Genomic DNA, 57671 nt, shown 5'->3' with positions numbered 1-57671 from the left:
GATTTGCGCTGATCATGCATATGATCGGAAAACCAAAATACATCGTGTTTATGATTCTTGGTTTTTTTGCCCTGCAGATGACGGGATGGAGTAACCTTGTGCTGGGAATTTTCGGCGGATGCCTGGCGTTTATCATTGTCCTTCTGAAAAGAGAGGCAGGAATGGAGGCGGATGACCATGAGTGAACAAAAGAAAACGAAGATTCAGGAAAAAGAAAGTGTACTGACGAAGAAGGATTTAAATAAGTGTTACCGGAGGCTGAGTCTCTGGGGTGAGACAAGCTTAAATTTTGAAAGAATGCAGGCCATCGGATGGTGCAATGCAATGGTGCCTGCGCTGAAAAAAATCTATACGAAAAAGCAGGACCTTGCCGCGGCACTTCAACGGCATCTGCAGTTTTTTAACACAGAATTGATGTTTGGAAATCTTATTTTTGGTCCCTCCATCGCTCTGGAAGAAGAGAAAGCAGAAAATTCGAATAAGATTCCGGACGAATTGATTACCAGTTTTAAGACCGGTACCATGGGACCAGTTGCCGCTATTGGAGACACCATTCACTGGGGGACGGCATGGACCCTGGGAACCGCATTTGCAGGGGCCTTGGCGGCCAGGGGAGCGTTGAGCGCAGCAGCAGTGCTGCTGGGGCTTGTGGTAGGCTGTGAGATCGTGGCTTACATGCTGTTTTGTTTAGGATACAGCACAGGAAGAAGGTCCTTTGCACAGATTATGAAGTCGGGTCTCTTAAATGAAATATTGGATGGTGCAAATATCCTGGGTATGTTTATGATGGGGGTTCTGTCATCAAGTCTTGTCACGGCAGAACCAGCTTTAAAAATTGGAAAGTTTGTTTTAAAGGATACGCTGGATGGGATCGTGCCCGGCTTTCTGCCGCTCTTGATCGTCTTTGGAGTATATTATCTAATCCGAAAAAAACAGGTCAGTACTGCTAAAATTGTACTTTTGATTATTGCAATCGGAATTGCCGGTTCTGTGATCGGATTGTTTTAAGAACAGGGGGATTCATTATGGGATTGTTTCAATGCCATATCTTTTCAAAAGAGCTTGACAGAAATACATCTTTTTATGTGGCCCTGCCAGAACCCGGCGAGGGAGAGGCCAAAGACAGAGTGGAAAGGAATTATCAAGTACTGTATCTTTTGCCGGGGGTACAGTGCGATCACACAAAATGGATGCGGAGAATTCCTATAGAATGGATTGCACAGGGCTGCCAGATGGCAGTGGTTCTTCCGGATGCCGGATCAGAAGTAGAGGAGCAAGAAGAGTTTTCCCGCTATGTTAAGAAGGAACTTCCGCAGATAGTAAGGATGTATTTTGGTTTGGATTGAGAACGATTATATTAGGAGGTGATACAGATGGCTCTGATTCATTGTGAATTTTACTCTGATATCTTGAAAGAGGAGGTTGGTGCTTATGTGGTGATCCCGGAACACAGGGATATAAAAGGAAAAAGAAAACTGAAAACATTGTATCTGCTTCATGGTCTTGGAGATGATCATACAAAGTGGGTCAGGAGAACCCCTATTGAACGGTACGCAAAGGAGGGGGACTGGATTGTTATCATGCCGGAAGGGGAGAAGGGCTATTATACAAACAATGTTCAGGGAAAAAGATACTGGGATTATATCGGAGAAGAGCTTCCGGGACTCATGAAATCCTATTTTCCTTTGATATCAGACAAACGGGAAGACAACTATGTGGCTGGACTGTCCATGGGCGGCTTCGGCAGCATGAAGCTGGCGTTAAACTTTCCCGAGCGCTTTTGTGCGGGAGCCAGCTTCTCCGGCGCTCTGGATATTCGCATGGAATACAATGATTATCCGCAATATACAGAGTTATATAAGAAAGTATTCGGTCCAGTAGAAAAGATATTGGACTCAGAAAATGATCTTTCCACCGTTTTACGGAAGTTAAAAGAGAAAAAACGTCAGATCCCCAGGCTGTACATTTCCTGTGGGCTTCAGGATGATATATATCCCCAGAGCCAGGAGTTTATAAAACAGTTAAGAAGTCTTGAGATCCCCTATACTTATGAAGAGTGGAACGGCGGACACGACTGGATTTTCTGGGATGAGAGCATCAGAAGGGCACTCAGCTGGTTTTTGACATGCGGGACTAAGGAAAATGAATAAGAATATGAAAGGAACTTTTCTTGTTGTGTTTTCCGGTCTGTGCTGGGGGCTGTCCGGAGTTTCGGGGAAATCAATATTCCAATCCGGGAATTGCTACGGTACTGCATTACCTGGCCCCGGTATTTATTTTACTGTTCTGTCTGGCAGCAGAAAAAAGAAAGCCTCAGCTTACAGAATTGATTGTATTGTTTCTGGTAATCTTAGGAGTCTTCCTCTTAGCATCACATGGTTCCATTTATACTCTTTTGATCCCCAAGGAAGCAATGTTTTTTGGAATTGCGTCTGCTGTTTTTTTATCGGTATATAATCTGCAGCCCAAAAAGCTGCTTGGCAGATTCGGACTTCTTGAGGTCATCGGATGGGGCATGCTGACGGGAGGATTGATTCTGGCGGCTTTCGCACATCTGTGGGATATACCGGGAATATGAGATGGACAAACAGTGTTTATGGTCCTGGGTATTGTGGTTTATGGAACGGTCATACCCTTTAGCTGTTATCTGCGGGGTGTTACATATATAGGGCCAGTCAAGGCCAGTATGTATTCCAGTGTTGAGTCTTTAACGGCGGCAGTGCTTTCTTTCTGTCTGCTTGGACAAAGTTTTGGAGTATACGATCTTTTGGGGATGGGATTCATTATGGGAGGGGTTACTACCTTGGTCGTACTTGGAAAAGAAATATGAGCGGAGTGAAAATGTCATAATCAAAAAAATAGTCTATATAATTAGAATAATGAATCATAGTTAAGGGCAATCGTTTATGATGAGAAAAAGGCTTCAGCTAACTCTGACGTCAGTACTGTCAATTTTGTTTCTTACTACTGCTTTGTATAGTTATCGTGGAAGATTAGATCATCTATATGAACTGACATTCCTAAGTAATTTTTTGTCGGGACTTTTTCTTTTAGGGACTGCCGCCGCCCTGTGCTGTAAAAGAAAAGTCCCGGAAATTTTATTTTTAGATGTCACGATGCTCTTAGTTCTGGTCCTTTTTGTGTGTACAGCTTTTACCGGTGAATTTGATTTTCAGGGCACATTTCTATTTCTACATCTGCTCAATCCGCTATTCATGGCAGTTTATTTTTTTGTGTTTTGTGATATGAATGAGATTCTAAAAGGTAAAAGTGTATTGAGCATTCTCATCATGCCTGCCGCGTATCTAGTGTTTGCGGGCTTCTTTGGACGGGTTACCGGAAATTATATTTATTTTTTTCTGGATGTAGAAAAACGCGGATATGTGTACTGTATAATGTTTGTTCTCATTCTTACTGTCATTTTTCTCCTGCTTGGGTATGGACTGTTTCATATAAATAAACTTTTTTTCAGGGTAAGAGAAAAATAGCCTGTCTGATGTATGAAATATACAGTTTGTGGGAAGAATTTCATCAATGGATGAAAGCAGGTGATGATAGTGGATCAAACAAAAATACATTTTAGCAGTCTGAATGAAATTATAAAATTTGTATGCCAGATGGAAAAGAGCAGGTACCCGGTAAGACTGGTAAATGAACATACATGCATTGACGCCAAGTCACTCATGGGAGTGATCGCAGTCTGCGATAAGAATAATCTTCACATAGAGATCAATAAGTAAATATTTGAATATGAAAGAAATCCCGGATAAACCATCTGGGATTTCTTTTTGGATTTGTAGTTTTTCATTTTAAAACTTTCTCTTTGAAAGGAGCATGATCTTTAAGAATGCCAGTATGCAGCTATATAGAATTAAAACAGCGCTGGCCAAAGCTGTTGTCTTCCACATAAAATACTTGGAGTTAGTGAAGGCTGTAGGGACCAGTGAAATCGGCGGCACGATCCAAAGAATCAGTTTTAAGATTGGAAAGCTTGTTAACAGTGCTGTCTTTATGACAGAGACAATGTCAATAAAAAAGATGATCAATAGGGCCGATTTCCGGTCTTGAATCATTCTTGGATGAGACAATTCTCCTAGAGTGCATCCTAAAAAGGAGGATAAAAATAGCAGCAGGAATCCGGAGATAATGTCTGAAAACAACAGAGATCTGTTAAACAGCCGGCCGCCGTTTGACAGATTGATCAAGATTGGAACTACAGTGGAGATTAATGCAGTGACTGCGCTTAAGCTCACCAAGAAAAGAGTATGGTTAAAATAATATTTTTTATGGCTTTTTATCTTTAAGATGATGACCTGTTCAGAGGCTGGATCCTCAAGGGCACAGGCAGAGATACCAATCCATGAAGCGATCAGGAATACAAACAGGCAGGAGCTGGTGAGACTGTCCACCACTCCCACTGGTTTTGAGGAATATATAGTATAAAGCATGATGATGAGGGCGGCAAAGGGCATGACAAATTTGTTTGTCTTTAGATACTGCTGCCAATGATATTTTATCAATTCACTGATGATCTGCATCTTCCATCCCCCTCAATAACCATCCTTCCTGTATCATACAGGCAATCAGCTGGTTGCTTTCATTCTCCTGAACTTCCATCTTATACCTGTCACCGCAGATGGTCATCCGGCCGGAACAACTTTCGGGCAGCCTGCTTTCTATGCCCCTCTCAAACCATAAGATATAATGTCTGCCGCCGGAACTTTTCTTATCGTCCAGACGGAACAACTGCGTGTTATCTATTTTATATACCGTGTCAGAAATACTGTCCATTAGATACTGCTCATGGCAGGACATGATAAGTACTGTACCCTGTCTTCGCAGTTCGTTGAGCTTTTCTATAAATACATTCTGAGAATCCGTATCTTGGCCTGACAGCGGCTCGTCCAGGAGCAGCACATCCGGTCTTTTCATAAGAGCCTGAATCACGGATACTTTCTGTAGAGTCCCCTTTGACAAGTGTTTCATGGGAAGATCCAGCATCTCGGAGAGAAAAAAATCTTCGCTTAATTTCTTGATCTGTCTGCAGACCTCTCCGGCATCGAGGCTGTCCAGCTTTCCCATGCGGCTTAAATACTGGCGTGCGGTGAGATTCATTTTTGGAAATCTCTCAGGTACATAATGAAACAGAGGATCTCGATAATATCGGATACTGCCCTGTGTAGAGCGGATCAACCCGGCAATGATCTTTAACAGCGTACTTTTTCCGCAGCCGTTATGTCCGGTAAAAGCGATGGACTGATGTTCAGAGACTGTCAGGTTTAAGTCTTGTAAAATGGTCTCATTTTGATACTGGTGCGTGATATTATTTAGCGTGATCAGTTCCTGCACAATACTCTCCTTTTCTGAGATGTTGGTATTGCCTCTTTCTTTGAATATTGTAGCAGACATTGGAGTGAAAGTCACAGCTTCAGAATATATCCATTATTTTTGTTCTTTTGCAGGGCCGGATCTCTGGTATTATACAGCAGAAATGGTATAATGAAACTACAATGAGGAGTAACAAATTTACATGCTCAGGAGGGAGAGAGAATTATGAAACATATTTTAAAGAAAATGCTTTGCGTCATTTTGACCGCAGCAATCATACTTTCAGGAAACGTTTATCAGATGCCTGAGGTAAGTGCAGCGGCAGATTTAAACTGGGGATTGGAATTGGATATCAGCGGACATACGGATTTAAAGATTTCTGTTTCAAAAGTGGATGAGAAACAGGCTGTTACAGCCCATATTACAGCTGGAGCAGATACATTTACTAAGAAACTAGATATTACAAGTCAATCTCAAGACTTTGAGATAACCTTTGATAAAGGTTACGCACCAGGTGTAAAAGTCACTGCATATCTTGAGACAGCTGATAAAAGAAAGACTACAACAGCTACAGATTACGTAGGCAAGCATGTCATATCTACATACGATGGACAGGCAAGTCCAAAGCAATTTACCGTAAAAGAAAGCTTCAAAGGCACAATAAATAATATTTCTGCAGATGTCGGAATTAAAGATATATATATAGGGAAAGTTAATGGAGATGGAACACTTCAAGTGGATTATCCTGCACAGAATATAGGAAACAAAATACAGGTTACCTGGGGAGACGGCTATTGTCAGGAGACAAGAGAGTATACAATAACAAACAGAAAGTTGTCTATTGGTGGTATGATGTTCAGCAGGGATTCTATTTCAGCTTACGAAATTGATAATGATGTTCGATTGCACGCAAGAGTTAACGGAGTAGATTATTATTCTGTATTTGGCAGAGAGTATAAAAGGGATAAGCCACTGATTAAATATCCAGTTCAACCAGTTGGACAGAAAGTCGAATTGTGGCTGGAAGCAGAAGATGGCAGTGTTCAAGAATTGAGGACAGCTACCATAGAAGCCTGTAAACTACCATGGGGTGATACTCGTTTTATGAGTTGTTATCCAAAAAAAATATCTGATTGGGCTCCGGATAATTCTACGTATGTTATCGCAAAAATTGGAAGTAATCAATATCGTGGTACTGTAAATAAAGGTAAATTTACAATAAATTATCCGAGGCAAAAAGACGGTACTCCGGTTTCGTTGACTGGATATGATGAACATGAGTGTCCAAGTGAAGTTCTTAATAAAAAAATTAGTAATGACAATCAGAATATAAAAACAGAAAAACATTTTTATGCAGCATTTCCCAGCAGGGCATCAGGGAAATCTCCATTTTATGATAGGCTGTGTGCTGAAATAAATGGAAAGATTTATTATGGAAATTACCCAAGTAGTAGTTCTGAAACAGTATATGTATCATATCCTCCTCAGTCTGTGGGAACGAAGATTAAGTTTTGGTATGAAGACTCCAATGGAAGTTTTACTAATACGATTACAAGAACTGTCGGTAAAAAAGATATTGAAGTGAATATCAAAGATTTGTCTGTCAGTCGTTTGTCAGGCTCTTATTATCAAGATTATGAACATCAAGCAGCACCAAGTTATATACGAGCGACTATTAATGGAAAAACCTACAACGGTACATTCAAAAAAAATGACTTTAATGAATATAAATATAATATTTCTTTTCCACAGCAAAAGGTAGGATCAAAGGTCACTGTAACAGTGGAAGATAAAGATGGATGTAAGACTTACGCCTCTTCTACCATTAAAAATAAAGCTATTAAATTTAAGCTAAATGCTGGTACGGGGTATGCTGATGGTGAAGTATGGGGTGAGACATTGCCCAAGACAAAGATAACCTTAAAAATAGGAAATCGTACTTATAATACTACCGCAGACAACGATGGAGATTTCTCGATTTATATACCTATTTTTAGAACAGGTACAAAGGTTTATATAAAAGCGGTTGCTCCAAACGGATACTACAAAGTAATCAATACTTCTATTAAGAAGTCTTATTGTAAGGTAAAGGTTAAAAATACCCAGTTTACAAAAACAAAGTATGCCAATATTCAATGTACAGGTGCGGAGAAAACGGATAAACTCAAGATTAAAGTCAGCGGTAAGACCATAACGAAAAAGATTAAGGGCAAGAAATTTAATGAAACAATTAAAGTAAAACTTCCAAAGAAAAAAGCTGGAAAAAGTATAAAAGTTATTATTTATGACAAATATGGAGATCAGAGAGCAAGTACGACAAAGCAAATTTATATTGGCCGGAACATAACGGTCGGCATGTCTACCAAGAAGGCTGTACTGACAACATGGGGAAAGCCTGTATATAAAACAAAAGCAAAAAAAGGGTATAAGGAATGGGGATTTATAAGAGGGAATTATGGATTGATTGCTCTTATTAAGAAAGGGAAGGTAAGAAAAATTTATAAAGGAAGATTAAATTAGTAAATTCTTAAAGTATTGCTGCATACTACCTGATTACATATTTATAGTATAAATAACCAGAGAAACTGCAAAAACCTTCCCGTTACGGGAAGGTTTTTTTCGTTATTTTATCCATAATATTTGCTGTCATCTTAATATTTTTATGCAATTTCTACGTCATTCAACGTTAGTTTGTTAAAAATCAAACTTAATTTTCTTTTTTTTATATTCATCAACAATTATTTACTGGTAGTTTTGGAAGGTTTGCCTTAACTAATCTCGTAAAAAAAGAAAGAATCTGCTCTTTACTTTCCACATCGTGTATCCGATACAATGAACTTAACAAATAACAGAAACGCAATAAGAAAGGAGCAACTATGAGTGTAATTATGGCTAACGCCATCGGTACTGGGATTTTCTGCTGTATCTGGCAGGGAGTCGGTTCTGCCCTGGGGCTTGCCACATGGATCGGATTCGTCGGATGCACTTCGTACTTTTCCGCCGGCTGCGGGAAAACAGGGTTTATCAAATCGATGTGCAGCAACTACACAGGGCTGCTGTGGGGAATGCTGATCATTCTGTCCGGAGGCATCAACAACACAATCATCTTTGGAGCAGTCGTAACAGGATTCTTCTCCTGGCTGATCGTATTTCAATCTCACATTGATGTTTTGTCTCTGGTACCCAATACGTTTATGGGAGGTTTTTCTGCATTCGCCAGCGGCGGAGATTGGAAAATGCTCTTAATATGCCTTCTGTTAGGCAATATTCTTGGAGTGTCCTGTGACTATTCAGGCAGATTCCTTTTCAAGAAATTCGGAAAAGAATAACTTAAGCCAAAAGACACAGTCTCTGATTGAAAACCATGAAATTGATAATAAAAAAGGAGTGTGAAACAACCATGAGTAAAATTACAAAAAAAGAGTATGGGGAAGAAATGGAAAAGGGCTTTAATTTAAGAACTGCAATGGAAGAAGCATCCAGATGCCTTCTCTGCCATGATTCACCTTGCAGCAAAGGATGCCCGGCAGGAACCGATCCTGGAAAGTTCATCCGTTCCCTTCGTTTCCGTAATATAAAAGGAGCTGCAGAGACAGTTCGTGAAAACAACCCGCTGGCAGGCTGCTGTGCTCAAGTCTGTCCATATGGTAAGATGTGTGAGCAGGCGTGCAGCCGTACAGGAATTGACAAACCGATCGAGATCGGAAAGATCCAGCGTTTCCTCGTAGAAGAAGAGAAAAAACAGGGAATGGAGTTCTTAGAAGCTGCAGAGCCGAAGAAAGAAAAGATTGCATGTGTCGGTGCAGGTCCAGCGTCTTTATCATGCGCAAGACAGTTAGCTTTAGAAGGATATTCTGTGACGGTCTATGAAGCGCAAGATAAAGCGGGCGGTGTTCTTACATATGGAATCATCCCGACCAGACTTCCTCAGGAAGTGGTAGATTTTGATATCCAGACCATCGAAAAGCTTGGCGTTGAATTTAAGTTCAACGAAGCTGTTGATGCAGCAAAGCTTGAAGAGCTTAAAAAAGATTATGATGCGGTATTTGTTGGAGCTGGTCTCTGGAAATCAAAGATGGTTGATATACCTGGCAAAGACTTGGAAGGTGTGGTAACTGCCATTGACTTCTTAAGAGAAGCTAAAACAAATACAGAGCAGCTGGTTCTTGGAGAAAATGTCATCGTCATCGGCGGCGGGGATGTTGCCATGGACTGTGTAACTACTGCAAAACAGCTGGGGGCAAAGGCTACCATCGTTTACAGGAGAACCGTTGAAGAAGCACCTGCGGACATCGATGAAGTCAACTTCGTACAGAGCATGGGAATCCCAATCATTCAGGAATTCGCACCGGCAGAGATCGTCGGAGAAGAAGGACATGTGACCGCAATGAAATTTGCAGGACGCGACGGGGAATCCGGACTGACCATGAAAACTGACCAGGTTGTGCTGGCGATCGGCCAGGCAATCGGAGATGATGTGGCAGCCATAACAGCCGGTGAAAATGTCTTCACAGGCGGGGACATGGTAAACGGCGGAAAAACCGTAGTAGAAGCTGTTGCTGAAGGTAAAGAAGCTGCAGAACAGATCGCAGACTATTTTAACAAATAGAAAGGAGGCATTGTATATGTCCATTAAGAAAGATTTATCTATTGATTTTTTAGGAGTCAAATGTGAAAACCCGTTCTTCCTCTCATCCTCTCCGGTAGGAAGCAACTATGAGATGTGTGCCAAAGCTCTGGAAGCAGGTTGGGCAGGAGTTTATTATAAAACCATTGGTATTTTCATTCCGAATGAATGCTCCCCTCGTTTTGATATCACTTCAAAGGAAGGGACCCCTTGGACCGGATTTAAGAACATGGAAATGATCTCAGATAAACCTCTGGAAGATAACCTTGAATATATGAGAAGGCTGAAACAGGATTATCCGACCAAAGTCATTGTTGCCAGTATCATGGGAAGCAACGAAGAGGAATGGGAGATTCTTGCGAAAAAAGTAACAGAGGCTGGAGTTGACATGATCGAGTGTAACTTCTCTTGTCCGCAGATGACATCCTCTGCCATGGGATCTGACGTAGGACAGAATCCGGACTTGGTGCGCAGATACTGTGAAGTTGTCTCAGGCGCTACACATCTTCCAGTGATCGCTAAAATGACTCCAAATATCGGAAACATGGAGATTCCTGCTATCGCTGCAATGGAAGGCGGGGCGAAGGGAATCGCTGCTATCAACACGGTCAAAGCCATCACAAATATTGATGTAGAAAATATGACAGCAATGCCGGTTGTAAATGGTAAATCCTCCATCTCAGGTTACTCAGGAGCCGCTGTAAAACCAATCGCTCTGCGTTTTATCACACAGATGAAACAGCATCCGGAATTAAAAGATGTGCCGATCACAGGAATTGGCGGTATCGAGACATGGAAGGACGCATTAGACTTTATCCTCGTAGGATCTTCCAACCTTCAGGTGACAACCTCTGTTATGCAGTATGGATACCGCATCGTGGAAGACATGATCAGCGGACTGTCTCATTTCATGGAAGACCATGGAATTGACAAACTGTCTGATCTGGTAGGAGTGGCACTTCCGAACATCGTGCCGGCAGATGATATCGACCGTACCTTTATCCTCTATCCTGAATTCAATAAGGATAAATGTGTGGGATGCGGCAGATGCTATGTATCCTGCTTTGACGGCGGACACCAGGCCATCACATGGGATGAAGAAGAGAGAAAACCAGTTCTCAATGAAGACAAATGCGTTGGGTGCCATCTGTGCCTGAATGTCTGTCCGGTGATGGACTGCATTACCCCTGGCAAGGTTGAAATGAAACCGGGAGTAGAAGAGCATGAAGTAAAAATGAAAACCAAGTATGAGTAAAGCATAAGTCAGATTGGGGGACAATCATATGAAAAAGTTCGACTTAGTGATCAAGAACGGTACTGTTGTAACAGCTTCTGAAATGTTTTCTGCGGATGTAGGCGTGCAAGACGGAAAAATTGTGGCCATTGCAAAAAATATTGAGGCAGATGCGGATGAAGTATATGACGCCGCAGGAAAGCTGGTGCTTCCGGGAGCACTGGATGTGCACACCCATTTGGCAATGCCGTTCGGCGGTACGATTTCTTCTGACAGCTATCTTTCCGGAACCAGGGCAGCTGCCTGCGGAGGAGTCACGACAGTCTTTGACTATCCGGTACAGCATACCGGGGAAACGATCCGGGGAGTTATCGCGGAGAAAAAAGCTGTTTTAGAGAAAGAAGCATGTGTGGATTTTGCATCCCACTGCTGTATCACAGACCTTTCTGACGGAGCGATCATTGAAGAGATGGAAGAAGCCGTCAAAGAGGGGATCACAAGTTTCAAATGCTTCCTTGTGTATAAAAAAGAAGGATGGATGGTAAGTGACGGAACACTTGCTAAACTGATGCTTCGTGCGAGGGAACTGGGAGCAATGATCAATGTCCACGCGGAGAATCCGGATTTGATCGATATGTACACAGAACAGTTTTTAAAAGAGGGAAAGACAAGTGCCTGGTATCATTACATGAGCCGTCCGGAATTTGTGGAGGCTGAGGCAGATAAAAGAGCTGTACATTGGTCAAAACACCTGGATGCACCGTTATATCTTGTACATATGGCGGATAAGGAAGGGCTCGAGGCCTGCCTCCAGGCCAAAGAAGAAGGGGCGCCTGTGTTTGTGGAAACCTGCCCGCAGTATCTGGAGTTCACCTGTGATGTCTATAAGAGAGAGGACGGACGTAACTTTGTATGCTCCCCTCCGATCAAAGGACAGGAGAGCCAGGACGCATTGTGGAAAGCGATCAAGAACGGTTCCATTGATACCGTAGCCACTGACCATTGTCCGTTCCAGAGTTATGAAAAAGACTGGGGTAAAGACGACTTTACAAAGATCCCGAACGGATGCTCAGGAATTGAGAACTTATATCCATATATGCTGGATGCAGCAAACTCCGGAAAGATATCTTTCCAGAGAGCAGTAGAGCTGTGCTCAACAAATCCTGCAAAGATCTTCGGATGTGACCAGAAAGGTTCTATTGCAGTAGGTAAGGACGCAGATATCGTCATTTACGACAAAGATAAGGATTTCACGGTCAGCGTTGATACAATGCATTCAGACTGTGACCATACCATCTGGGAAGGCAAAAAGCTTCACGGATATCCAGTGCGCACATTCCTCCGCGGAAATGTAGTGTATGCAGACGGAGAGTTCAAGGGAACTCCTGGTATGGGCCAATTTGTAAAACGAAGCCCTAGAAAATTAAGATAAAAAAGCGAGGGTACCATGGGTAAGGCGGTTACTAGAAAAGAAGCGGAACAAATGCTTGAAAATGCATTGGAGATCGGGGCGCGTATGCTGATCTCCGGTGCAGAGATCAGCCGCGTGGAAGATTCGATCCTTCGGATCTGCACAGCTTATGGATCTGAACGGACTGAGGTTTTTTCTATTACATATACAATTGTTGCCACTATTTCCTCCAAGAATTTCGGTATCATAACCCAGTCCAGAAGAATCCATGGCTTAGCTTTTAATCTTCAGGAGCTTAAATATCTGAACAATTTGTCCCGGAACGTGTGTGTGAGCCTTCCGGATATGGATGAAGTCAGAAGTGATCTGAAAAGGATTCACGAATTGCCCCAATATACGAACCGGCAGGGCATGCTGATCTATGCATTAATATCATCTGCCTTTACCCTGTTTTTTGGAGGCTCTGTGCTGGATGCGGCAATCTCCGCGGTCATAGGAGTTTTGATCAAGATCGTGGAGATCCCTCTGAAAAACATGAACATGAACCGTTTCCTGGTCTCCTGCCTTTGTTCCTTGGCAGCAGGGGTCCTGGCGGTCATGGCGGCACGTACAGGAATTGGATGTTCCTCTGATAAGATCAGTATCGGTAATGTGATGATCCTGATCCCCGGACTTATGTTTACAAACTGTATCCGGGAAATGATATCAGATAATTTTTTATCAGGCCTGACCCGTTTCGGGGAGGCAGTCCTTTTAAGCCTTTCTATTGCTTTGGGCTTTGCAGTGGCCAGCTGGCTGTAATCAAAATGTCTGCATTATGAATTGAGAGGAGTTTAAAATGAGCGGATTAAATCAAATCATAGCAGCATTTTTCGGCGCCCTGGGCTTTGCTTTTTTATTCAATCTGCACGGGAAAGAAATTTTCTATACCTCACTGGGAGGGTGTCTTGCATGGTGCGTGTATCTTTCGGCAGGGCTGATTTTTCCCCAGTATGGGAAACAGTATTTTGCGGCGGCATTATTTTTAGGAATCTACGCGGAATTTTTGGCAGTCAGGACAAAGGTTCCCGCAACATTATATCTTGCAGTCGGCATGATCCCCCTGATCCCCGGGGCGGCATTATTTATGATGATGCAGAACGCATTCAAAGCTGACTGGGAACAATTTGCACAGTACCGGCTGGAAGCATTTATTACAGGAGCTTCCATAGCTTTTGGAACGATCGTGGCAGCTGTGTGCTGGAATATTTTTAAAAACTATCGGTTAAACAAAAAATAAGGAGGTTTCATTATGTATACATGTGATTTAGATCGGATGGCAGACAAAATAAAAACGATGAGCAAGTTTGGGGATGCGGGACACGGGGGCATCACAAGATACTCACTTTCACCGGAAGCCTTACAGGCACGGGGAGAATTCGTAAAGAGAATGGAAGCCATCGGGGCAGAGATCAAAACAGATGATATGGCAAATGTCTATGCGACACTCAAAGGATCTGAGCCGGATCTTCCGAACATTGTTATGGCTTCCCACTGTGACTCTGTAAAGAACGGCGGAAATTATGACGGAATCCTTGGGGTTATGGGAGCTATGGAAGTTCTGGAGTCCATTGCAGACCAGAAGATTCCTCACAAACACAATGTAACCGCTATGATCTGGACCAACGAAGAAGGTTCTTTATATCCGCCGGCTATGATGTCCTCAGGGGTAATCTGTAACGACTATCTTCCGGACGATATCAAGAAAAACTTTATCCATGAAAATATGCTTGCGTCCAAATCTGTTCTGGATCCTGAAAAAACATTCGGGGAGGCATTGGAAGCTTCCGGATATAAAGGGGCCAGAGAAAACCGTTTAAATAACAAAGACTATATGGCTATGTTTGAGCTTCATATCGAACAGGGACCGATCCTGGAAGCTGCAAAGAAAGATATTGGTGTCGTAACCTGTGTTCTTGGAATGATCAATTACAAGATTAAGGTTTACGGACAGTCAGACCATGCGGGAACCACTCCGATGAAATACCGCCAGGATGCTTTATACGGAGCTTCAAAGGTTCTTCAGTATCTCCACGATGAGTTGGATAAACTGGATCCAGAATTGGTTTATACAACTGGAGAGATCTACTGTCATCCAAATGTACACACAGTTATTCCAGACTATGTAGAATTCTCTATTGATGCAAGACATGAAAAACCAGAAGTGATCGAACAGGTTGTCAATGTTATCAAGTCAATGCCAAAAGAAGTAGTAAAATGCAAAGTCGATTATGAAGTGGCATGGACCAGAGATACTGTTTACTATGACAAAGAACTGGTTAATTATGTACAGGAAGCAGTGGATGAACTCGGTTATTCCAACCAGAAGATCAATTCCGGTGCAGGACATGATGCTCAGTTTGCAGCATACATGATGCCGACAACAATGGTATTTGTTCCTTCTAAGGACGGACATTCTCACTGTGAACCAGAATATACATCACCGGAACAGTGTACTCAGGGGGCATCTGTACTTCTGAACGCAGTTTTAAAATGTGATGCCGACAAGTAGGTAACATCGTTTTCCTTTACGTTAATATAAGCAGAAAGAACGCTGTGGATTTCAGCGTTCTTTCTGCGTTGCCAAATATACAAAAGATCTATGTCACCCTATATTAAACCGATGGTTTTTGGTATAATAGCAATGGCGTAAAAAATGTACTGAGGGAGGTGTTTCTTATTTTTATAGACAAGCCTTATTATAGCATAGGGGAACTCTCGGCAATCTGCGATATTCCGCAGAAAACACTGAGGTATTATGATGAGATCGGTCTGTTTACTCCGGACCAGAGAAATCAGGAGACTCATTACCGCCTTTATTCTAAGGGGCAGATCATCACGGTAGTCATTATTAAGAATTTGAAACAAATGGGGTTTTCCTTAAAAGAAATCAAGGAGATCGTTTCTGAAAATGAAGCCAAAGCACTTGAAAAAAACATGCTGATTAAACTTCAATCTATGAAACAAGAGATTGAGGAGAGCATCAACCGATACACGGAATATTGCTATTTTCTGAAGAGAATTCAGAGTGGTATTGATATCCTTGAAGAGCTGTCGGACAGCCGTTCCGATGAGATGAAGGTCTCTGTAGAATTTATTCCGGAGGTTCATCTTTTATATGACCGCCGGGTCATGAAGGATTATGATTATTCAGAGATCTCTCTTGAACGGTGGCTGGGGATCATGGATAAGGCCAAGACCATGAATTGTAAGATAGTAGGTCCGGTATATGTCACTTTTTATGACAGCAATATACTCAATAAATTCCTGTCCCAGGATTCTGAGATTGAATTCGCTGTCCAGGTGGAGGAGTCAAGGCCTGCTGATCATATCCGTCCTTTCGGCGGAATGCTTGCGGCCACGGTGATTCATATAGGGAATTATGAGGATATTTCAAGTACATATATCCAGTTGATCAAGTGGATCAAAAAGCACGATTATAAGACCGTCGGACCGGCCACGGAAGAATTTATCCTTTCGCCCCTGGATGTAAATGATGAGACCCGGAGGGTCACGAAGATCATCGTACCGGTGGAGAAGGAGTAAGAAGTTTTTATTTTTTAATCCAGTAAAGAAAGAGAGCCATCCTGCAGATACTTTGATAGTTTCTGCAGGATGGCTCTCTTGATGTCAGAGGAAATTTCTATACCTTATCGTGCGCAGCACGTCCACCCGAAGGGTATATAATACGGTGTGCCCTGTGGGTATGACATTTTCCACATGATTTCCGTTCGGCTCTTAGAATGCCTCACTCCAATCATGTAGAAAATGGACGTAATGTCTGCTGGAGAAGGGCTTCTGTCAAAAGAAGGGTGACACTTTTCAAAAGTTATTTACCACTATTGGAGGAGCGTATTTCAAAAGCGCGACGGAAATAGTGGTAAATAACTCATTCCCACAGGGCACACCGTGTTTTATATCCTTCGGATGGACGCGCTTCACGCGATAAGGTATAATATTCTTATACCCAATAGGGCAGCTCGTATTTTATGCCCTTCGGGCTTGGCGCACTACGCACGATAAGGTTATACCCAAAAGGGCATCCCGTATTCCATACCCTGCGGGTGGACGTGCTTCGCACGATAAGGTATACCCAATAGGGCATCCCGTGTCTTATACCCTTCGGGTGGGCGTGCTGCGCACGATAAGGTATATGAAATTTGAGTGGAGGGACTTTATTTTGGACAGAAATCAATATTACTCTATCGGCGAAGTGGCAGCCACTTGTAATACGTCGATTAAAACACTTCGTTATTATGATGAGATCAAGCTCGTGGTACCGGAGATCCGTAAGGCGGAGAGCAAATACCGCTACTACAGCAAGGATCAGATGGTGACGATCTCTATTATCCGGAAGCTGCGTATGCTGGGTTTTTCTATTAAGGAGATCAAAGAGATCGTTTCTGCGGACCAGGTTAAAAATCTGGAGCAGAAGATTGAAGATAAGCTGGTGTGTATTAAAAAAGAAATAGAAAACCTGAATCAGAAATATTTTGAAGGAGAGCAGTTTCTTCAGAGATTAAAAGAAGGCGCCCAGATCCTTCACCTCTATGACGATGAATTAAAAAAGATCCAGGCCGGTGAGCTGGAGGCGATCTCCGTCAAAGAGGTGCCTGAAGTGAATCTGTACCACTCCCGTAAGATCATGCAGTCCTACCACAACGATGAAGTCTCCCTGGAGCGCTGGGTAGAGATTAATGATGAAGTCTCAAGACATGGCCTAAAAGTCTGCGGACCGATCACTGTCACCTATTACACAGAGCTGCTGGACCAGTTTCTATCCAAAGACTGTGACATAGAATTCGGCATCCAGGTGGAGGAAAGCTCTTCCCCGCACGTCAGAAAGTTCGGCGGTTTCCGGGCAGCAACTGCGTTCCATGTGGGTCCATACAGTGATGTTATCAAAACCCATATCAAGATCATTCAGTGGATCAACCAAAACCACTATAAAATAGCAGGCCCGGTATCAGAGGAATTTATCATCTCTCCTGTAGACCTGCGCAATGAAAATGAACATGTTACCAAGATTATCATTCCTGTCACAAGAGCTTGACAACGTTGAGCGTCTAATGCGATTTGATAAGGTCAAATCATTTCCCTACATATTTTGTGTACATCCTCGCGGAGCGTTTTGATGTCATGAGTTATTTACCACTATTTCCGTCGCGCTTTTGAAATGCGCTCCTCCAATAGTGGTAAATAACTTTTGAAAAGTGTCACCCTTCTTTTGACAGAAGACCTTCTCAAGCAGACATTACGTCCATCCGAAGGATATAAAATACGGGATGCCATCCTGCGATAGTTTTTATCCATTTTCGCCAGTTTGAAAGCTTTGTATCTGTTGTGATTTTTTCAATTATCTCCAGCTAACGATTGAATGACTCTCATACGATAAGAGAAAAGAATGTGATGAGATTTTAAAAATAATTTGGAATTCAGTAGAATTCTTTATTTCGTATGTTATTATTTTATTAAAAGAAGGATTATTCAGTATTATGTGATTGAAAGGAGAGAGACAAGTATGACAGAAAAACAGATAAATGAAGAGTTAGAAAAGGGATATACGGATATGCTGGAAGGGCGTTCAAAACCTGCAGAGCAGGTGTTTTCTGAAATTTATAAGGATTATAATGTATACTGTTGATCATACAATGCTGTAATTAATATTATTATACAAAATAAAGAGGTGCGGCAGGGGGCTGCCGTACCTCTTTGTTGTTACCGTACCTATATGTTACCTGAATAAGCTTCCGCTGATCACAAGTTTCTGGATCTCATTAGTTCCTTCATAGATCTGTGTGATCTTGGCATCTCTCATCATTCTCTCTACATGGTATTCTTTCATATAACCATTGCCTCCGAGCATCTGTACAGCTTCCTGGGAAACCTGCATAGCTGCATCAGTGCATACCATTTTTGCTTTAGCGGCAGAGATGGAGTAATTACGTCCTTCCTGTTTGTCCATGGCAGCTTTATAGAGCATGTACTGTGCCTGCTCGATCTGTACGGACAACTCTGCCATCTTGAATGCCAGATATTGATTCTTAAACAGAGGTTTCCCAAACTGCTGGCGGTCTTTCAGATACTGTACTGCGATCTCATAAGCACCTTTTGCGATACCCAGTCCCTGGGCAGCCACACCGATCCTTCCGCCGTCCAGATCCTTCATAGCTACAGCAAAGCCTTTGCCTTCTTCGCCAACCATATTTTCTTTCGGAACTCTCACATTTTCAAAGATGATCTCTGAAACCTGCGCACTTCTAATACCACATTTGTTTTCGATGGTTCCTACAGAAACTCCAGGCATTGCTTTCTCAACAACGAATGCAGACAGGCCCTTTGTTTTCTTTTCCGGATCTGTCAGTGCGAAAACAAGAAAATAATCGGCCAGAGGTCCGTTAGTGATAAAGCATTTTAGGCCATTTAAGACATAAGCCTCTCCGTCCCAAAGGGCAGTTGTTTTACAACCTGCGGCGTCGGAACCTGCTTCCGGTTCTGTAAGACAGAAAGCACCCATCTTTTTCCCTGACAAGACATCAGGAAGGTATTTCTTTTTGATCTCCTCACTGGCAGAGTTGATCAGGCCGCCGGAGAACAGGGAAGTACATACGGAATAAGCAATTCCCACAGAGGAGTTCACCTTGGAGATCTCTTCTACAGCCAGTACATAGGACAGATAATCAGCACCCTGGCCGCCGTATTCTTTTGGGAACGGAAGGCCGATCAGCCCCATCTGTCCCATCTTTGCATAAGCTTTCTCAGGAAATCTTCCCTCTTCGTCATCTTTTAATACGTTCGGCAGCAGTTCTGTCTGAGCCAGCTGCCTTGTAATACTCTGGATAGATAATTGCTGGTCGGTTAATTGAAAATTCATATTGAAACCTCCTTTTGTGTGAGCTTAGCGATCATCGCCGGGATCACATCGTTTAAATCTCCCACGATTCCATAGTCACAGATTCCGAAGATCGGTGCCTCTGGATCTTTATTGATAGCAATAATATATTTTGATTCGTTCATGCCCGCTAAATGCTGGATTGCACCTGAGATACCGCAGGCAATATATATGTCCGGCCGTACTGTGGTTCCGGTCTGTCCGACCTGGTGGGAGGCATCGATCCATCCCGCTTCCACGCACGCCCTGGAGGAACCTACTTCCGCTCCGAGAACATCTGCCAGCTGGCGGATAAGCTCGAAACCTTCTGCGGATTTAAGCCCTCTTCCGCCAGATACGATAATACGTGCATCGGTCAGATTGACTTGTTTCTTTTCTTTTTTAATGATTTCAATCAGTTTTGCCCTGATATCATTTTCTGAGAGGTCAGGAATAAAGGTCTTTAATGTACCGCAGACTGTTTCCTGATGAATTGCTTTCTCCATGACACCAGGCCTTACAGTAGACATCTGTGGACGGTTCTTTGGACAAACGATCGTGGCCATAAGGTTCCCTCCGAAAGCAGGCCGTGTCTGAAGAATCTTTCCGTCCTCCTTATCAATCTCTAGCTTTGTGCAGTCCGCCGTAAGCCCTGTTCCAAGCCGGGCGGCGATCCTCGGTCCGATATCACGGCCTATAGATGTTGCACCTACCAGAACAATCTCAGGTTTTTTCTCCTGGATCAGCTGTACAAAAGCGGATGTATAGCCATCAGTGGAGAAGCTTTTAAGCAGCGGATGCGACATATAGTAAACGACATCTGCGCCATAGTGAAGAAGCTTCTCGGCTTCCTGTTCAATCTGATATCCGGGAATGACAACTGCAAGTTTTTTCTTAAGCTGATCTGCAAGTTTCCGGCCTTCTCCCATCAGTTCGATGGTAACGGGCTGGATCTTACCTTCCCTTTGTTCTCCAAGGACCCAGACATCCTCATATGCACTCAGGTCAATACCTTGGTTTACTTTTGCTCGTTCCATTTTTATGTCCTCCTTAAATCAAATTTGCCTGCAGAAGCTTGTCAATGAGGGTTTCCGCTTTTTCTGAATCCGTTCTTCCCTCGATGATCTCACTTTGCTTGGATTTAACAGGGACAAAGGAACGGTATACGTTGGTGGGAGAACCTTTAAGTCCAATCTGGGTCTGGTCTACATCCAGGTCGGATAAGCCCAGTATTTTAATTTCCACATCCCCGTCATAAGCTCTGAAAATTCCCTGTACGGTTGGGAATCTGGGCTCATTCAGTTCCTTGATGGCAGTCAGGAGCACCGGAAGTTCTGCCCGGATCTTATAGTCTCCTGTTTCCGTAAATCTTGTCACATTCAGGGCTTCCCCGTCATACTCGATATGTTTGGCATAAGTAATCTGCGGGATGCCAAGAAATTCAGCAATCTCGGGTCCTACCTGTGCGGTATCACCGTCAATAGCCTGTCTTCCGCAGAGGATCAGGTCATAACTGCCGATCTTTTCAATAGCTGCCGCAAGGATCGTTGCGGTGGCCCATGTGTCGGATCCTCCGAAAGCCCGGTCGCTCACCAGATATGCATGGTCTGCACCCAGAGCGATGGCTTCCTTTAACGCATCTGCGGCCTGGGGAGGCCCCATGCTCACTACAGAGACTTCGGCTCCTGTCTGTTCCTTCAGGACAAGGGCAGCCTCCAATGCATTTTTGTCATCCGGATTGATAATGCTTGGGACTCCTTCCCGGATCAGTGTCCCGGTTTCCTGGTTGATCCGGACTTCGTTGGTATCCGGAACCTGCTTTACGCATACAATGATCTTCATGCTTTCCCTCCCATTACTTTCCTTTAGAATTTAATACAGCCCTTGAGATCACAACCTTATGGATCTCAGAAGTACCTTCATATATTTCTGTGATTTTGGCATCTCTGTACATACGCTCCAGAGGATAATCTTTCATATATCCGTATCCGCCGTGAATCTGCAGAGCGAGATTGGTGACAAATCTTGCAGTCTCAGCAGCGTTTAGCTTAGCGATGGCAGCCTCTTTTGTATGGGGTTTGCCGGTACTTTTTAAATAGGCAGCATAATAGATCATCCATTTTGCGCACTCAGTTTTTGTGGCCATATCTGCAATATACCACTGCAGTCCCTGAAGTGCCTTGATCGGTTTTCCGAACTGAACTCTTTCGTTCATATACTTGACACTCTCATCGAGTGCACCTTCCGCGATTCCTAATGCCTGTGCAGCTACACCGATTCTGGCTCCGTCCAGAGCTGTCATAGCGATCTTAAATCCTGTTCCTTCTTTTCCTACAAGGTTTTCTTTTGGAACCCGGCATTGGTCAAAGATCAATTCAGCGGTCTCAGAACCGTGGATTCCCATTTTATTTTCAATTTTACCTACAGAGAATCCAGGAGTGCCTTTTTCCACTAAAATGCAGGATAGGCCTTTGACTCCCTTGGTTGGATCAGTCAGGGCAAAAATGAGAAGATACTTGGCCTGGCCTCCTCCGGAAATAAAGCATTTGGTACCGTTTAATACATATTCCCCGGTTTCTTCATCCAGGACAGCCGTTGTCCTTACTGCCGCAGCGTCAGAGCCTGCATTCGGTTCTGTCAGCGCAAAGGCGGCAAGGTGCCCGCCGGATGTTACCTCGGGGAGATATTTTTTCTTCTGTTCTTCGTTGCCGAACTTTGAAAGTACAGAAGCAAAGATGGTGTGGATGGATAAAATACCAGCAGTGGCCGCGCATTTTTTTGCAAGCTCCGTCACTGTGATCACTTTATCAATGTCATTGCCCCCGCTTCCGCCATATTCTTCTGGGGTTCCGATCCCTGTAAATCCGAGCTTTGCCATCTGCTCAAATGTATCTCTCGGAAAGATCCCGGTCTGATCCACCTCTTCAGCTCTGGGACCTACAACTTTTTCAGCAAATTCACGGACTGTCTTTTTCAGCATTTCCTGTCCGTCTGTCAGTTTAAAATCCATTTTTACCTCCTGCTCTCCTAATTACATTACGCCTTCGGCCTTTAATGACTCCAGTTCCTCATCAGTCAGTCCAAATACTTCTTTATTGTGCTGTCCGAGCAGAGGGGCAGGAGTGTCTACGCTGCCAGGAGTCTCTGTCAACTTAATTGGGCATCCCTGGAAATACATTTCACCGATTGTCGGATGATCCATATGTACCATCATTTCTCTTGCCTGGAAATGCGGATGGTCGATGGCTTCCTGCATATCCAGCACTGGACCACAGGGGATGCCTGCTTTATCAAACAGGTCTTCGATCTCTTTCTTTCCTTTGGTGGCAACCCATTCACTGATAAGTTGCTGCAAGCCGTTTGTGTAGTTTTTACATCTCAGATCGTTTGTCTGATAACGTGGATCGTCAAGCAGGTCCTCTCTGCCAATGGTTTCACAGAAGGTTTTAAACAGCCGGTCATTACCCACTCCGATTGCAATATATCCGTCTTTTGCCTCATAGATATCAAATGGGGCAATAGAAGGATCAATATTTCCCTGACGCTGTGGGATCACGCCGTCCATTGTTGTGGTAACAATGGCATTTTCCAGCAGACTGAAGATGGTATCCGCCATAGCCACATCCACCTGCTGTCCGCGGCCGGTCCGTTCCCGGTTAAACAGCGCCATCAAAACTCCCACACACAGATAAATACCAGTTACATTGTCAGCGATAGAAGGCCCAACTTTCGTTGGAGGGGAGTCCGGGAATCCTGTCATGTTTACCATACCACCCATAGACTGGGCTACAATGTCATAGCACGGACGGTTAGACAGCGGTCCGTACTGACCGAAGCCAGAACCAGAAGCATAGATGATGCTTGGATTGATCTCCTTTAATGTTTCATAATCCACCTTTAATTTCTTAGATACACCGGCCCGGAAGTTTTCAACAACCACATCGGCGTCTTTTACTAAGTCATAAAAGATTTCTCTCGCTTTTTCATTCTTAAGGTTCAGAGTGACACCTTTTTTATTTCGGTTTAAGAATGCATAAAATCCACTCTCTCCGCTTTTTTCATCGATCGGTCCCCAGCTCCTGCACTGGTCTCCCTGGATCGGCTCAAATTTGATGACATCTGCTCCGTTGTCTGCCAGCAGGGTAGTGCAGAACGGTCCGTTATATGCGTGTGTCAGATCCAGGACCTTAACGCCTTCTAATGCTTTCATGTGATCCTCCTTTTATTTAAGCTTTTACTTTGTGTTCCGGCACTTCATAAACAAAAAATGCTTCAGTTGAGATTTCCGGATCGTCCAGCATATCAATGGAACTTTCAAATTCCGGATTCTCTGGAATCTGGGCTACTTTGAAAGAACGGCACTGGATATATACTTTGTTGCCCTCAGTCTTTGTCACTCTTGCGATAAATTCCATATAATCCCCAGCAAATACAGGGTTATATAATCTGATCTTTTCTACAAGGCAGCATCTTCCTGTATTGCCGCACACCTTTGCCATCAGGCGGTCTGCGGTGTCTCCCATATAAGTAATGGAGCGCGCACCGTTTACTACACCTCCGCCGTAAAATTCATCTCTGCTTGACATTCTGTATCTCATTGTTACTGTCTGTTCGCTCATATCATGACCTCCTTGATTTTTCATTTCCTATATGCAAGATTAATCGATTGCTTTCCATGGATCTTTGACGGTTCCGTCCGGCTGTGCGCCTCTCTGAAGTTCTTTTTTTACTACGAGGATCACATTTCCCTCAGTGATCAGTTTTGGCTCGTCAAAATAGTACATATCTCCGTCCTTGGCACCTTCAATACCAAGTCTTTTTGCGGGAGTTGCGACTTTAAATGTCTGGATCAGACAGGTTCTTGATGTGTTTCCTACCTTGACCATGGTTGCCTTAAAGTCCAGCTGGTCTCCCACATAAGCATCTTCCATAAATTTTACATCGTTATAACCAAGGCAAAGAGACTCATCTCCGTCGTTTAAGATCATCAGCTCTGTCTCTACATCTCCGATGAAATCAAACTGTCTGCCTACCGGGATCACACCCTCCGGACTGCCTGCATCTGCCGTCGTCATTTTGTAACTTAAAAATGCTTCTGTTCTCATAATTTTCTACCTCCTGTGGCAATATGAATTTTGATCTTAATATCACTATAATCCATCCGGTGAATGCACAGTCAATGGCTGTTTTTAAGAGTTTTTATGTAATGTTGAGAGAAAAAGAAACCAACTGTCCAGCGGGGGAGAGTTGGCTCTCTTGAGAAAAATCAGGGATCTGTCAGAATGGCCGGATGGTTTTTATACTGTTATGTGATTCTAAGGCATAAAAATGGGGAAGAGTTTTAATCCCATATTTATGTTGTATTTTAGACAATAACAAACCAAAAATGATATAATAAAATCAACCGTAAACATGGGTATAAAGGAGAATAAAAATGAGATATGGTATAAAAAATGACAGAAAGGAACGAAGCCGTATATGAAAAGTTTTAGTCTCAAAAAATTCATTCCTCTGCTGATGATATTGGCCATATTGTTTGTAAAGGCGGGCTATTTTGACCGCCTTGTGGAAGAGATTGATCCAGATATAAAAAAAGATTTATATATGAAAACAGAGACCTATGATGTTGATATCGAAGTGGATGAAAAGGGCTCTTATATAGTAACAGAACAGATTAAAGTGAGGTTTTCGGAGGACAGGCATGGGATTTATCGGTACATACCTGATAAAGGATTTGTGGCGTATAAAAAGGGCGATAATATAGAAAAATTCCCTTTTCTCGCAAAGGTGGAGCTTGAACTGCCAAACAGTGATATATCTGAATCTAAGCAGAACGGGGCAAAGGTATTTCGTTTTGGCCACAGTGATAAAACGGTCCGGGAAGGTGATTATGAATTTACATACCGGCTGACTCCTGAACGGCAGGGGCAGCCATTCCCGTACATCTATTATAATATTTATCCCTCCAGGTGGAAGAATGATATACCTAAGGGAAGCCGTTTCACGATCCATTTTCCCCAAAACGCAGACTTAGATCAGCTTGAGTTTTATCATGGGGCCTATGGATCAGCAGAAAGTGCTGATCACTTGATAGAATTAAAAAAGAATACAAAGGAGAACACTGTTACCGGAACGCTGAAGAGAAATCTTTCTGCGGGCAGCGGGATTACCTGTTTTTCTGGACAGATACAGAAGGGATTTACAGAAATTAAAGAAAAACCAGAAATATCTTTATTTCTTTGGATTCCGCCGACTATTCTTCTTGCAGTGCTTGTAGTCTTGTATCTGTGCTTTGGCAGGGATGAAAAAATCATTTCTTCCATAGAGTTTGAACCTCCGCAGGATATGGACAGCGCAGCTGTAGGATATGTTATTGATGGAATTGCGGATGACAAGGACATCCTTTCATTGGTACTGTATTGGGCCGACAGGGGCAACTTGTGGATAGAAGAGGAAGAAGAATATCTTATAACTCTGCATAAACTAAAGGAACTTCCGGAAGATGCGCCAAACTATCAGCAGACTGTATTCCGGCGGCTGTTTCGGAACCAGGAATCTGTCTACTTGAACGGACTGCAAAATGATTTCTGGATCACCATGGAAAACGCCAAAACGCAGTTGATACAGAGATTTGATGGCCAAAGCAAGGCCGGAATCTATACCAAGCCATCATGGAGGCTGCAGAAAGCAGCTTTCCTATGCACATTACTGTCAGTTATCTGGATTACTGTTCTTACAGGTCATTATTCTTATATGACGGCCGTAGGCGTTGTAGTTCAGGCATTATTATGCGTTGGAATGGGTATGGGAATGTACTTTTGCTGCAGGGGAGTGGACGGCTGGTACTCTTTTTCCGGAGAAAAGAGAATGATGTTGACGGCAGGAGGCGCGGCTCTTTTTTACTTATCAGAAATATGTTACTTTGTTTTTTATACATATAAGGCATCCCAAAATGAAATATTTGATTATTCGGTAGAAATAGGAGTTGTCTTAGCCGTATCAGCAATTATGATGCCGCTGACATGTTTTATGAAAAAAAGGACTTCAAAATGTATCCGGTGGATGGGACAGCTGTCAGGGCTGCGCTTTTTTATCGAAACTGCAGAGCTTGACCGTATGAAAGTACTGGCAGAAGACCAGCCTGAAATATTTTATCATATCATGCCCTATGCTTATGTATTTGGTCTTTATGACAAGTTTGCAGAGAAGCTGAAGACTTTGCAAATTCCTGCCCCGGGCTGGTATCATGCTGGATATGAAATAAAAAACTGGAATGCTGGTATCATGTTAAGTTGTATGGCAGGGAATCTTTCGTTTGCCGCAGTCTCTTTGAGTCAGCCGTCATCTGTAAATGCATCTGGAGGAGGATCAGCCAGCGGAAACAAAGGTGGTTTTTCAGGCGGAGGCTTTGGAGGAGGCGGAGGCGGCAGCTGGTAGGTGAGAGACAGCATTTTGAATATTTTCGTCTGACTAATATTGACTTTTCTCATAAGCATCCGTATAATAAGCTTACTTAATTCAGAAAGAGGTATTAGAGAAGTTATGGACGAAGCTGACGACAGTGATTCGGCAAACAATTTATATCATATAATATACAGGCGTAGTCTGCTGTTTGATACAATGGCGGATTGCGCCTTTTCGTATCTTCATATCCATATGCGCAGATGATTTAGGGTATCTGTTGGCGTATAGATTTAATATGAAAAAGAAAAGGAGTGTGCCAAATTGAATAAAATAGCCGCACAGTTACTGGTACAGATTATTTTGATATTGTTAAATGCTTTCTTCGCCATGGCAGAGATTGCTGTTATTTCTCTGAATGGGGCGAAGGTAAAGAAACTATCCGAAGAAGGAGATAAAAAAGCTGGGAAGCTGTTAAAACTTGTGGAGGAACCATCCGGATTTCTCTCGACAATACAGATTGGGATCACACTGGCTGGATTCCTGGGAAGCGCTTTCGCAGCCGATAATTTCTCCGGGTATTTTGTAAAGTGGATTTATGAAGATATAGGGTTCACGTCCATTTCTGTTTCTGCATTGGACACAATCGCCGTGATTCTGATCACTTTGATCTTATCCTATTTTACACTGATTTTTGGCGAACTTGTTCCAAAACGGATCGCCATGCAGAAGCCTCTTGCGGCAGCGAAGATTTCCTGCAGTGCTGTCTCCGCTGTGGCATTGGTCATGAAGCCTGTGGTCTGGTTTTTGTCGGCTTCTACCAATGTGGTTCTCAAAGTGCTCCATATGAAAACGGAGGCAGAGGAAGACACAGTGACAGAAGAGGAAATCCGGCTGATGATGGAATTGGGAGAGGAAAGGGGTACCATAGACAGCGAGGAGAAAGAGTGGATAGAAAATGTATTTGAACTGGGGGATACAACGGCAAGAGATCATATGACCCACAGCTCTGAGGTGACAGCCATCTATCTGGAGCAGTCCAGGGAAGAAATTTTACACACAATCAAGGACAGCGGACTGTCCAGATTTCCGGTTTACCAAAAAGATCTAAATGACATCAGGGGAATACTCAATGCCAGGGATTTTCTGATCAGCCAGAATGAAGGGCGGTCTACACCTTTGGATAAACTGCTGCGCCCTGTTTACTTTGTTCCGGAGACGATTCCTTCCTCTGTGCTGTTTCAAGATATGCAGAAGAAAAAGATTCATCTTGCGGTTGTGGTAGATGAGTACGGCGAAGTGAGCGGTATTATTACTATGGAAGATCTTTTGGAGGAGATCGTGGGAAATATCTATGATGAATTTGATCCCTCAGAACCGCCTGAGATCAGTAAAGTCAGTGAAAACCTGTGGAGATGTTCCGGGGCAGTGAAGCTGGACACCATAGCGGAGGAGCTGGGTTTGGAGATTCCCGGACACCCGGATTATGACACACTGGGGGGCCTGATCTTCAGCCAGCTTCATTCCATTCCAAAGGACGGGGCAGTGTTTGAATTGGAAGTCTATGGGCTCCATATTCATGTAAAGAACATAAGAGACAGAAAGATTCAGGAAGCAGAGCTAAAAAAGATCGAGTGAAAGAAAAAGAATAATGACGAATGTTTTTCTGGCGGCGGAATGACAGAAGCGGAAAGGAATAGGAGTGTTTTTCCAAAAGAACTTGTGGAACCCGCAAACAGCGTGGTAATATAAAGGGAAATACAGGAGGATGAAAAAGTGGGAAACAAAAAAGTTCTTAGAGTGGTGCAGATCGCATTGTTCATAGCCATCATTTTTATTATGACATTTACGCCGCTGGGATATCTACGTCTTGGATTACTTGAAGTCTCTCTGCTTACAATTCCGGTAGGGGTGGGAGCCATGATATTCTCACCGGCAGCCGGTGCAGTCCTGGGGCTGGCATTCGGGCTCATCAGTTTTGCAAGATTTTTTGGAATGAATCCATTTGGTGCAGTTCTTGTGGGAATCAATCCGTTTTATGCATTTTTGGTGGCAGTTCCGACAAGGGCGCTGATGGGGTTCCTGACCGGAGTAATTTTTAAAACATTGAAACGGGGCGGACAGGCAAAGACTTCCTATTACTATGTAGCAGGATTTTGTGCTCCGTTTCTGAACACCGTATTTTTTATGGGTGTCATGGTACTTTGTTACTGGAATACGGAGTATTTTCAAAATCTCAATTCAACGATGGGCAATCTGAACCCGCTGATGTTTATCTGCGCCTTTGTAGGGGTGAATGCAGTGATCGAGATACTGGCAGGTTCCATTGTAGGAGGAACGGTTGCCAGGGTGCTCCATAAGGCGTTGAAAAATACATGACATGTTCCACATGATTTCCGTTCAGCTCTTAGAATGCCTCACTCCAATCATGTAGAACATAGACGTAGTGTCTGCTGGATAAGGATGACAGTTAAACAGAAGGTGCCATCCTACGATAGTTATTCACCACTATTTCCGTCGCATTTTTGAAATGCCTTCTCCAATAGTGGTAAATAGCTGATGTAATTAACAACAAAAAAACAGGTTCCGCTGGTTGGACGGAACCTGTTTTTTATATTTAATGAAAAGAGAGGATTAAAATATATGAAAAACTATAATTAAAGTATATCAGAATCTTCATCAGATACAATGTATAGAAAATAAACAATTATAAACGAAATATAAACAAATCTTAGAAAACTCTTATGAAACGGTTTTTCATTTTAACTGACAGGCAATTTTATTACATGATAAGTTAGCTGATGCGTTATTGTGCAAAGGTAAGTGATTTAGTATGATTGTCATATGGAACGTTATAGAGTTTTTTAGGAGGCTGCCAATGAAAATAAATGAGACAATACGGCAAAAGCGCAGGGAGCAAGGGTTTACCCAGGAACAGATAGCCCAATATTTAGGCGTGTCCACTCCGTCTGTGAGCAAGTGGGAAAACGGCAATACATTTCCTGACATCACAATACTGCCTGCATTGGCAAGACTGCTGAAAACAGATCTGAATACTTTAATGTCTTTTAAAGAAGATCTGCAGGAGACCGAAATCCAGCATCTGTCCGATGAACTTTATGCTCTTATGAAGAAACAGGGATTTGATTCTGCGTTCCAAACCGCCATGCAGAAAATCTCAGAGTACCCAACCTGCGACTTGCTGATTTACACGCTGGCATTTGATCTGAAAAACGGACTGGATTTATTTGTCATACAAAATAAGGAGGATTATCAAGGAGAGCTCAATAAACTCTTTTGCCGTATTGCCAAAAGCGGTGATCCTTTGATTTCTGCTCAAGCTCTGTCTGCACTGATTGAATCGCATTTTGGACGCGGTGAGTATGAACTTGCGGAAGAACGGATAAAGCAGCTGCCCGTGTCTTCTCCTGACAAAGGGCTGATGTCAGCGAGGCTTTCTATGAAACTGGAACGTTATGAGGACGCTTGCGAGCTTTATGAGTCAAAACTTGCGGAGACTGCAGTTGATATACAAACTATTTTAATGGGTATGACAAAGGCGGCGATCCGTAATGAAAGATACGCTGATGCACAATACTACGCTGATAAGTATGAAGCCTTAACGAAAGAATTTGAGATCATGGACTGCACATCGCGCGCGGCCCAGCTTGAGCTTGCGGTAAATAGACAGGATACACAGACATGTCTTTCAATCTATAGGGATGCACTTGATACCATACAGAAAAAATGGAATATCACCCAGTCCCCGCTGTATAAACATCTGAAATTATCAGAAACCCAGATCAAAAATTATAATGTCGATTTGTTGCCTGCTATTCTAAAGGAGATGGAGACAGAAAAAGAGCTATCGTTCTTGTGGAACAATCCAGAATATAAAAGTCTGGTAAAGGAGTATAAAAATAAGTTTTCAAGACCATCGGGAGTGGTAAAGGAGGTTGGGTAAGGGATGAACGGTCCTATTATTTTGCAATCATTGAAGCAGATATGGGGAATCTTTGTTTTGAGACATAAATATAAAGGGAAGCTTCCGGATATTAATAATAATGATTCAAGAATGATATATTCACTGCCATTTCACGGTAAATGGGCTGTGGCAAACGGCGGTGTCACGAAAAGGACTTCCCACTCATGGGAAGTTCCCACACAAAGGTACGCCTATGATTTTATTATACTGGATGGAGATGGGAATAGTTTTACAGGAGAAGAGACAGAGGTAAGGTCCTTTTATTGTTATGGGAAAGAGATCTTAGCCCCGGCTGATGGTATGATTGCAGAAGTCGGTGATGGGAATCCCGACAGTAAGGTTACGAAAAATAGAGCTGTCTCATGTGACGCCCGTGATATCAGAGGCAACTACATCCTGATCAGACATTTAGATCATGAGTACTCCCTGTCAGCCCATCTCAGACCTGGCAGTATACTTGTGTCCGTGGGCCAGTCTGTAAAGAGAGGGGAGAAACTTGCGGAGTGCGGTAATTCAGGCAACACAACAGAGCCGCATCTCCATTTCCAGGTACAGCGGGGAAAGAGTTTTTATTCTTCGCCGGGACTGCCGGTTAAATTTAAAGATATCATAGTGCAGAATACCCACAACTTTGGGAACTTCGATGACAGACACTTAAATGAACGGGGGGATCAATGTAATTCACCATATATTGAGGTGGGGCAGACAGTGAGCAATGAGATTTGAGAAATATAGGACAAGGGTGTTTTAAAACAACTGGTTAAAGCCAGTGATCTTAAAACACCCTTGTCCTATATTTAATGAAAAGAGAGGATTAAAATATATGAAAAACTGTAATTAAAGTATAGCAGAACGAAGGACAGATTCAATGTTAAAAAAATAAACAATTATAAATGAAGTATAAACAAACCTTAGAAATATCTTAGGATATTTAAGCATTCAATAACAAGAGGTTAAAAATCTTTATATTTTGTCTTCTTCATAAATATAAGAAACTATTATGGCTTAAAAAAAGTTGAGTAAGGAAATCAAATTTAAAAAATTCAAAAAAGTTATTGACAGATAAAAAGCTTGATGATATTATTATCTCAACAAGAAAACAATAACAATTACTGTTACTGAGATTCTTGGATAGGAAAGAAAAATAACACAACATAGATTAGTAAGCAAAGGAGATCATTATTATGAAGAAATGGGTTTGTACAGTATGCGGATATGTTCACGAGGGAGAAACAGCACCAGAGAAATGTCCAACATGTGGAGTTCCTGCAGAGAAGTTCAAAGAGCAGACAGGAGACAGAGAATGGGCAGCTGAGCATGTAGTCGGAGTGGCACAGGGAGCCAGCGAGGACATCATGGCAGACTTAAGAGCAAACTTTGAAGGAGAATGCTCTGAAGTAGGTATGTACCTTGCAATGAGCCGTGTGGCACATAGAGAAGGATATCCGGAGATCGGATTATACTGGGAAAAAGCAGCATTAGAAGAAGCAGAGCATGCATCAAAGTTTGCTGAACTGCTTGGAGAAGTCGTAACAGACAGCACAAAGAAAAACCTTGAGATGAGAGTAGAAGCAGAGAATGGTGCTACAGCAGGAAAGTTTGACCTTGCAAAGAGAGCAAAGGCAGCGAACTTAGATGCGATCCATGACACCGTTCATGAGATGGCAAGGGATGAAGCCCGCCATGGAAAAGCCTTTGAAGGCCTGTTAAAGAGATACTTCGGGTAGAACGAGAAGGCAGCGGACAAAAACATATACCCAAAAGCGGCACCTTTCTTTTGATAGAATCCCTTCTCCAGCAGACACTACGTCCATGTTCTACATGATTGGAGTGAGGCATTCTAAGAGCTGAACGGAAATCATGTAGAACATGCCATACACTTTTCTTGAATTTATTCCTCTATTTCATATTTATCCATTTAGGACCGGAAATTTTTCCGGTCCTATTTTTTGAGTAGATAAGGCCCTTAAAGAGTGAGAGAGTAGGAAGTATTTTTGGATTTGCCCGCTTTATTCCATAAAAAACTACCGATGCGGTAAAGTAAGGCTCCGGAAGTTTAACAGCTGGATTTATAAAAATTTTTCTGCACATGTTTGGGACCGGATGAATATCTTAAAAATATGCTGCGCTGTTTGCGCCGGCAGAAACGGCATACACGCCGGAAAAGTTATTCTGGCATCTATGAAGAGCATACTAAGGAATAAGATATGCGAAAAAGTTAAGTAAAACTAATTTATGAGGTGAAAAATGGAGATGCTGAAAAGAGAGAAGATTCGTTCAAGAATGGTAGAATTAGCAAGCCAGTCTGATGGGAGAAAGGGACTTTACTGTATCTGCAGCCATTTAGGATGGGCAGGAGTTCTTTCAAACAGTGGCAGAGTTGAGGTTTTGCTGGAGGGCATTCCAGGGAAAATAAGAACAGAGAGTATAAGAATTGACAGGCGCATACCGGGGGATTGGCTGGAAAATTATCAGATCACAGCGGAGAAGCTGTGCTTTGACCATTATATTCCTGGAGAGATCATGTTCAAAGCCGAGGATGAGCACGGAAGGGAAAAAAATATTGTCCTCCACTTAAAGCTGCGCGGTTCATTTCTGTAGTTTCCTGTAAAGTTATTTAGTGTTATACTGGAATTATTAAAACTAAAGGAGGAAATAACAATGGCAGCATTAATCATTATTATAGTAATTATTGCGGTACTGGCAATTTGGCTGGTAGGCTCGTATAACGGATTTATCACTTTAAGAAACAAAACCGAAGAGGCATACTCTGCGATGGACGTTTCTCTGAAGAAAAGGTACGATCTGATCCCAAACTACGTGGAGACTGTCAAAGGTTATGCGAAGCATGAATCAGGAACACTGGAAAAGGTAGTGTCCGCCAGAAATATGGCAATGAGCGCCTCCAATCCGGAAGAGCGTCTGGCCAATGAAAATGTCTTGACAGGAGCACTGCGTTCCTTATTTGCAGTTGCGGAGGCTTATCCTGATCTGAAGGCCAACCAGAACTTCCTTCAGCTGCAGGAACAGCTTCAGAGGATCGAGGAGGAGATCGCAGGATCCAGAAGATACTACAACGGCGTTGTCAACAAGTACAACACCAAGGCAGAAATGTTCCCTGGCAATATCGTAGCAGGTATCTTTAAGTTTAGGAGAAAACCATTATACGAAATCAGTGATGAGGCAGAACGGGAGAATGTAAAAGTTTCTTTTTAATGCTTTGACACAGGGAGGTCACTATGAAAAAATTATGGAGCTCCGGCTTCGCCGCTGTCCTTCTGCTGGTCTTATGTATCTGCGGAGGGATTGCGTTTGAAAGCATAGCTGGGCCTTCTCCATCGCAGGTTGAGTCGGACCCTTATATGAGGACAAAACAGTACCAGACAAAGGTTGTGGTAGGAGAAGACGGATCCTATGATATCACAGAAAGAATCAATGTGAAATTTTCGGAGCCGCGGCATGGGATATACCGGTATGTACCTAATAAAGGAACTGTATCTGCCTATGACAAAAACGGCGTTCTTCAAAAGGTGCCATATTATGCGCCTCTGGATATGCTGAGATCCAATGAGACTGTGAGTGTGAGCAGTGAAAAAGGAAACAAGGTGTTCAGGTTCGGAGATGAGGATACGACGGTATGGGAAGGCAATTATAAGTTTGAATATCTTCTAAATCCAAAGTTTCAGAAGAGCAGTTACGATAACATCTACTGTAATATATTCCCCACACAGTGGAAGAATGAGATCCCTGCAGGAAGCAGGTTTACCATAAAGTTTCCCAAAAAATTTGACATGGGCCGGCTGAAGTTTTATTACGGAGAATACGGTTCCACAAAGAACGCAGAAGACGTTCTCACCATTGACAAAAATGAAGAAAACATGACAGTGACGGGCACGTTAAAGAAGAGCCTTCCGCTTGGCAGCGGGCTGACCTGCTTTGCCGGGTTGGATGCTGGATATTTTGAAGGAAGCCAGCAGGTCGCCGGGATTCCATGGATGATCCTGATCCCCTCCGTTATTATTTTTGGTATTGTGCTTTGTCTGTTTCTTATGTTCGGAAGGGATGAGAAGATCATTCCATCCATACAATATCAGCCGCCGGACGGACTGGATAGTGCGGGGGTAGGTTATATTATCGACGGAAAGGTGCAGGATCAAGATCTGCTTTCCCTGATCCTTTACTGGGCTGACCGGGGATATCTTAAGATTGAAGAAAAGAAAGGAAAACTCATATTCCATAAAAAGGCCGATCTTGCCAGTACAGCACCTGGCTATCAGAGGATCATGTTTGACAACCTGTTTGACGGTAAGGATAAGGTCAAGATTGACGATCTGAAATACAAATATGCAGATACTCTGCAGGTGGCTAAAAATAAACTGATTGGGTTTTTCGGAAGGAAGAAGGAGTTTAATATTTATACCACATCCTCAAGAGCAGCAAGAGGAATATCCATGGTACTCTCAGCACTTCCGCTGGGCCTGTTTATGCTTGTCTCAAGTGTTTATTCTTATACGGGTATCCCAAGAATGATCGTTGAGATCGTATTGTGGATCCTTGTATTAGGCGGAATGCTCTTGTTTACCACAGCGGTGGACGGCTGGTATGCCAGAAGCAGGGAGAGCAGAAAGCTGTGGGTATTCTGGGCTCTGGCGGCAAGTTTTCTTTCTGCGGCAGCTTATACCGGAAGCTATGTTGTCCGTGTAAGGAATGATGAGATATTCAATTATATCTGGGTTTTAGCCGCCGTGCTGGTTATGACTGCAGGTATGATCCTGATGACAGGATTTATGAAAAAGAGGACACACCAGTGTATTGAATGGATGGGACACTTGGCCGGGCTCCGTGATTTTATCGAGACAGCGGAGCTGGACAGGATGAAAGCACTAGCAGAAGACCAGCCTCAGCTGTTTTACCACATCATGCCGTATGCTTATGTTTTCGGGCTCTCTGATGTGTTTGCGGAGAAGCTGAAGGATCTCGGACTGGCTGCGCCGGATTGGTATGTGACAGACCGTCAGTTCACATTTTTTGATTATTACATCTTTAACCGCTGTCTCATGGGTAACATGGCACAGGCAGCAAGCACTCTGTCTGTCCCGGAACCTCCGAAGCCATCGTCTGGAGGCGGAGGTGGATTTGGAGGCGGCTCCTTTGGAGGGGGCGGATTCTCCGGGGGCGGCTTCGGCGGCGGAGGCGGCGGAAGCTGGTAGAAGAACATGAAAGGTGGAGGAACAAATGTATAAAAATGTTTCAAAGTTACTCATATACGGCGACATGGAGCCGGATTCTATTTTGATGCAGTTAAGTGATATTTTCCGCTGCATGGATGAAGAAAGCCAATCCAAAGAGGTCCTGACCACAAGGGTGTTCAGGCAGATCAAAAGGATCCTTCAGGTGGCCACAGATTATGGGTTTGACGAGAATCTCTGGCATAACTACCTGACGTTTTTGCTGATCACCAACGAAAACCCATTTAGTATCACCTGTGAAAAGGTGGGAGCCAGGGACGGAAGCGTAAATTATTTTGCAGAAAATGATTTCCGCGCTTTTAAAGAGCTGTTTGATTATGACTTTTCAAGGATCGAGTCATATCTTGGGGTAGACTGCTTCAGCCGGCTCTCAGACTACAAAGCGATCGGAAAACCGGAGCTTATGTACAATAAAAATGTCAGCGAGAAGGTCCAGGCACTGAGCAGAAAACTGGAAGGGACTAAGGATGAACACGAGTTTTTCCAGGTGGTGACAGGCTTTTATAAGGCCTATGGCGTGGGAATGTTCGGACTCAATAAAGCGTTCAGGATTGAAGAAAATCATAGCGGTGAGATCGCATTCCGGGCCATTAACAACATGGATAAGGTGACGCTTGATGACTTGGTAGGCTATGAGATTCAGAAGAAGAAGCTCATAGACAATACAGAGGCCTTTGTGCAGGGAAGGAAAGCCAACAACGTCCTGCTGTTCGGAGACAGTGGTACTGGAAAGTCTACCAGTATCAAGGCTATCGTCAACCAGTATTATGACCAGGGACTCCGGATGATCGAGATCTACAAGCATCAGTTCAAGGATCTGTCCAATGTGATTGCACATATTAAAAACCGGAATTACCGGTTTATCATTTATATGGATGACCTGTCCTTTGAAGAGTTTGAGGTGGAATACAAATTCCTGAAAGCGGTGATCGAAGGCGGAGTGGAGACAAAACCTGAGAATATCCTGATCTATGCCACATCCAACAGAAGGCATTTGATCAAGGAGACATGGAGCGACCGAGATGATGTAAAGAATCTGAACGGAATCCATAAATCCGATACGATGGAAGAAAAGCTTTCTCTGGTCAACCGGTTTGGAGTCACCATCAGCTATGCCAAGCCTACCCAGAAGGAGTATTTCCATATTGTCATCGAGCTGGCCAGAAAAGAGGGTATTACCATGTCTGACGAGGAGCTCTGCAAAGAGGCAAATAAATGGGAACTATCCCATGGAGGAATCTCCGGAAGGACCGCACAGCAGTTTGTCAATTATTTGATGGGAGCGGAAGGTCTTAGATAAAAGATTTATCTGATAGAAATAATTTAATTAATGCAAAGATATTAGGCTTGCTTGGGTGTTTTTCAACGAACATTCAGGCAAGCCTGTTGTTTGCGCTGATCTATATGTATGATAAGCAGAAAGATAAAAAACGCCAGAATGTGTACTAAGATATAGACAGCATTGATAAAAACACATACATAGACAGGAGGTTACCTATGAGAACTATATCAACTGTAATCTTATCCGTAATTTTTATATTTATTGTTATATTGGCAGGGGCTGGCGCTGTAAGACGATATCTGCAACAGAGAAATCATACGGGCAAGGAATATTACACAAGGATCACTTCAATTTCAGAGAGCAGAGAAGACTCAAATTACCTGTACCGCCTGAATGGATTTGATCAAAATGGCAAATCGATAAAGTTAGAATTCTATGGGACCGACGAAGAACCTATCAAAAAAGGGGCTTACCTAAGGGTAATTTATGGGATAGTATCCAATAGAGATAAAGATGTGAAAAGCTGGGAGGAAGTAGAAAAGAAAGAAGTACCCGAAAAAGCTTTGATGAAGATCGACACAGAAGATAGCTGAATATGTGAAATTGTTCATATTGACGGTGCAGAAACAGAATGATATCATAAATCCAACATGAACAAATGTGATTCATGTGTCAAATGTGCACACAAAAAGGATCGATAGTACTATGAGCAAAAATGATGAACGATTTTTAATGAAAGTTGTGGACTTTTATTATAAAGAGGAGATGTCTCAGGAACAGATTGCTAAGAGGCTGAATGTTTCAAGAACCACAATATCAAGAGCTTTAACAAAAGCAAAAAACGAAGGTTATGTAAAGATCATCATTGACTTCCCGGCAGAGAACACTATGGAGCTGGAAAAAGAACTGGAGAAAAAATATCCGCTGAAGGAAGCGGTCATCGCAGCTTCAGCGGATCAGGCCAATTCAGGATATCTGGTCGCGAGAGCGGCTGGGCTTTATCTGTCGAGGGTCATGAAAAATAATATATCGCTGGGTGTTACCTGGGGATATACGATGAAACAGATTATAGACACGTTTGATTCCGAGAAAATGGGTAGAAACATAAAGGCAAATGGGATCCGGGTTGTTCCGCTGCTTGGAACGGCCATGCCGGAAACAGCTGACCCAGGAAGTCTTGCACTGAGTTATTCTAATCTGCTCTGTTCAAAATTGGCGGAGATGGTGCATGGAATTGGCCATAACCTTCCTGCGCCCATGTATGTCAAAAGTCTGGAGATGAAAAAGCTCCTGATGGAAGAGCCTCAAATCAAAAGGGCACTGGAAAGGGCAAGGAGCTGTCAGGCAGGAGTTTTTGGAATAGGAACAATGACCAGCGCTTCCTCCATTGCGGCTCTGGATTCACAAAATTCAGAGTTGATCTTAAGTTTAGCACGGCAGGGAGGGATTGGGGAGATCGCAGGACGTGTCTATACAAAAGAGGGTAAGGCATTAGAAAGCGGATTTGATCGTCGGATGATCGGGCTGACCTTAGAAGAACTGAAGGATATACCCATAAGAATCGGGGCAGCCTATGGAACAGAAAAAACCGAAGCCATAAAAGCTGCTGCAAAGACAGGATTGATCAATGTGCTGGTCACTGACAGTCTTACCGCAGAACAGCTTTTATAAAAAAGGAGAAATCATGGAATTTTATTTAGACAGTGCAGATTATGAAAAAATTGAAAACTATGTAGAAGCATACAATGTAAAAGGGGTTACCAGCAATCCTACGATCATTGTCAAAGACGGCGCTGAGATCAAAAAACTTGCGGCATCCGTCCCGGAAGGAAAGGTACTTTTCCTACAGGTTATTTCAGATGAAACAGATAAGATCATTGAGGAAACCAAAAAGCTCATGTCATTGAGAGAAAAAGTTGTGGTAAAAATACCGGCGACTCCTAATGGCCTGCGTGCCATCAAGCTGTTAAAAGATGAAGGGATCGATACGCTTGCCACAGCTATTTATTCCGTGCAGCAGGCGTTGATGGCAGCAAACTGCGGAGCAGCCTATGTAGCTCCTTATGTAAACAGGATTTGTGATCTGGAGATGGACGGAGTTAAGGTAGCTCTTGAGATCCAGAAAGTATTTAAAGAACAAAAAATTGATTGTAAAGTAATCGCTGCAAGCTTTAAAAACTTATCCCAGGTCAAGGAACTGCTTGTGGGAGGAATTGACGCAGTCACCGTCGGGCCAGACTTATTTGAAAAGATCGTGAACAATAAAAATGCAGTCAGTGCGTCAGAAGATTTTATTAGTGCATGGGAAAAATATACGGGGAAAGATCATCTGGATTTAGACTGATGACCGCAAAAGGGAAAAGGACGAGATATACTGTCCTTTTCTCTTTTTATATGGCCTTGATACTCCAAATCTTAAAAGCTTCTTTCGCCTGTTTGGAGTAGCTTCTCCCCACAGGAAGGATAATTCCGGTGCGCAGAAGACAGGACGAGGAAGTCAGCTTGGCTATCTAGTTCAGGGATGCCATGATGCTCCATGTATCATAGATCTCAAACTCACATAAGATCAGCCTCATGATTTGATACCTCCAATCCATCTGCAATCTCTAAAAAGGTATCGGTGATCTCCGGATCAAACTGTGTGCCGCGGTTGCGTTTTAATTCCTCAAGTGCGATCTTAGGATCCATACCCTTTCGGTAGCAGCGGGTGGCAGTCATAGCATCGAATGTGTCAGCTACACTGATGATACGTGCGATTCTGGGTATTGCTTCTCCTGACAGGCCGTTTGGATAACCAGTTCCGTCATAGCGTTCATGGTGGTAAAGTGTTCCGTCACAAAGCCCCGGCAGCATTTTGATATCCTTTAAGATGTGAGCACCTATGGTCGTATGTTGTTTCATCAGTTCGTATTCTTCCTCTGTCAGCCGGTCTCTTTTTTTGAGCACCGAATCCGGAACACCGATTTTTCCCACATCATGGAGCAATGCAATAAAATAAATATTTTCACAATCCTCTTTTGAATATCCCAGTTGATGGGCGATCTGGCCGGAGTAGTAGGCAACTCTTATGGAATGTCCATTAGTATCCGGGTCTTTGGCGTCAATGGTGTTGGCAAGAGCTGCCATGGTCTGAATATAGGCTGTCTCAATCTGTCGGGTTTTCTCATCCAGCGTTTGCTGCAAGTCACGCCGGTAATCAAAAAGCTCCAGTGTCTTTTCCACTCTGCTCAGAAGAACTTCTTTTATGATTGGTTTTCTGATGAAATCGCAGGCCCCAAGAGAAATACATTCTGCCTCGGTCTGGTCATTCGTATCTGAGATTAGAAAAATGACCGGAATATCAGAAAGTTCCGGACGGCTTTTTAAGAGGATGAAAAACTCCCGTCCATCCATTTCCGGCATCAACAGGTCCAGAAGAATCAGGTCCGGTATATGATGCTCTAATATCTTTAGTGCCGTTGAGCCTGAGATGGCAGGGAAGACATGATAAAAATCCTTGAGAAGCATCATGGCCTGATTCAGGACGGTTTTACTGTCATCAATGATTAATAGTTTGTGCATAGCAGCCTATCCTTTCATAAACAGTTATATATCAATGCGGAGTAGCGATTTAAATCCCTGCAAAATTGTCATAAGCGGTTTTCAGACGATCCAGAAGGATCTGCTTATCTTGCAGATATCGCAGCAGGAGTATTTGCATCCGAAGAAACATTGGCTGTAAGGGTGATGTTCGGCAGCTTATCAATAAATGAGAGGACTACTTTTCGTATGTTAATCCAATGTATGGCCTCCTATCCCCTAATCCTTTTATTATATTACATTAAGGGAGAAAGAAAAAGCCGTAACGACGTAAATGAAGGGACTGTCAGCGTATCTGGCACATGCACTCATATTATATTTAAAAAAATACCTTCAGTTAGGCAGCAAAAGCCGGACTGAAGGCAAAAAACGAGTTTATTTTTTATACCGGTAAACATCATTGGCACTGACCACCACATCCCCCGGATGCAGTTCAATGTTTCTGGCTTCGAGAAGTTCTGAGACAGTACAGACCTGGAACCCATTTTTTTCGAGCTTGGGAAGGACCTTTTTCACTGCCTCCACCGTGGGAGCGTGGATATCATGCATAAGGATGATATCACCGTCCTTGGCCTGTTTGAGTATTGCGTCAGCCGTTTTGTCAGCGTTTAATGTTTTCCAGTCAAGGGTATCGATACTCCAAAGAATCAAGGGGTCCTTGACCGTTTTCTTAACCGTACTGTTTATGGAACCGTATGGCGGCCTTAAAAGACCGACATTTGATCCAGTGACAGATGAGATTGCTCTGTTCATCTGGTTCATCTGATTTTTAACACCGCTTTTGCCGAGCTTGGTGAGCAGAGGATGATTCCATGAATGTCCCGCCACCTCGTTTCCGGATTCTGAAACTTTCTTAACCAGATCCGGATAATATTTTGCATTTTGGCCTAGCATAAAAAAAGTGGCCCGTGCGTTGTTCTTGTCGAGAGCCTTTAAAATCTTCTCTGTATTTTTTCTGGAAGGGCCGTCGTCAAACGAAAATGCGATCAGCTTTTTTTGGGGATCGACTCTTTTCGGAAGGAAAGGGAAATCTCCCAGATCATGCGTTGTTATCTCCTTGAGGATTTTACGGTTTTTTTGAATCTCTGCGCTGGTAGCCGAGGATTTCTTTAGATTTTTCATCTCCCGGCTGGTTCTTACCAGATATACACCTTGTACAGCTATAACGGAGAGCATCAATATCAGCACCGCGACTTGTCCTTTGTTTAATCTATTTTTCATTCGTGCCTCCTTATCCATTACATAGTATTTCCGTTTTCCAGTAATCCTTGATAAAAGAACATGGAAAGGCAGGGTGAAATTTCAAGCCATAGTTTATTCTATGTAAGAAGAAGTGAATATATCATTACTTTTAGACAAGGAAAAAGAAGGTGTTGGTATAATTTTTATTGATTAACAATATTTTTAGATCGGGAAGCTCTACGCTTTGATGACAGGGATTGGAATCATATATGTTATAATGAAATAAAGCATATTTCATGGATTTCTGAATAACCCTTATTTGACGGAGTATAAAGGAGCGCAGCTTATGGATATAAAAAGGATCGGGGAGGACAGACAGCTAAGGTCTATGGACACGGTAAATGGATTTGAGGTCCGTCCGGGTTTCTACCTTCAGAACGGCGCCACAGCCATCGAGGGAGGCGTCAGCTTTACCGTACATACCAAGAATGGGACGGCTTGTACTTTGGTATTATATAAGAGAAAGGCAAAGGAACCTTTTGCGGAGATACCATTTCCCGAAAACTACCGAATTGGAAATGTTTATTCTATGATCGTATTTGGGCTGGAGATCAGGAAGATCGAGTACAACTACCGGGTTGACGGACCGCAGGATCCTGCGAGAGGGCTGCTGTTTGACAGAAACCGGTGTCTGCTGGATCCTTATGCCAAAGCGGTGACGGGGCAGAGCAACTGGGGAGAGAAGCCTGAGTACAGCAAAGACTGCTACCGCGCCAGGGTGGTTTCCAATGATTTTAACTGGGGAAGAGCCAGACGCAGGCCTACTGATATGAAGGATCTTATCATATATGAACTCCACACCAGGGGCTTCACCAAGCACAATACGTCCGACGTGAAGCATCCGGGCACCTTTGACGGTATCCGGGAGAAGATTCCTTATTTAAAAGATCTGGGCATTAATGCAGTAGAGCTTATGCCGATTTTTGAATTTGACGAGACAAGGGATACCAGATATGTGGGAGGCCGGAAGCTCCTGGACTACTGGGGATATAACCCGGTGAGTTTTTTTGCGCCTAATACGAGTTACAGCTCGGAAAAGGAATTTAACAGAGAGGGAACGGAACTTAAATATCTAATCCGTGAGCTTCATGACAATGACATTGAAGTGATCCTCGATGTTGTATTTAATCATACAGCTGAGGGCAATGAAGATGGTCCGTTTATATCTTTTAAGGGCTTTGACAACAATATTTATTATATGCTGACGCCCGACGGAAAGTATTTTAACTTCAGCGGCTGCGGGAATACGCTCAACTGCAATCATCCGGTGGTGCAGAATATGATCCTGGACTGCTTGAGATATTGGGTGACAGACTACAGGATTGACGGGTTCCGGTTTGATCTGGCTTCGATTCTCGGAAGGAGCGAGGACGGATCGCCGCTGAGTAAACCGCCGCTCCTTGAGAGGCTTGCTTTTGATCCGATCCTTGGCAGGGTAAAATTGATCGCTGAGGCCTGGGATGCGGCAGGGCTTTATCAGGTAGGTTCTTTTCCGTCATGGAATCGGTGGTCTGAGTGGAACGGCCGGTACAGGGACGATATGAGAAGGTTTTTGAAAGGAGATCCAGGTCTGGCAGAGGCGGCAGCACAGAGGATGAGCGGCTCCAGAGATATCTATGACAGAGAGACCAGAGGAGATGCCGCCTCCGTGAATTTTATCACCTGCCATGATGGATTCACCATGTGGGACCTTTACTCTTACAATGAAAAGCATAATATGGAAAACGGATGGAACAATACAGACGGTGACAACAATAATAACAGCTGGAACTGTGGGACGGAAGGTGAGACAGACCGGCCGGATATTTTAAAGCTGAGAAGAAAGCTTGTGAGAAATGCTTTTGCGGCTTTAATGACAAGCCAGGGTGTACCGATGATGTATGCGGGAGACGAATTTTTGAACACCCAAAATGGGAATAATAATGCGTACTGCCAGGATAACGAAATTTCCTGGCTGAACTGGGATCTGCTGGTGGAGAACCAGGACATCACCCAGTTTGTAAAAAAAATGATCAGGTTTAGAAAAAAACATCCGGTTCTGCGTTCCAGAGGCGGGGAAGCTTTGTGCGGGCTTCCATCTGTCAGCTTTCACGGAGAACAGCCGTGGAAGCCTATAAGAGACTATCAAAACCATCTTCTGGGTGTCCTGTTCGCAGGAAGAGAAAAAGATAGTGACACAGACGATATTGTTTATGTTATGATGAATATGCACTGGGAGCCGCACACGGTGAGGCTGCCGGAGCTGCCACTGGATTATTTCTGGGAGATTACCGCAGATACGGCTGATGAGCCAAAAAACGGAAGACTGCCGGGAGGAGAGATTCAGATGGAAGAGCGGAGTATGATAATATTAGAAGGAAATCAGATGGGCCGGAAGGGAAACGTCATCTGTCTTTAATACGATGAAGAAAAGGAAGAGAACGTAAGATGTGGATTGCAGATCAGTGGAATGATTATGAAGTTTTAGATACTTCTTGTGGTGAAAAATTAGAAAGATGGGGAGACTATTATTTAGTACGGCCGGATCCCCAGGTTTTATGGCAGACACCAAAGAAGGCAAAGCAATGGAAAAAGCCGAACGGCCACTATCACAGGAGCAGCAGAGGCGGCGGCCAGTGGGAATTTTTTGACCTGCCCAAGACGTGGGATATCCGGTATAAGAAACTTAAGTTTCATTTACAGCCGTTTAGTTTTAAGCATACGGGTGTTTTCCCGGAACAGGCGGTCAACTGGGACTGGTTTTCTGACAAGATCAAAAAGGCAGGACGCCCTGTAAAGGTTCTGAACCTTTTTGCATATACCGGAGGTGCCACATTGGCGGCTGCGGCGGCAGGGGCGAGTGTTACCCATGTGGATGCATCCAAAGGGATGGTCAACTGGGCCAAGGAAAATGCCCAGGCTTCTGGACTTTCTGATAAACCGATCCGGTGGCTGGTAGACGACTGTGTGAAGTTTGTTGAACGGGAGATCCGGCGTGGGAATCAGTATGACGGGATCATCATGGACCCGCCGTCATATGGACGGGGACCAAAGGGTGAGATCTGGAAGATCGAGGAGAAAATATTTCCTTTGGTTCAACTCTGTACGAAAATTTTGTCGAAAAACCCCGTATTTTTTCTGATTAATTCTTACACAACGGGACTGCAGCCGGCGGTGCTCTCCTATATGCTGGCAACGGAAGTGAAGGCGAAGTTCGGCGGCAGAGTGACAGCGGAAGAGATTGGTCTTCCAGTTTCTTCAAATGGCTTGGTTCTGCCATGCGGAGCCTCTGGCAGGTGGGAATCCTTATAGATATTTCAGAAATCTTAAGTTTTGCTGAATTTTGTTTGAATATGTAAAAAACAATTGAAATTTTTCTAACTTTGATTATAATTAAAAAGAGCGTGTATACGAATAATTGACATTTAACATAATGATAATAATAGAGAATTCGAAAGGGGAATTTTGAAACATGGCAGGTTCAGATATCGGAATTGATTTAGGTACAGCCAGCGTCCTGGTGTACGCAAAGGGCAAAGGAGTCGTTTTAAAAGAGCCATCTGTAGTGGCATTTGACAGAGATACAAACAAAATTAAAGCAATTGGGGAAGAAGCCCGTTTGATGCTTGGAAGAACACCTGGTAATATCGTGGCAGTGCGCCCGCTCCGTCAGGGTGTTATTTCTGATTATACAGTGACAGAAAAGATGCTGAGTTACTTCATCAACCGCACAGTCGGAAAGTCTATCTTCGGAAGAAAGCCCCGCATCAGCGTGTGTGTGCCGAGCGGTGCCACAGAAGTAGAGAAAAAGGCAGTAGAGGACGCTACTTACCAGGCAGGGGCCAGAGAGGTCTCTATCATTGAAGAACCTGTTGCGGCAGCCATCGGCGCCGGAATTGATATCGCAAAGCCATGCGGAAATATGATCGTTGATATCGGAGGAGGAACGGCTGATATCGCTGTCATTTCCCTGGGAGGTGTGGTTGTGAGCACTTCCATCAAAGTCGCAGGAGATGATTTTGACGAGGCGATCGTGCGTTACATGCGTAAAAAGCACAACCTGCTCATCGGAGAGCGTACCGCTGAGGATATTAAGATCAACATCGGTACTGTTTATAAACGTCCGGAAAACGCCACAATGGATGTGCGAGGAAGAAACCTTGTGACAGGCCTTCCAAAGACTGTTACCGTTACATCTGAGGAGACCGAAGAGGCTTTACGTGAGCCTGCTTATCAGATCGTGGACGCTGTCCATAACGTATTGGAGAGAACTCCGCCTGAGCTCGCGGCAGATATTTCAGACCGCGGTATTGTTCTGACCGGAGGAGGATCTCTGATCCAGGGTCTGGAAGAACTGATCGAATCTAAGACAGGAATCAACACGATGACAGCAGAGGATCCTCTGACAGCAGTTGCCATCGGAACTGGAAAATACATTGAATTTTTATCCGGAGAAGACAAAAAGGCTGAGAAATAGTCAGTACTGTTTTTAGCGCTTTTTTGAGCCGGAAGAGGACAACCAGGGTATTTTATCCTGGTTGTTTTGTTACGCCAAGTATCTGTTAAAAGGAGGGGAGTTGGATGGGACGGATTTCCGGGTATGTGGACCACATCCGTTTTCGGAATGAGGACAATGGTTATACAGTGCTGAGCCTTGATATGGACGGAGATGAGGAGACCGTGGTCGGCATCTTTCAGTTTCTCCATGAAGGAGAATACATGGAACTGGAAGGGGAATACGTGGATCATCCGGTGCACGGGCCCCAGTTTCAGATGAACTCTTATGAGATCACTATGCCGGACGATATCCAGGGGATGGAGCGGTACTTAGGCTCTGGAGCCATCAAAGGAGTAGGACCGGCAATTGCCAAGCGGATCGTGAAAAAATTTAAGATGGATACCTTCCGTATTATCGAGGAGGAACCGGAACGCCTTGCTGAGATCAAAGGAGTAACGGAAAAGAAGGCGAGGAGCATTGCTGTGGAGTTTTCTGAGAAGCAGGAAATGCGGCAGGCTATGATGTTTCTGTCTGGTTATGGCATCACCACCAATCTGGCGGTCAAGATCTTTAAAGAGTACGGGGACCGTCTGTATGATGTGATCCAGAACAATCCTTACCAGATGGCAGATGACATTGAGGGAGTAGGGTTTAAGATTGCTGACGAGATCGCCAGGCAGGTGGGGATCGGCAGCAGCTCCGATTACCGGATCATATCAGGCATTTTTTATACCCTAATGCAGGCACTGGCATCAGGGCATATTTATCTGCCTAAGGAAATTCTCTTGAGAAACACCGCAAGGATGCTGGAAGTGGAAGAGGAGATGATCGAACCCCATCTTCTGGATATGATGATCCAGAAAAAGATCATCATAAAAGAGGAAGAGGAACAGACCCGCATCTATGGGGCAGCCCAGTATTACCTGGAATTGAACACTGCCAAGATGCTTTGTGACCTGAATATGACCTATGATGTGTCAATCTCTGAAGTGAGGACAATGATCGCCAAGATCGAGGATGGGCTTTCGATCACTTTTGCCGAGAAACAAAAAGAGGCCATTGAGGCGGTTGCGGAAAACGGTGTGATCATACTCACCGGAGGGCCGGGAACCGGAAAGACGACCACCATTAACGGGATGATACGCTATTTTGAATCAGAGACATTGGACATCAGACTGGTAGCCCCCACAGGCAGGGCGGCGAAGCGTATGACAGAGGCCACGGGATACGAAGCCACGACCATTCACAGGCTGCTGGAATTAAACGGTGATTCCAGCAGCGGGGACAGCATGAAGTTCGAGCGGAATGCAGGGAATCCCATTGAGACGGATGTGATCATTGTGGATGAGATGTCCATGGTGGATATCTTTTTAATGAATTCCCTTTTGAGTGCCGCCGTACCGGGAACCAGGTTTGTGTTTGTGGGAGATGCCAACCAGCTGCCCTCCGTGGGGCCTGGAAATGTACTAAAGGATATGATCGCATCGGGTTCTTTTAAGGTGGTAGAATTAAACCAAATCTTCCGCCAGGATGAGACCAGCCATATCGTAAGCAATGCCCACAGGATCAATGAGGGAAAGACCATTGACCTTGACAATAAGAGCAGGGACTTTTTCTTTCTTGAGAGAGAAAGGCTGGGGGACATCCTCGGGGTCCTTGTCTATCTGGTGAGAGATAAGCTGCCGGGTTATGTCAACGCCAAACCGTATGATATCCAGGTATTGACGCCTATGCGCAAAGGGGAACTTGGGGTTGATAAGTTAAATGAAGTGCTCCAGGAATATCTGAATCCCCCCGCTGAAGAAAAGCAGGAGAAACAGGCTGTCTCCTGTCTGTTCAGAGAAGGGGACAAGGTCATGCAGATCAAGAACAATTATCAGATGGAGTGGGAAGTAAAGAATGAGAAAGGATTTACCGTGGAAGAGGGAAAAGGTGTCTTTAATGGTGACATCGGCAGGATCACACGGATTAATGACTACACGGAAAAGGTCACGGTGGTATTTGATGATATCAGAGTGGCTGAATACTCTTATTCTATGCTGGACGAGCTGGAGCTTGCCTATGCGGTGACCATACATAAGTCCCAGGGAAGTGAGTACCCTGCGGTGGTCATGCCGCTTCTTACGGGGCCCAGAGTACTGTTTAACCGGAATCTTTTGTATACCGGAGTCACCAGAGCCAAGCAGTGTATCACGATGGTAGGCCGGAAGTCAACGGTGCAGCAGATGATCCAGAACGTCAATGAGCAGAAGAGATACTCCACGCTTTGCCGGAGGATTGAAGAACAGGAAGAGCTGCTGCCGTAAATATAATCAATGAAAATGGTGGCTTTAGAGTCCGTTTCGTTATTTCTTGATTGGAATACGGGAGGGGCTCTTTAGTTTTCCTTATTATTTTATCTAACTATTTTTTCTTCCTAAGAACCTGATATAAAAATACTATTGAAGGAGGAGAAGGTGTGAAGAGAAAAGTATTTGTTTTTTTGCTTGCTGCGGTTTTTTGTATAAATTCGATGACTGTGTTCGCAGAAGGCGAAGACATGGAGCATGAGGGAAGTACAGAGACGGAAGAAATAAAAGAGCCTGCGCAGATGCCGCATACAAAAGAGGAGGAGTCTTTCGATACATCAGAAGCATTGACAAGCCTTAAAGAAAGACTTCCAGAAATTGGGGGGGGGGGGTAAATAAAAAGGAAATCCTTCGGACAGAAAAAACGACTCCTTCTAATTTTAAAGAAATCATAAAAGCTTCCCATAGAAAATCAACGGAAGGCCAGACTGATTTGGATGTAAGTCAAGGAAATATCAGGATCACTGCATCCGGAGCAAAGGGCGGAGGTCTTGATGAAGATGAGACAACCCTAAATCCAAATGGATATCATATTACAGGAACTACAACGCAGTATAATATTATAGTAGAAAAGGACGTGACAGCTCAACTTACCTTAGATAATGTAAATATTACCTGCAGTCTGTCAAACCACGACTGCCTGAACGTGTCCCATGCTGATGTGATAGTTACTCTGGTGGGGAATAATGCATTGACAAGCAATGCAGGAACAAACGACAATGTAACAAGTGCAGATGCGGGCAATGCTGTTGCAAAAGACGGTATGGACGGAGCTCTGACAATTCAATGTGAATATGCAGATGAGAAGGGACATAAATGCAGCAAAGAAAAGTGTGGGAGTTTATTGGCTAAAGGGAATCCCAAATTGTATCATGCAGGAGGGCTTGGCAGTACATTTAGAAACACAGCGAAAAAGGGGGAGAGCGGGTTTTCCAATCTGACGATCAAGGGAGGAAATATCGAAGCCTCAGCCGGCGGGGATTCGCCGGGCATTGGAGCTGCCTGTGTGGCAGAGGCCTGGGGAGGAGGATACACGAAGGATATTTATATTACCGGCGGGAATGTCAAGGCAATAGGAACTGAGAGTGGGTCGGGGATCGGCTCAGGATACGGAAGTAAGGTAGACGGCGTTTACATATCCGGAGGGATAGTGGAGGCTGTAGGAGGTTTATACGCTCCTGGCATAGGGGCGTCACGGACTTACCCAGGATCTAGTCAGATCACAACCAATATTAAGATCAGCGGCGGCGATACTGTGGTCACGGCAGTGGGAGATAAAGCCACTAATATGCCGGGGATCGGTTCAGGGGGAGGAAACGATAAGGTATCCAATGTTATTGCATCTCCCGATAAAGGGTATCAGGGTTATATTCAGGATGGAACGTCTCTCACAGACTATTCCTTTACTGCAGGGACTCCCTTTTCATCTGATACGGATATTGTTGTAGGTAAGTTTTATACGAAAGTCTATTTTGGTCCGTTTCGGGATGTCAATGGGATCGAAGATACGACGAAGGAACAGATCGGAGCCAATCATGTGATTAGCAAGACCGGAGGGGAAGCATTTTCCAAAGAGCAGATTACATATCTCACAAAAGTGACCGGAAAACAACAGAACGGAACAGATTTTCCAGAGGGAGAGTTGACGCTTGCTGACCCTGCCCAGCTGGAAGCGGTCAATGAGGCAAAAACATCTGGGAAGACAGGAGAATTTCCTATTACATATACTACGCCCAACGGTACAACGGCTACTATTAGCGTTTTTCTGAGGGATGATGGAAATGATGCCAATGAGCTGCGGCCGGAAAAGCCGGCTCCCATGCTTGGGGCCAACGATTTTATAAAGGAAACCGGAGGCAATGCATTTACAGAAGAAGAACTTAAAAACTTTGGACAAATCAAAGCAAAAGACAAAGAAGGAAATAATGTTGATCTAAAAGAATTTAAAGTAGATCAAGAGCATTTTAAAAAAATAAACGAAGCGAAAACAAAGGGAAAAGCGGGTGTCTTTGAGCTGAGTTATGAAGCTCCTGACGGAAGTAAGGTAACGGTGAATGTGACTCTGGTCGGGGAGTATGATGAGATAACAGAAGACCCGGACAGCCGTGAGATTATCAAGGGAAAACATATCATCAGCAAGACCGGAGGGGAAGGGTTTGACGAAGAGCAATTAAAAGAATTATCGAAAGTAAAGGCAGCTGATGAAAATGAGAATGAGATACCAAAAGAACAGCTTGTATTCCCTGATCCAGGTCAGATCCAGGTGATCAATCAAGCAAAAACAGCTGGAAATGTTGGAGATTATCCTCTGACTTTCCAGACACCAAATGGAACCCAGGTGACGATTCAAGTATTTTTGAGAAAAGAAGGTACGGATGGGACCAAATATAGCCCTGAAAACCCTACATCAAGCATCGGGGCCAATGATGCCAGACATCCCACCGGGGGACTGGCTTTTACAACCGATGAACTAATCGGATTATGCAAAGCTAAGAGCAAAGACAGCCAAGGTGACAACGCGGAGCTGAAGGTAAACAGGGAACAGTTCGACTTGATTAACAGTAAAAAAACTGCGGGAAAAACCGGAATATTTCCACTGACCTTTTCAATGAGAGATGGGAGGGAAGTTTCCGTGTTTATAACTTTGACCGGATGGCATAACGTTACATTTGATTCTAAAGGCGGAGATTATACTCCTGAAACACAGACTGTGGAAGGCGGGCAGAAGGCCGTGGTACCGGAGGAACCCAAGAAAAAAGGACATAACTTTGCAGGGTGGTACTACACGGATAATGACGGAAAGGAAAGCAAATGGGATTTTGAAACCCCAATACACGAAGACATAGAGTTGGAAGCAGAATGGACCAGGATTCCTGATACGGAAAAGAAAGACAATACAAAAACTTCATTTGTAGAGAAGAAAACAACACAGAAAAAGTTGCCAGACTGGGAATATAAAAAGAGAATAAGAAAATCTGTACGAACAGCAAAGACCAGTGATAAAGCAGAAGGGATACCAGAAACGCTTGCACTGATAGGAATCTCAGCGGCAGTAAGCATTTTTCTACTGTGTAGAAGAAGCTTGAAAGAAGAGTGAACCTCATTGTTCCATAAGATATTAGAAATCCTGCCTAATGGTGATTGAATCTGATGGCAGGATTTTTTAATATTTTAATTTAGTGTATAATAGAAAGGAGATATAAGGGAAAAGGTAAGTTATATAGGAGAGGTGGTGGAAGAATGGGAATTATCGAGGTTTTATTGTCATCTGTTGTGATCGTAGCACTTATTGAATATGTTTCAAAAAATAAATCAAACAGTCTCCAATATGTCACCAGCGCCAGAAGTGATTGGAGAAATGATATGAAACAGACAGCCTGCAGACTGTATCAGGCAGACAGGGAACAGGTTGGGGAAGTGTTTGCAGAGTTAAAGGTCAACTTAAATGGTTATGGTTTTTTCCCTTCTCTGAGTCAATATCCTGACGATAAGCAGCTTGATTTTTTCAAGGATGAGCACATATGGAAACAGATTGCCTATATAGAGGAAAAGATGTACGGCTGGCAGGATGAAACGTTCACCATGGAGAAAAATAAAGTCAACGAATATATTACAAGTCTTCTGAAGTTTGACTGGGAGCGGACCAAACAGGAGGTGAAGACCAAAAGTACATTTCTGCTGTTTGTAGTTCTGTATCTTGGTGTGCATCTGCCTGTGTTATATCAGTTTCAAGGGGATAAAAATCTGGTCAGCCAGATCTGTGAACAACTGACTCCGGTTACCTGTATAGTCTTATCTCTAGTATCAGTATCTTTGCCATATGTGGTCAATGAGAATAAGATGTTTCAGTTTGGAAAGTGGTACAAATGTCTGACGTTTAACTTCAGTACATGGTTAATCGGGTTGGTTCTAGATGTATATGCAGTGTATATGCTGTCAAATGGATCAGCTGCCGGGGACCTTTTATTGTATTATCTTACAGGCGGAGCAGCATTGGTTACATCAGGGGGTATTATGTTTTATACTTTCAGCCATAAACTTGTTTATCTAAATTATGACCGGGCAGTGCGAAGAATCATGGGTTGTGATCTTGTTGTATGCTACAGTTGTCAAACTGGAATAATCTCTGATTTCCGGGGTTTTATTATCAATGACTTCTTTGCCCAGTTAAACCTGGATTTTTCTGAGAGGGAGCTGCCAGAACGGATTGATGATATGATAGATTTGATCTGTAGTCCGGATCATAAGATTTTGGATAATCCTGAATATCTTCTGAGGGCAGTCAGCCGAATCAGGTTCAGTTTCAGCAGAAAGAACGACATTAAGACATATATAAAAGAGAAACCCAAGAGGTGCAGACTTATTTTTAGGCATACTTCAGAGTCAAAAGACCATTATGTGGTCGGATATAATAAACAGACAAGGAACGAACTACGGCAATGGATTTATAACGACAGCGGCGGAAATCTCTGAATACACACATTTACATATGAATTAACCAGCAGCATCCTTCAATGGGATGCTGTTATTTATTTTATAGGAAAGTGTGTTCTATGAAATAAATAACGCTCCGAAAGGATCGCACTGCGGCGGTAAGGAATCATGTCGCCAAAGCGACCCGCCGCAAGAGGGATTCTTTCTTATGTCATGGGGAATTCCTACAGAACCTCTGTTAAAGTCCCCTGGGAATAAAACAGTCGCTTAAAAGAAGAAAACAATCAGAAATGCATTGACAAATGAAAGAAACGGTCATAATATAAAGATAACAATTAAAATAACAAAGACAGGAGGTATGAGGATGAGGATCGGAAGTGTGACGGAGATCAAGAAGAAAGAGTATCGTGTTGGCCTGACTCCGGATAATGCAAAAAGCTACGTCCATGCCGGACATGAGGTGGCTGTACAGGCGGGGGCGGGTACCGGATCCGGCTTTACGGATGAAGAGTATAAAGCTGCTGGAGCCAGGATCATGGAAGACGCAGCGGCAGTATGGGATTGGTCGGAAATGATCATAAAAGTGAAAGAACCGCTCAAAGAGGAATACCCATTATTTCACGAGGGATTGATCCTTTATACATATTTGCACATTGCAGCTGACAAGCCCTTAATGGATGCACTCCTCCATGCAAAGGTAAAGGGCGTTGCCTATGAGACCTTGATGGAAGAAGACAGGAGCCTGCCGCTGCTGACACCTATGAGCCAGATTGCGGGCAGGCTCAGCGTCCAGGAGGGGGCAAAATATCTGGAAAAACCGTTTGGCGGAGAAGGGATTTTATTGGGAGGTGTACCGGGGACTAAAAGAGCAAAGGCCCTCATACTGGGAGCGGGAACCGTAGGCTCCAATGCCTGCAAGATCGCCGTGGGAATGGGAGCCGATGTGACTATTATGGATATCGACCTTATGCGTCTTAATTATCTGGATGATATCTTTGGAAGCCGTATTCAGCCCCTTATGAGTACCGACGGAGCGGTAAAGGAGGCGCTTTCAGAAGCTGATTTGGTCATCGGCTCTGTGCTGATTCCGGGCAAGGCCGCACCGAAGATTATCAAAAGGGAATATTTAAAACAGATGAAGCCGGGATCCCTGATCGTGGACGTGGCAGTGGACCAGGGGGGATGCTGTGAAACTACAAAGGTTACATATCACGATGACCCTGTTTATATGGTAGACCAAGTGGCCCACTACTGCGTGGGAAATATGCCGGGTGCAGTGCCCAGGACTTCTACGATTGCACTGGCCAATGCCACGCTGGGATACGGTCTTAAAATTGCAGATAGGGGAGTTGAATCTGCATGCGTCAAATATCCGTCCATTTATTCAGCTATTAATACTTATGACGGACAGATCACATGCAAAAACGTGGCAGACAGCTTCGGGCTCGAATATACAGATCCAAGAATGCTCATGTAGCCCGGCATCAGAGGGGAGGAACCATGGGAAAACGAAGTTCATGTAATGAGGCAAAGGTGATTGATTATGTGAGACAGAATGGTGAGATGACCACGGCCGAGGGCATGAACCTGCTCGGCGTCTCTGAATCCACCATAAGAAGGATATTTATTGAGCTTCAGAAAGAGGGAGCGGCACAGCGGGTCTTCGGCGGGATCAAAGCAGTTTCAGAGGAAGGGAGGTACCGGTATAAGGAAATCGCTGTGAGAAATGTGGCAGAGAAACAAGAGATTGGAGCAGCCGCGTCAAAGCTGGTGAGGGACAGGGAATTTATTTACATAGACGGCGGTACCACCACCTTGGAAATGTCAAAGGCGCTGGCAAGACGCCTGGAAGAAAAAGAGGTCAGGGATTTGACGGTTATTACAAATTCAGTGGTCAATCTAGAGATCCTGGTTCCGCACTGCGATGTGATCATTGTAGGGGGAAAGTATTCAAAAGACAGAAAGGATGTGTCTGGCCATCTGAGCGAGACATTTCTTGCCCAATTCCGTTTTAATAAAAGCTTTTTGGGTACAGACGGATTTACTTTTACAGAGGGATTTACTTCCACCAGCGTGAATGTATCTCTGCTTAGCAAAAAGGCATCTAAGCAGGCTGAGAAAACCTATGTGCTGATGGATTCTACAAAAATAGGGAAGCAATCCTTTGGTATCAGCTGCAGATTGGAGAATATTGACGGAGTGGTCATTGATTCAAACATTGATGAGGCAAGCCAGAAACGGTTTGAAGAAAATTCGGTACAAGTCTTGAAACTATATAGGAATGAATGAAATATTCAGAATAATGAAAGAATCAATCAAAAATTATTGACGGGGAGAAAAGACCGTGCTAAAATTTTATTAACAGAAGGAAGGAGGAGAGAGATGATACGCATAACACCTGAGACAATTGAGGAAGACTTGACCGGCATTTTGATCTGCAGTCATGGGAGTATCGGGAAGAGCATGATAGAAGCAGTACAGATGATCTACGGAGAATGCCAGAATATTGCATGCCTGGGATTGGAGCCAGCAGATGACATCGATGAGTGGGGCGCAGAGCTTTGCCGTCTGGCCGGGAGCTTTCCGAAAGGGGCAGTAGTACTGCTGGATCTGTTCGGAGGGACCCCCTTTAACCAATATCTGATGAAGACAGCAGGGGAAGCATTGAAACAAAATGAGGGACAGGCATATGCAGTAACAGGAGTGAACCTTGGAATGGTACTTGAAGCTGTCGGACAGAGAGAATCAGCAGAACTTGAGAGAATGCCGGAAATTTTAGAAAGGACAGGAAAAGATGCAGTTATCAATGTAATGGATAAGATGAAAAAGTAAGAGAGGAGATGTTATGTTATGCATTTATGGCAGGCAATTATACTCGGAGGATTTTACTGGTTTAGTTTTTTAGGAGTGTTTGACCACTCCCTCAATCTGTTATTTTATCAACCCCTTACATCGGCACTTTTAGTAGGCCTGGTCATGGGGGATGTGCCGACCGCTATGATCGTCGGCGCAACGATCCAGCCCATGTTTTTGGGACAGACTCAGGCAGGCTGGGTCATCACCAACGACAACGCGGCAGCAGGGATCATCACAGCATCTGTTGTTATCGCCTCGGGCATGGACATTAAATCTGCTATGGCAGTGGCCGTTGCAGTCGGAATCGTCATGAGCCAGCTGACCAACATCCGTATGACCGTGGGATCCTTTTGGAACGCCCTGACGGACAAGTTTATCAGCAGCAGGCAGTATGACAAGCTGTGGCTGTCAACCGTCATTTACCCATCCTTATTTAAAGTCATTTTATATTGGATCCCAATGACACTGGTATTATTCTTTGGGGCAAGCAACATCGGCTTCTTTGTCAATGGACTCCCGGGCTGGCTTCAGAATGGATTAAATGCTTTGGCTTCCCTGATGCCGATCGTAGGACTCTGCATAGTTGCATCTTCTATTGGAAAGAAAGGATACATGCCGTTTTTTATCGCAGGATTTTTATTTGCGGCATATTCGGGAGTCAGCGGCATTGGTATCGCTATTGTTTCTGTCATTCTGGCATGGTTTGACTTCCGGTGTCAGAACAAAGGGGAACATCTGTCACTGAACTTAAGGAGCACATCAGTTGAGGACGCGGCGCTGACCAAAAAAGATCTGAATTGGGCATCCATCCGTATGCTTTCCTTCTACTCAAACGGAAACAGCTACGAGCGGTATCAGGCAAATGGTATTGTGGCGACCATGATGCCTTGTCTGAGAAAATTGTATAAAGGTAATGATGATGGACTTCAGGAAGCTATGGTGAGGACTTCAGAATTATTTAACGCGGAAGATATGACATCTGCGCTTCCGGTTGGAATCCTTCTTTCTATGGAGGAGCAGAAAGCAAAAGGAGCACCAATCCCAGGGGAGATCATCTCGGATACAAAAGCAGCTCTGTTCCCGCCTATGGCGGCCGTGGGCGATACCTTAAACTGGGCCACGATCATACCTACTTCATTGGCCTTGATGTGTCCGTATGCTTTGACTGGAGCGTGGTGGCCGGCATTGGTCGTAGTCCTGATCGGAGCAGTGCTCTGTAACTCACAGGCATTCATCCTAATGCATCTGGGGTATAATCTGGGTAATAAAGCAATCAAAGATTTAGTGCAGAGCGGTCTGATCAACAAG

Annotated in this window: 54 protein-coding genes (2 of these 54 running past the window's edge); 43 read left to right on the top strand and 11 right to left on the bottom strand. The window is 43.7% G+C overall.

The window, feature by feature from the left end:
* The 8 genes from AR1Y2_RS17020 to AR1Y2_RS16990 all read left to right on the top strand — a co-directional run.
* A protein-coding gene (locus AR1Y2_RS17020; RefSeq protein WP_137330043.1) for a PTS mannose/fructose/sorbose/N-acetylgalactosamine transporter subunit IIC crosses the window boundary here: on the top strand, positions 1-185 show its 3' portion. 580 nt of this gene lie to the left of the window's left edge; the window shows 185 of its 765 coding nt (coding positions 581-765); its start codon lies beyond the left edge, outside the window; its stop codon occupies positions 183-185.
* Positions 178-1008: a PTS system mannose/fructose/sorbose family transporter subunit IID gene (locus AR1Y2_RS17015; protein ID WP_175403687.1), complete on the top strand. Its 831-nt coding sequence runs from the start codon at positions 178-180 to the stop codon at positions 1006-1008. Before AR1Y2_RS17020 ends, AR1Y2_RS17015 begins: the two co-directional genes overlap by 8 nt.
* A 17-nt stretch (positions 1009-1025) precedes the next feature.
* Entirely contained in the window at positions 1026-1346 is a 321-nt protein-coding gene (locus AR1Y2_RS17010; RefSeq protein WP_137330041.1) for a hypothetical protein, read from the top strand.
* Between the two features lie 27 nt (positions 1347-1373).
* Entirely contained in the window at positions 1374-2150 is a 777-nt protein-coding gene (locus tag AR1Y2_RS17005; protein ID WP_137330040.1) for an alpha/beta hydrolase, read from the top strand.
* Positions 2151-2170: 20 nt separating this feature from the next.
* Complete coding sequence (locus AR1Y2_RS18110; protein WP_243118796.1) at positions 2171-2578, top strand: EamA family transporter; 408 nt, start codon at positions 2171-2173, stop codon at positions 2576-2578.
* Positions 2579-2596: 18 nt separating this feature from the next.
* Complete coding sequence (locus AR1Y2_RS18105; RefSeq protein WP_243118795.1) at positions 2597-2830, top strand: EamA family transporter; 234 nt, start codon at positions 2597-2599, stop codon at positions 2828-2830.
* A 76-nt stretch (positions 2831-2906) separates the two neighbouring features.
* The gene (locus tag AR1Y2_RS18355; RefSeq protein ID WP_334295823.1) at positions 2907-3488 is read left to right on the top strand and encodes a Pr6Pr family membrane protein; all 582 of its coding nucleotides are present in this window, start codon (positions 2907-2909) and stop codon (positions 3486-3488) included.
* Between the two features lie 69 nt (positions 3489-3557).
* Positions 3558-3740, top strand: a complete 183-nt coding sequence (locus tag AR1Y2_RS16990; protein ID WP_137330039.1) for a hypothetical protein — start codon at positions 3558-3560, stop codon at positions 3738-3740.
* Positions 3741-3809: 69 nt separating this feature from the next.
* Here AR1Y2_RS16990 and AR1Y2_RS16985 read toward each other — a convergent pair whose 3' ends face one another.
* Positions 3810-4538: a hypothetical protein gene (locus AR1Y2_RS16985; protein ID WP_137330038.1), complete on the bottom strand. Its 729-nt coding sequence runs from the start codon at positions 4536-4538 to the stop codon at positions 3810-3812.
* Complete coding sequence (locus AR1Y2_RS16980) at positions 4522-5349, bottom strand: ATP-binding cassette domain-containing protein (protein WP_137330037.1); 828 nt, start codon at positions 5347-5349, stop codon at positions 4522-4524. The genes AR1Y2_RS16985 and AR1Y2_RS16980 overlap by 17 nt, the downstream gene beginning before the upstream one ends.
* 204 nt (positions 5350-5553) lie before the next feature.
* On the opposite strand from AR1Y2_RS16980, the gene AR1Y2_RS16975 reads away from it, so the two are divergent.
* From AR1Y2_RS16975 to AR1Y2_RS18195, 11 genes are all read left to right on the top strand, one after another.
* A complete protein-coding gene (locus tag AR1Y2_RS16975; RefSeq protein WP_137330036.1) occupies positions 5554-7848 on the top strand; it encodes a hypothetical protein in 2295 nt (764 codons plus the stop codon).
* Positions 7849-8204: 356 nt separating this feature from the next.
* Positions 8205-8657, top strand: coding sequence for a DUF1097 domain-containing protein (locus AR1Y2_RS16970; protein ID WP_137330035.1), 453 nt, complete (start codon positions 8205-8207; stop codon positions 8655-8657).
* Positions 8658-8728: 71 nt separating this feature from the next.
* Positions 8729-9937 (top strand): FAD-dependent oxidoreductase, encoded by a 1209-nt coding sequence (locus AR1Y2_RS16965; protein ID WP_137330034.1) that lies wholly within the window; start codon positions 8729-8731, stop codon positions 9935-9937.
* A 16-nt stretch (positions 9938-9953) separates the two neighbouring features.
* The gene (gene preA, locus AR1Y2_RS16960; protein ID WP_137330033.1) at positions 9954-11210 is read left to right on the top strand and encodes an NAD-dependent dihydropyrimidine dehydrogenase subunit PreA; all 1257 of its coding nucleotides are present in this window, start codon (positions 9954-9956) and stop codon (positions 11208-11210) included.
* A gap of 28 nt (positions 11211-11238) precedes the next feature.
* Entirely contained in the window at positions 11239-12621 is a 1383-nt protein-coding gene (gene hydA, locus AR1Y2_RS16955) for a dihydropyrimidinase (RefSeq protein ID WP_137330032.1), read from the top strand.
* Positions 12622-12636: 15 nt separating this feature from the next.
* Entirely contained in the window at positions 12637-13401 is a 765-nt protein-coding gene (locus AR1Y2_RS16950) for a threonine/serine exporter family protein (protein WP_137330031.1), read from the top strand.
* Between the two features lie 37 nt (positions 13402-13438).
* Entirely contained in the window at positions 13439-13879 is a 441-nt protein-coding gene (locus AR1Y2_RS16945; RefSeq protein ID WP_137330030.1) for a threonine/serine exporter family protein, read from the top strand.
* Positions 13880-13891: 12 nt separating this feature from the next.
* Positions 13892-15151 carry a Zn-dependent hydrolase gene (locus AR1Y2_RS16940; protein ID WP_137330029.1) on the top strand — a complete coding sequence of 420 codons (1260 nt, stop codon included), beginning with the start codon at positions 13892-13894 and terminating at the stop codon, positions 15149-15151.
* Between the two features lie 158 nt (positions 15152-15309).
* Positions 15310-16185 (top strand): MerR family transcriptional regulator, encoded by an 876-nt coding sequence (locus tag AR1Y2_RS16935; protein WP_137330028.1) that lies wholly within the window; start codon positions 15310-15312, stop codon positions 16183-16185.
* A gap of 634 nt (positions 16186-16819) precedes the next feature.
* Positions 16820-17692 carry a MerR family transcriptional regulator gene (locus AR1Y2_RS16925; RefSeq protein ID WP_243118794.1) on the top strand — a complete coding sequence of 291 codons (873 nt, stop codon included), beginning with the start codon at positions 16820-16822 and terminating at the stop codon, positions 17690-17692.
* Between the two features lie 468 nt (positions 17693-18160).
* Positions 18161-18283, top strand: coding sequence for a hypothetical protein (locus AR1Y2_RS18195; protein ID WP_282432089.1), 123 nt, complete (start codon positions 18161-18163; stop codon positions 18281-18283).
* Positions 18284-18373: 90 nt separating this feature from the next.
* On the opposite strand, the gene AR1Y2_RS16920 is transcribed toward AR1Y2_RS18195, so the two are convergent.
* Genes AR1Y2_RS16920 through AR1Y2_RS16890 form a run of 7 tightly spaced genes read right to left on the bottom strand, consistent with a single transcriptional unit; the run spans position 18374 to position 24615 of the window.
* Positions 18374-19513 (bottom strand): acyl-CoA dehydrogenase family protein, encoded by a 1140-nt coding sequence (locus AR1Y2_RS16920; RefSeq protein ID WP_137330026.1) that lies wholly within the window; start codon positions 19511-19513, stop codon positions 18374-18376.
* Positions 19510-20547 carry an electron transfer flavoprotein subunit alpha/FixB family protein gene (locus AR1Y2_RS16915; protein ID WP_137330025.1) on the bottom strand — a complete coding sequence of 346 codons (1038 nt, stop codon included), beginning with the start codon at positions 20545-20547 and terminating at the stop codon, positions 19510-19512. Before AR1Y2_RS16915 ends, AR1Y2_RS16920 begins: the two co-directional genes overlap by 4 nt.
* Before the next feature lie 13 nt (positions 20548-20560).
* The gene (locus tag AR1Y2_RS16910; protein WP_137330024.1) at positions 20561-21352 is read right to left on the bottom strand and encodes an electron transfer flavoprotein subunit beta/FixA family protein; all 792 of its coding nucleotides are present in this window, start codon (positions 21350-21352) and stop codon (positions 20561-20563) included.
* A gap of 13 nt (positions 21353-21365) precedes the next feature.
* Positions 21366-22520, bottom strand: a complete 1155-nt coding sequence (gene acrC, locus AR1Y2_RS16905; protein ID WP_137330023.1) for an acryloyl-CoA reductase — start codon at positions 22518-22520, stop codon at positions 21366-21368.
* Positions 22521-22541: 21 nt separating this feature from the next.
* Positions 22542-23720, bottom strand: coding sequence for a CaiB/BaiF CoA transferase family protein (locus AR1Y2_RS16900; RefSeq protein ID WP_137330022.1), 1179 nt, complete (start codon positions 23718-23720; stop codon positions 22542-22544).
* 16 nt (positions 23721-23736) lie between these two features.
* Positions 23737-24129 (bottom strand): hotdog fold domain-containing protein, encoded by a 393-nt coding sequence (locus AR1Y2_RS16895; RefSeq protein WP_137330021.1) that lies wholly within the window; start codon positions 24127-24129, stop codon positions 23737-23739.
* A gap of 39 nt (positions 24130-24168) precedes the next feature.
* Positions 24169-24615, bottom strand: a complete 447-nt coding sequence (locus AR1Y2_RS16890) for a beta-alanyl-CoA:ammonia lyase (RefSeq protein WP_137330020.1) — start codon at positions 24613-24615, stop codon at positions 24169-24171.
* 373 nt (positions 24616-24988) lie between these two features.
* Between AR1Y2_RS16890 and AR1Y2_RS16885 the strand changes: the two genes are divergently transcribed.
* The 13 genes from AR1Y2_RS16885 to AR1Y2_RS16825 all read left to right on the top strand — a co-directional run bounded on the left by AR1Y2_RS16885 (position 24989) and on the right by AR1Y2_RS16825 (position 39771).
* Positions 24989-26947, top strand: coding sequence for a DUF2207 family protein (locus tag AR1Y2_RS16885; RefSeq protein WP_243118793.1), 1959 nt, complete (start codon positions 24989-24991; stop codon positions 26945-26947).
* Between the two features lie 288 nt (positions 26948-27235).
* The gene (locus AR1Y2_RS16880; RefSeq protein ID WP_137330019.1) at positions 27236-28549 is read left to right on the top strand and encodes a hemolysin family protein; all 1314 of its coding nucleotides are present in this window, start codon (positions 27236-27238) and stop codon (positions 28547-28549) included.
* A 138-nt stretch (positions 28550-28687) separates the two neighbouring features.
* Positions 28688-29290, top strand: a complete 603-nt coding sequence (locus AR1Y2_RS16875) for an ECF transporter S component (RefSeq protein ID WP_243118792.1) — start codon at positions 28688-28690, stop codon at positions 29288-29290.
* Positions 29291-29789: 499 nt separating this feature from the next.
* The gene (locus tag AR1Y2_RS16870; protein WP_175403686.1) at positions 29790-30875 is read left to right on the top strand and encodes a helix-turn-helix domain-containing protein; all 1086 of its coding nucleotides are present in this window, start codon (positions 29790-29792) and stop codon (positions 30873-30875) included.
* A 57-nt stretch (positions 30876-30932) separates the two neighbouring features.
* Positions 30933-31622, top strand: a complete 690-nt coding sequence (locus AR1Y2_RS16865; RefSeq protein ID WP_243118791.1) for a M23 family metallopeptidase — start codon at positions 30933-30935, stop codon at positions 31620-31622.
* Between the two features lie 458 nt (positions 31623-32080).
* On the top strand, positions 32081-32623 hold the full coding sequence (locus AR1Y2_RS16860) for an NADH peroxidase (RefSeq protein WP_137330016.1): 543 nt from the start codon (positions 32081-32083) through the stop codon (positions 32621-32623).
* A 520-nt stretch (positions 32624-33143) separates the two neighbouring features.
* The gene (locus AR1Y2_RS16855) at positions 33144-33497 is read left to right on the top strand and encodes a hypothetical protein (protein WP_137330015.1); all 354 of its coding nucleotides are present in this window, start codon (positions 33144-33146) and stop codon (positions 33495-33497) included.
* A 60-nt stretch (positions 33498-33557) separates the two neighbouring features.
* The gene (locus tag AR1Y2_RS16850; RefSeq protein WP_137330014.1) at positions 33558-34112 is read left to right on the top strand and encodes a LemA family protein; all 555 of its coding nucleotides are present in this window, start codon (positions 33558-33560) and stop codon (positions 34110-34112) included.
* 23 nt (positions 34113-34135) lie between these two features.
* Positions 34136-36106, top strand: coding sequence for a DUF2207 domain-containing protein (locus tag AR1Y2_RS16845; RefSeq protein WP_137330013.1), 1971 nt, complete (start codon positions 34136-34138; stop codon positions 36104-36106).
* Between the two features lie 25 nt (positions 36107-36131).
* On the top strand, positions 36132-37445 hold the full coding sequence (locus AR1Y2_RS16840; RefSeq protein WP_137330012.1) for an ATP-binding protein: 1314 nt from the start codon (positions 36132-36134) through the stop codon (positions 37443-37445).
* A 197-nt stretch (positions 37446-37642) separates the two neighbouring features.
* Positions 37643-38020 carry a YxeA family protein gene (locus tag AR1Y2_RS16835; RefSeq protein ID WP_137330011.1) on the top strand — a complete coding sequence of 126 codons (378 nt, stop codon included), beginning with the start codon at positions 37643-37645 and terminating at the stop codon, positions 38018-38020.
* Positions 38021-38132: 112 nt separating this feature from the next.
* On the top strand, positions 38133-39098 hold the full coding sequence (locus tag AR1Y2_RS16830; protein WP_137330010.1) for a sugar-binding transcriptional regulator: 966 nt from the start codon (positions 38133-38135) through the stop codon (positions 39096-39098).
* Positions 39099-39111: 13 nt separating this feature from the next.
* On the top strand, positions 39112-39771 hold the full coding sequence (locus AR1Y2_RS16825; protein WP_175403685.1) for a transaldolase family protein: 660 nt from the start codon (positions 39112-39114) through the stop codon (positions 39769-39771).
* A gap of 212 nt (positions 39772-39983) precedes the next feature.
* Here AR1Y2_RS16825 and AR1Y2_RS16820 read toward each other — a convergent pair whose 3' ends face one another.
* Both AR1Y2_RS16820 and AR1Y2_RS16815 read right to left on the bottom strand, forming a co-directional pair.
* Positions 39984-40988, bottom strand: a complete 1005-nt coding sequence (locus AR1Y2_RS16820; protein WP_137330008.1) for an HD domain-containing phosphohydrolase — start codon at positions 40986-40988, stop codon at positions 39984-39986.
* Positions 40989-41381: 393 nt separating this feature from the next.
* Positions 41382-42227 carry a polysaccharide deacetylase family protein gene (locus AR1Y2_RS16815; protein WP_175403684.1) on the bottom strand — a complete coding sequence of 282 codons (846 nt, stop codon included), beginning with the start codon at positions 42225-42227 and terminating at the stop codon, positions 41382-41384.
* A gap of 307 nt (positions 42228-42534) precedes the next feature.
* On the opposite strand from AR1Y2_RS16815, the gene glgX reads away from it, so the two are divergent.
* The 11 genes from glgX to AR1Y2_RS16760 form a co-directional block, all read left to right on the top strand.
* Entirely contained in the window at positions 42535-44646 is a 2112-nt protein-coding gene (gene glgX, locus AR1Y2_RS16810) for a glycogen debranching protein GlgX (protein WP_137330006.1), read from the top strand.
* Positions 44647-44675: 29 nt separating this feature from the next.
* The gene (locus AR1Y2_RS16805) at positions 44676-45539 is read left to right on the top strand and encodes a class I SAM-dependent methyltransferase (protein ID WP_137330005.1); all 864 of its coding nucleotides are present in this window, start codon (positions 44676-44678) and stop codon (positions 45537-45539) included.
* 160 nt (positions 45540-45699) lie between these two features.
* Positions 45700-46704 (top strand): rod shape-determining protein, encoded by a 1005-nt coding sequence (gene mreB / locus AR1Y2_RS16800; RefSeq protein ID WP_137330004.1) that lies wholly within the window; start codon positions 45700-45702, stop codon positions 46702-46704.
* Between the two features lie 104 nt (positions 46705-46808).
* A complete protein-coding gene (gene recD2 / locus AR1Y2_RS16795) occupies positions 46809-49031 on the top strand; it encodes an SF1B family DNA helicase RecD2 (protein ID WP_137330003.1) in 2223 nt (740 codons plus the stop codon).
* A gap of 152 nt (positions 49032-49183) precedes the next feature.
* Positions 49184-49408, top strand: a complete 225-nt coding sequence (locus tag AR1Y2_RS16790) for a hypothetical protein (RefSeq protein WP_137330002.1) — start codon at positions 49184-49186, stop codon at positions 49406-49408.
* A 98-nt stretch (positions 49409-49506) separates the two neighbouring features.
* The gene (locus AR1Y2_RS16785) at positions 49507-52170 is read left to right on the top strand and encodes an InlB B-repeat-containing protein (RefSeq protein WP_243118790.1); all 2664 of its coding nucleotides are present in this window, start codon (positions 49507-49509) and stop codon (positions 52168-52170) included.
* 143 nt (positions 52171-52313) lie between these two features.
* Positions 52314-53546 (top strand): hypothetical protein, encoded by a 1233-nt coding sequence (locus AR1Y2_RS16780; RefSeq protein ID WP_137330000.1) that lies wholly within the window; start codon positions 52314-52316, stop codon positions 53544-53546.
* Positions 53547-53871: 325 nt separating this feature from the next.
* Positions 53872-54984 carry an alanine dehydrogenase gene (gene ald / locus AR1Y2_RS16775; protein ID WP_137329999.1) on the top strand — a complete coding sequence of 371 codons (1113 nt, stop codon included), beginning with the start codon at positions 53872-53874 and terminating at the stop codon, positions 54982-54984.
* 23 nt (positions 54985-55007) lie between these two features.
* Positions 55008-55796, top strand: a complete 789-nt coding sequence (locus AR1Y2_RS16770; RefSeq protein ID WP_175403683.1) for a DeoR/GlpR family DNA-binding transcription regulator — start codon at positions 55008-55010, stop codon at positions 55794-55796.
* 93 nt (positions 55797-55889) lie between these two features.
* Positions 55890-56339, top strand: a complete 450-nt coding sequence (locus tag AR1Y2_RS16765; protein ID WP_137329997.1) for a PTS sugar transporter subunit IIA — start codon at positions 55890-55892, stop codon at positions 56337-56339.
* Positions 56340-56357: 18 nt separating this feature from the next.
* Positions 56358-57671 carry the 5' portion of a PTS system mannose/fructose/sorbose family transporter subunit IID gene (locus AR1Y2_RS16760; protein WP_137329996.1) on the top strand. The gene runs 276 nt beyond the window's last position, so only the first 1314 of its 1590 coding nucleotides appear in the window; its start codon is at positions 56358-56360; its stop codon lies beyond the right edge, outside the window.

It is taken from the genome of Anaerostipes rhamnosivorans (assembly GCF_005280655.1).
Lineage (GTDB): Bacteria > Bacillota > Clostridia > Lachnospirales > Lachnospiraceae > Anaerostipes > Anaerostipes rhamnosivorans.
This window is presented reverse-complemented; position numbering and strand designations above follow the sequence as displayed.

Coding starts and splice junctions, on each gene's coding strand:
- AR1Y2_RS17015 (WP_175403687.1), top strand. CDS start 178: ATGAGTGAACAAAAGAAAACGAAGATTCAGGAAAAAGAAAGTGTACTG.
- AR1Y2_RS17010 (WP_137330041.1), top strand. CDS start 1,026: ATGGGATTGTTTCAATGCCATATCTTTTCAAAAGAGCTTGACAGAAAT.
- AR1Y2_RS17005 (WP_137330040.1), top strand. CDS start 1,374: ATGGCTCTGATTCATTGTGAATTTTACTCTGATATCTTGAAAGAGGAG.
- AR1Y2_RS18105 (WP_243118795.1), top strand. CDS start 2,597: ATGGTCCTGGGTATTGTGGTTTATGGAACGGTCATACCCTTTAGCTGT.
- AR1Y2_RS18355 (WP_334295823.1), top strand. CDS start 2,907: ATGATGAGAAAAAGGCTTCAGCTAACTCTGACGTCAGTACTGTCAATT.
- AR1Y2_RS16985 (WP_137330038.1), bottom strand. CDS start 4,538: ATGCAGATCATCAGTGAATTGATAAAATATCATTGGCAGCAGTATCTA.
- AR1Y2_RS16975 (WP_137330036.1), top strand. CDS start 5,554: ATGAAACATATTTTAAAGAAAATGCTTTGCGTCATTTTGACCGCAGCA.
- AR1Y2_RS16970 (WP_137330035.1), top strand. CDS start 8,205: ATGAGTGTAATTATGGCTAACGCCATCGGTACTGGGATTTTCTGCTGT.
- AR1Y2_RS16965 (WP_137330034.1), top strand. CDS start 8,729: ATGAGTAAAATTACAAAAAAAGAGTATGGGGAAGAAATGGAAAAGGGC.
- preA (WP_137330033.1), top strand. CDS start 9,954: ATGTCCATTAAGAAAGATTTATCTATTGATTTTTTAGGAGTCAAATGT.
- hydA (WP_137330032.1), top strand. CDS start 11,239: ATGAAAAAGTTCGACTTAGTGATCAAGAACGGTACTGTTGTAACAGCT.
- AR1Y2_RS16950 (WP_137330031.1), top strand. CDS start 12,637: ATGGGTAAGGCGGTTACTAGAAAAGAAGCGGAACAAATGCTTGAAAAT.
- AR1Y2_RS16945 (WP_137330030.1), top strand. CDS start 13,439: ATGAGCGGATTAAATCAAATCATAGCAGCATTTTTCGGCGCCCTGGGC.
- AR1Y2_RS16940 (WP_137330029.1), top strand. CDS start 13,892: ATGTATACATGTGATTTAGATCGGATGGCAGACAAAATAAAAACGATG.
- AR1Y2_RS18195 (WP_282432089.1), top strand. CDS start 18,161: ATGACAGAAAAACAGATAAATGAAGAGTTAGAAAAGGGATATACGGAT.
- AR1Y2_RS16920 (WP_137330026.1), bottom strand. CDS start 19,513: ATGAATTTTCAATTAACCGACCAGCAATTATCTATCCAGAGTATTACA.
- AR1Y2_RS16915 (WP_137330025.1), bottom strand. CDS start 20,547: ATGGAACGAGCAAAAGTAAACCAAGGTATTGACCTGAGTGCATATGAG.
- AR1Y2_RS16910 (WP_137330024.1), bottom strand. CDS start 21,352: ATGAAGATCATTGTATGCGTAAAGCAGGTTCCGGATACCAACGAAGTC.
- acrC (WP_137330023.1), bottom strand. CDS start 22,520: ATGGATTTTAAACTGACAGACGGACAGGAAATGCTGAAAAAGACAGTC.
- AR1Y2_RS16900 (WP_137330022.1), bottom strand. CDS start 23,720: ATGAAAGCATTAGAAGGCGTTAAGGTCCTGGATCTGACACACGCATAT.
- AR1Y2_RS16895 (WP_137330021.1), bottom strand. CDS start 24,129: ATGAGCGAACAGACAGTAACAATGAGATACAGAATGTCAAGCAGAGAT.
- AR1Y2_RS16890 (WP_137330020.1), bottom strand. CDS start 24,615: ATGAGAACAGAAGCATTTTTAAGTTACAAAATGACGACGGCAGATGCA.
- AR1Y2_RS16885 (WP_243118793.1), top strand. CDS start 24,989: ATGAAAAGTTTTAGTCTCAAAAAATTCATTCCTCTGCTGATGATATTG.
- AR1Y2_RS16870 (WP_175403686.1), top strand. CDS start 29,790: ATGAAAATAAATGAGACAATACGGCAAAAGCGCAGGGAGCAAGGGTTT.
- AR1Y2_RS16860 (WP_137330016.1), top strand. CDS start 32,081: ATGAAGAAATGGGTTTGTACAGTATGCGGATATGTTCACGAGGGAGAA.
- AR1Y2_RS16855 (WP_137330015.1), top strand. CDS start 33,144: ATGGAGATGCTGAAAAGAGAGAAGATTCGTTCAAGAATGGTAGAATTA.
- AR1Y2_RS16850 (WP_137330014.1), top strand. CDS start 33,558: ATGGCAGCATTAATCATTATTATAGTAATTATTGCGGTACTGGCAATT.
- AR1Y2_RS16845 (WP_137330013.1), top strand. CDS start 34,136: ATGAAAAAATTATGGAGCTCCGGCTTCGCCGCTGTCCTTCTGCTGGTC.
- AR1Y2_RS16840 (WP_137330012.1), top strand. CDS start 36,132: ATGTATAAAAATGTTTCAAAGTTACTCATATACGGCGACATGGAGCCG.
- AR1Y2_RS16835 (WP_137330011.1), top strand. CDS start 37,643: ATGAGAACTATATCAACTGTAATCTTATCCGTAATTTTTATATTTATT.
- AR1Y2_RS16830 (WP_137330010.1), top strand. CDS start 38,133: ATGAGCAAAAATGATGAACGATTTTTAATGAAAGTTGTGGACTTTTAT.
- AR1Y2_RS16825 (WP_175403685.1), top strand. CDS start 39,112: ATGGAATTTTATTTAGACAGTGCAGATTATGAAAAAATTGAAAACTAT.
- AR1Y2_RS16820 (WP_137330008.1), bottom strand. CDS start 40,988: ATGCACAAACTATTAATCATTGATGACAGTAAAACCGTCCTGAATCAG.
- AR1Y2_RS16815 (WP_175403684.1), bottom strand. CDS start 42,227: ATGAAAAATAGATTAAACAAAGGACAAGTCGCGGTGCTGATATTGATG.
- glgX (WP_137330006.1), top strand. CDS start 42,535: ATGGATATAAAAAGGATCGGGGAGGACAGACAGCTAAGGTCTATGGAC.
- AR1Y2_RS16805 (WP_137330005.1), top strand. CDS start 44,676: ATGTGGATTGCAGATCAGTGGAATGATTATGAAGTTTTAGATACTTCT.
- mreB (WP_137330004.1), top strand. CDS start 45,700: ATGGCAGGTTCAGATATCGGAATTGATTTAGGTACAGCCAGCGTCCTG.
- recD2 (WP_137330003.1), top strand. CDS start 46,809: ATGGGACGGATTTCCGGGTATGTGGACCACATCCGTTTTCGGAATGAG.
- AR1Y2_RS16780 (WP_137330000.1), top strand. CDS start 52,314: ATGGGAATTATCGAGGTTTTATTGTCATCTGTTGTGATCGTAGCACTT.
- ald (WP_137329999.1), top strand. CDS start 53,872: ATGAGGATCGGAAGTGTGACGGAGATCAAGAAGAAAGAGTATCGTGTT.
- AR1Y2_RS16770 (WP_175403683.1), top strand. CDS start 55,008: ATGGGAAAACGAAGTTCATGTAATGAGGCAAAGGTGATTGATTATGTG.
- AR1Y2_RS16765 (WP_137329997.1), top strand. CDS start 55,890: ATGATACGCATAACACCTGAGACAATTGAGGAAGACTTGACCGGCATT.